General features: G+C 69.5%; 46 protein-coding genes. 23 read left to right on the forward strand and 23 right to left on the reverse strand.

From position 1 onward, the window contains the following. Positions 1-77: 77 nt before the first annotated feature. Complete coding sequence (locus ACFV9C_RS37420; protein ID WP_380201380.1) at positions 78-1,085, forward strand: neutral zinc metallopeptidase; 1,008 nt, start codon at positions 78-80, stop codon at positions 1,083-1,085. 47 nt (positions 1,086-1,132) lie between these two features. On the opposite strand, the gene ACFV9C_RS37425 is transcribed toward ACFV9C_RS37420, so the two are convergent. Beyond that, positions 1,133-2,842 carry a DUF2207 domain-containing protein gene (locus ACFV9C_RS37425; RefSeq protein ID WP_380201382.1) on the reverse strand — a complete coding sequence of 570 codons (1,710 nt, stop codon included), beginning with the start codon at positions 2,840-2,842 and terminating at the stop codon, positions 1,133-1,135. Positions 2,843-2,921: 79 nt separating this feature from the next. Between ACFV9C_RS37425 and ACFV9C_RS37430 the strand changes: the two genes are divergently transcribed. The 6 genes from ACFV9C_RS37430 (at position 2,922) to ACFV9C_RS37455 (ending at position 12,640) form a co-directional block, all read left to right on the forward strand. Next, positions 2,922-4,040 carry a neutral zinc metallopeptidase gene (locus ACFV9C_RS37430; RefSeq protein WP_380201384.1) on the forward strand — a complete coding sequence of 373 codons (1,119 nt, stop codon included), beginning with the start codon at positions 2,922-2,924 and terminating at the stop codon, positions 4,038-4,040. Further along, on the forward strand, positions 4,037-5,812 hold the full coding sequence (locus ACFV9C_RS37435) for a protein kinase (RefSeq protein ID WP_380201387.1): 1,776 nt from the start codon (positions 4,037-4,039) through the stop codon (positions 5,810-5,812). Before ACFV9C_RS37430 ends, ACFV9C_RS37435 begins: the two co-directional genes overlap by 4 nt. A gap of 2 nt (positions 5,813-5,814) precedes the next feature. Beyond that, complete coding sequence (locus ACFV9C_RS37440; RefSeq protein WP_380201389.1) at positions 5,815-6,588, forward strand: hypothetical protein; 774 nt, start codon at positions 5,815-5,817, stop codon at positions 6,586-6,588. Positions 6,589-6,748: 160 nt separating this feature from the next. Next, positions 6,749-10,672: a Pls/PosA family non-ribosomal peptide synthetase gene (locus ACFV9C_RS37445; RefSeq protein WP_380201391.1), complete on the forward strand. Its 3,924-nt coding sequence runs from the start codon at positions 6,749-6,751 to the stop codon at positions 10,670-10,672. Then, positions 10,672-11,970 carry a M1 family metallopeptidase gene (locus tag ACFV9C_RS37450; protein WP_380201393.1) on the forward strand — a complete coding sequence of 433 codons (1,299 nt, stop codon included), beginning with the start codon at positions 10,672-10,674 and terminating at the stop codon, positions 11,968-11,970. Before ACFV9C_RS37445 ends, ACFV9C_RS37450 begins: the two co-directional genes overlap by 1 nt. A gap of 4 nt (positions 11,971-11,974) precedes the next feature. Beyond that, positions 11,975-12,640, forward strand: coding sequence for a hypothetical protein (locus ACFV9C_RS37455; protein ID WP_380201395.1), 666 nt, complete (start codon positions 11,975-11,977; stop codon positions 12,638-12,640). 4 nt (positions 12,641-12,644) lie between these two features. Here ACFV9C_RS37455 and ACFV9C_RS37460 read toward each other — a convergent pair whose 3' ends face one another. After that, a complete protein-coding gene (locus tag ACFV9C_RS37460) occupies positions 12,645-13,376 on the reverse strand; it encodes a TetR/AcrR family transcriptional regulator (protein WP_380201397.1) in 732 nt (243 codons plus the stop codon). A 93-nt stretch (positions 13,377-13,469) separates the two neighbouring features. Between ACFV9C_RS37460 and ACFV9C_RS37465 the strand changes: the two genes are divergently transcribed. Continuing rightward, complete coding sequence (locus ACFV9C_RS37465; RefSeq protein ID WP_380201399.1) at positions 13,470-14,162, forward strand: carboxylesterase family protein; 693 nt, start codon at positions 13,470-13,472, stop codon at positions 14,160-14,162. Between the two features lie 31 nt (positions 14,163-14,193). Beyond that, positions 14,194-15,117, forward strand: coding sequence for a carboxylesterase family protein (locus tag ACFV9C_RS37470; protein ID WP_380201401.1), 924 nt, complete (start codon positions 14,194-14,196; stop codon positions 15,115-15,117). Between the two features lie 138 nt (positions 15,118-15,255). Here ACFV9C_RS37470 and ACFV9C_RS37475 read toward each other — a convergent pair whose 3' ends face one another. Beyond that, on the reverse strand, positions 15,256-16,122 hold the full coding sequence (locus ACFV9C_RS37475; RefSeq protein WP_380201403.1) for a LysR family transcriptional regulator: 867 nt from the start codon (positions 16,120-16,122) through the stop codon (positions 15,256-15,258). A gap of 70 nt (positions 16,123-16,192) precedes the next feature. Between ACFV9C_RS37475 and ACFV9C_RS37480 the strand changes: the two genes are divergently transcribed. Further along, entirely contained in the window at positions 16,193-17,194 is a 1,002-nt protein-coding gene (locus ACFV9C_RS37480; protein ID WP_380201405.1) for a nitrilase-related carbon-nitrogen hydrolase, read from the forward strand. 41 nt (positions 17,195-17,235) lie between these two features. On the opposite strand, the gene ispF is transcribed toward ACFV9C_RS37480, so the two are convergent. Genes ispF through ACFV9C_RS37495 form a run of 3 tightly spaced genes read right to left on the reverse strand, consistent with a single transcriptional unit; the run spans position 17,236 to position 18,900 of the window. Continuing rightward, positions 17,236-17,706 carry a 2-C-methyl-D-erythritol 2,4-cyclodiphosphate synthase gene (ispF, locus tag ACFV9C_RS37485; RefSeq protein ID WP_380201407.1) on the reverse strand — a complete coding sequence of 157 codons (471 nt, stop codon included), beginning with the start codon at positions 17,704-17,706 and terminating at the stop codon, positions 17,236-17,238. Next, entirely contained in the window at positions 17,703-18,401 is a 699-nt protein-coding gene (gene ispD, locus ACFV9C_RS37490) for a 2-C-methyl-D-erythritol 4-phosphate cytidylyltransferase (protein WP_380201409.1), read from the reverse strand. Before ispD ends, ispF begins: the two co-directional genes overlap by 4 nt. A gap of 13 nt (positions 18,402-18,414) precedes the next feature. Next, positions 18,415-18,900: a CarD family transcriptional regulator gene (locus tag ACFV9C_RS37495; RefSeq protein ID WP_130446326.1), complete on the reverse strand. Its 486-nt coding sequence runs from the start codon at positions 18,898-18,900 to the stop codon at positions 18,415-18,417. A 297-nt stretch (positions 18,901-19,197) separates the two neighbouring features. Between ACFV9C_RS37495 and ACFV9C_RS37500 the strand changes: the two genes are divergently transcribed. Beyond that, a complete protein-coding gene (locus ACFV9C_RS37500; RefSeq protein ID WP_380201411.1) occupies positions 19,198-19,884 on the forward strand; it encodes a hypothetical protein in 687 nt (228 codons plus the stop codon). A 156-nt stretch (positions 19,885-20,040) separates the two neighbouring features. On the opposite strand, the gene ACFV9C_RS37505 is transcribed toward ACFV9C_RS37500, so the two are convergent. The 3 genes from ACFV9C_RS37505 to ACFV9C_RS37515 form a co-directional block, all read right to left on the reverse strand. Next, entirely contained in the window at positions 20,041-21,060 is a 1,020-nt protein-coding gene (locus tag ACFV9C_RS37505) for an iron-siderophore ABC transporter substrate-binding protein (protein ID WP_380201413.1), read from the reverse strand. 80 nt (positions 21,061-21,140) lie between these two features. Continuing rightward, the gene (locus ACFV9C_RS37510) at positions 21,141-21,818 is read right to left on the reverse strand and encodes a response regulator transcription factor (protein WP_167203263.1); all 678 of its coding nucleotides are present in this window, start codon (positions 21,816-21,818) and stop codon (positions 21,141-21,143) included. Continuing rightward, a complete protein-coding gene (locus ACFV9C_RS37515; RefSeq protein WP_380201416.1) occupies positions 21,815-23,032 on the reverse strand; it encodes a sensor histidine kinase in 1,218 nt (405 codons plus the stop codon). The genes ACFV9C_RS37510 and ACFV9C_RS37515 overlap by 4 nt, the downstream gene beginning before the upstream one ends. A 196-nt stretch (positions 23,033-23,228) precedes the next feature. Between ACFV9C_RS37515 and phoU the strand changes: the two genes are divergently transcribed. Beyond that, the gene (gene phoU / locus ACFV9C_RS37520) at positions 23,229-23,939 is read left to right on the forward strand and encodes a phosphate signaling complex protein PhoU (protein WP_380201418.1); all 711 of its coding nucleotides are present in this window, start codon (positions 23,229-23,231) and stop codon (positions 23,937-23,939) included. A gap of 52 nt (positions 23,940-23,991) precedes the next feature. On the opposite strand, the gene ACFV9C_RS37525 is transcribed toward phoU, so the two are convergent. From ACFV9C_RS37525 to ACFV9C_RS37545, 5 genes are all read right to left on the reverse strand, one after another. Next, positions 23,992-26,001, reverse strand: coding sequence for a hypothetical protein (locus ACFV9C_RS37525; protein WP_380201420.1), 2,010 nt, complete (start codon positions 25,999-26,001; stop codon positions 23,992-23,994). 1,087 nt (positions 26,002-27,088) lie between these two features. Next, complete coding sequence (locus ACFV9C_RS37530; RefSeq protein ID WP_380201422.1) at positions 27,089-27,835, reverse strand: phosphoglyceromutase; 747 nt, start codon at positions 27,833-27,835, stop codon at positions 27,089-27,091. Positions 27,836-27,844: 9 nt separating this feature from the next. Next, the gene (locus ACFV9C_RS37535) at positions 27,845-28,333 is read right to left on the reverse strand and encodes a YbjN domain-containing protein (protein ID WP_380201424.1); all 489 of its coding nucleotides are present in this window, start codon (positions 28,331-28,333) and stop codon (positions 27,845-27,847) included. Then, on the reverse strand, positions 28,330-29,607 hold the full coding sequence (gene mshA, locus ACFV9C_RS37540) for a D-inositol-3-phosphate glycosyltransferase (RefSeq protein WP_380201426.1): 1,278 nt from the start codon (positions 29,605-29,607) through the stop codon (positions 28,330-28,332). Before mshA ends, ACFV9C_RS37535 begins: the two co-directional genes overlap by 4 nt. Positions 29,608-29,611: 4 nt before the next feature. Then, positions 29,612-30,469, reverse strand: a complete 858-nt coding sequence (locus ACFV9C_RS37545; RefSeq protein WP_380201428.1) for a helix-turn-helix transcriptional regulator — start codon at positions 30,467-30,469, stop codon at positions 29,612-29,614. A gap of 103 nt (positions 30,470-30,572) precedes the next feature. Between ACFV9C_RS37545 and ACFV9C_RS37550 the strand changes: the two genes are divergently transcribed. After that, on the forward strand, positions 30,573-31,316 hold the full coding sequence (locus ACFV9C_RS37550) for an SDR family oxidoreductase (RefSeq protein WP_380201430.1): 744 nt from the start codon (positions 30,573-30,575) through the stop codon (positions 31,314-31,316). Here the strand turns inward: ACFV9C_RS37550 and ACFV9C_RS37555 are convergent. After that, the gene (locus ACFV9C_RS37555) at positions 31,288-32,484 is read right to left on the reverse strand and encodes an amidohydrolase family protein (protein WP_380201432.1); all 1,197 of its coding nucleotides are present in this window, start codon (positions 32,482-32,484) and stop codon (positions 31,288-31,290) included. The genes ACFV9C_RS37550 and ACFV9C_RS37555 overlap by 29 nt on opposite strands. Positions 32,485-32,578: 94 nt before the next feature. On the opposite strand from ACFV9C_RS37555, the gene ACFV9C_RS37560 reads away from it, so the two are divergent. The 5 genes from ACFV9C_RS37560 (at position 32,579) to ACFV9C_RS37580 (ending at position 35,806) form a co-directional block, all read left to right on the forward strand. Continuing rightward, complete coding sequence (locus ACFV9C_RS37560; protein ID WP_380201434.1) at positions 32,579-33,574, forward strand: hypothetical protein; 996 nt, start codon at positions 32,579-32,581, stop codon at positions 33,572-33,574. Next, complete coding sequence (locus ACFV9C_RS37565) at positions 33,571-34,314, forward strand: SDR family NAD(P)-dependent oxidoreductase (protein ID WP_380201436.1); 744 nt, start codon at positions 33,571-33,573, stop codon at positions 34,312-34,314. Before ACFV9C_RS37560 ends, ACFV9C_RS37565 begins: the two co-directional genes overlap by 4 nt. An 80-nt stretch (positions 34,315-34,394) precedes the next feature. After that, entirely contained in the window at positions 34,395-34,781 is a 387-nt protein-coding gene (locus ACFV9C_RS37570) for a helix-turn-helix transcriptional regulator (protein ID WP_344200184.1), read from the forward strand. Positions 34,782-34,806: 25 nt separating this feature from the next. After that, on the forward strand, positions 34,807-35,349 hold the full coding sequence (locus tag ACFV9C_RS37575) for a hypothetical protein (RefSeq protein WP_380201438.1): 543 nt from the start codon (positions 34,807-34,809) through the stop codon (positions 35,347-35,349). A gap of 112 nt (positions 35,350-35,461) precedes the next feature. After that, complete coding sequence (locus ACFV9C_RS37580; RefSeq protein WP_380201440.1) at positions 35,462-35,806, forward strand: DUF2516 family protein; 345 nt, start codon at positions 35,462-35,464, stop codon at positions 35,804-35,806. 689 nt (positions 35,807-36,495) lie between these two features. On the opposite strand, the gene ACFV9C_RS37585 is transcribed toward ACFV9C_RS37580, so the two are convergent. Further along, the gene (locus ACFV9C_RS37585; RefSeq protein WP_380201442.1) at positions 36,496-37,287 is read right to left on the reverse strand and encodes a L,D-transpeptidase family protein; all 792 of its coding nucleotides are present in this window, start codon (positions 37,285-37,287) and stop codon (positions 36,496-36,498) included. 78 nt (positions 37,288-37,365) lie between these two features. Here ACFV9C_RS37585 and ACFV9C_RS37590 point away from each other — a divergent pair, with 78 nt between their 5' ends. After that, the gene (locus ACFV9C_RS37590; protein ID WP_380201444.1) at positions 37,366-37,869 is read left to right on the forward strand and encodes an O-acetyl-ADP-ribose deacetylase; all 504 of its coding nucleotides are present in this window, start codon (positions 37,366-37,368) and stop codon (positions 37,867-37,869) included. Positions 37,870-37,896: 27 nt separating this feature from the next. On the opposite strand, the gene ACFV9C_RS37595 is transcribed toward ACFV9C_RS37590, so the two are convergent. Next, complete coding sequence (locus ACFV9C_RS37595) at positions 37,897-38,493, reverse strand: L,D-transpeptidase (protein WP_380201446.1); 597 nt, start codon at positions 38,491-38,493, stop codon at positions 37,897-37,899. 192 nt (positions 38,494-38,685) lie between these two features. Beyond that, a complete protein-coding gene (gene typA, locus ACFV9C_RS37600; protein WP_380201448.1) occupies positions 38,686-40,548 on the reverse strand; it encodes a translational GTPase TypA in 1,863 nt (620 codons plus the stop codon). 273 nt (positions 40,549-40,821) lie between these two features. Here typA and ACFV9C_RS37605 point away from each other — a divergent pair, with 273 nt between their 5' ends. After that, on the forward strand, positions 40,822-41,457 hold the full coding sequence (locus tag ACFV9C_RS37605; protein WP_380201450.1) for a TetR/AcrR family transcriptional regulator: 636 nt from the start codon (positions 40,822-40,824) through the stop codon (positions 41,455-41,457). Here the strand turns inward: ACFV9C_RS37605 and ACFV9C_RS37610 are convergent. From ACFV9C_RS37610 to ACFV9C_RS37620, 3 genes are all read right to left on the reverse strand, one after another. Continuing rightward, complete coding sequence (locus ACFV9C_RS37610; protein ID WP_380201452.1) at positions 41,443-42,579, reverse strand: FAD-dependent monooxygenase; 1,137 nt, start codon at positions 42,577-42,579, stop codon at positions 41,443-41,445. The two genes, ACFV9C_RS37605 and ACFV9C_RS37610, sit on opposite strands and share 15 nt — an antisense overlap. 123 nt (positions 42,580-42,702) lie before the next feature. Further along, complete coding sequence (locus ACFV9C_RS37615; protein WP_380201454.1) at positions 42,703-43,707, reverse strand: asparaginase; 1,005 nt, start codon at positions 43,705-43,707, stop codon at positions 42,703-42,705. A 71-nt stretch (positions 43,708-43,778) separates the two neighbouring features. Next, positions 43,779-44,771 (reverse strand): YgfZ/GcvT domain-containing protein, encoded by a 993-nt coding sequence (locus ACFV9C_RS37620; RefSeq protein WP_380201456.1) that lies wholly within the window; start codon positions 44,769-44,771, stop codon positions 43,779-43,781. Positions 44,772-44,882: 111 nt separating this feature from the next. On the opposite strand from ACFV9C_RS37620, the gene ACFV9C_RS37625 reads away from it, so the two are divergent. Beyond that, positions 44,883-45,704, forward strand: a complete 822-nt coding sequence (locus ACFV9C_RS37625) for an LLM class flavin-dependent oxidoreductase (RefSeq protein WP_380201458.1) — start codon at positions 44,883-44,885, stop codon at positions 45,702-45,704. Between the two features lie 68 nt (positions 45,705-45,772). On the opposite strand, the gene ACFV9C_RS37630 is transcribed toward ACFV9C_RS37625, so the two are convergent. After that, complete coding sequence (locus tag ACFV9C_RS37630) at positions 45,773-47,134, reverse strand: cation:dicarboxylate symporter family transporter (RefSeq protein ID WP_380201460.1); 1,362 nt, start codon at positions 47,132-47,134, stop codon at positions 45,773-45,775. Between the two features lie 111 nt (positions 47,135-47,245). Between ACFV9C_RS37630 and ACFV9C_RS37635 the strand changes: the two genes are divergently transcribed. Together ACFV9C_RS37635 and ACFV9C_RS37640 are read left to right on the forward strand one after the other, a co-directional pair. After that, the gene (locus tag ACFV9C_RS37635) at positions 47,246-48,502 is read left to right on the forward strand and encodes a sensor histidine kinase (protein ID WP_380201463.1); all 1,257 of its coding nucleotides are present in this window, start codon (positions 47,246-47,248) and stop codon (positions 48,500-48,502) included. Next, positions 48,495-49,172, forward strand: coding sequence for a response regulator (locus ACFV9C_RS37640; protein WP_380201465.1), 678 nt, complete (start codon positions 48,495-48,497; stop codon positions 49,170-49,172). Before ACFV9C_RS37635 ends, ACFV9C_RS37640 begins: the two co-directional genes overlap by 8 nt. A 49-nt stretch (positions 49,173-49,221) precedes the next feature. Here the strand turns inward: ACFV9C_RS37640 and ACFV9C_RS37645 are convergent, their stop codons facing one another. Continuing rightward, the gene (locus tag ACFV9C_RS37645; RefSeq protein WP_380201467.1) at positions 49,222-49,716 is read right to left on the reverse strand and encodes an FABP family protein; all 495 of its coding nucleotides are present in this window, start codon (positions 49,714-49,716) and stop codon (positions 49,222-49,224) included. Between the last annotated feature and the right edge of the window lie 518 nt (positions 49,717-50,234).

Raw genomic sequence — 50,234 nt, forward strand, 5'->3', positions numbered from 1 at the left:
GTGGGCCCGGCGGTGGTGGGCCTGGCGGACCCGGCTCGGGTGGTGGGCCTGGCGGTCATGGTGGGCAGATTGGGCCTATGGGGCAGCCTGTGCAGCAGGCGCCTACGTGGCAGTACCCGCCGATTCCTATTCCGCAGCCTCCGGGTGGCCGGCGCCGCCGGAAGAAGAAGCTGACGCGGCCGTTGCTGATCGGGATCGTTGCGTTGGCCGTGCTCGTGCTCGCGACCGGGATCACGCTGATCGTCCGTAGTGTCGGTGGCGGCGACGCGGAAGCGAAGCAGAGCCCGACCGCACCGGCCTCGACGACGCCTTCGGAGTCGCCGTCCCCGACGCCTTCCTCGCCGACGCCGACCGGTCCGCGGGGGCCGACGGTGGACGAGGTGGTGAAGGGGAGCCGGCTGTACACGATCGGTCCGGTGGCGGCGTCGAAGTGTGTGGAGCCGGCGTTCGCGCCGGCGACCGTGCCGGCCACGCAGCAGTACTACACCCGGCTGATGCTGTGCCTGAACCGGACCTGGTGGCTGGCGATGAAGAAGGCGAACCTGCCGTTCCGGAGCCCGAAGGCGGTCGTGTACGTCGGCAAGCTGTCGTCGCCGTGCGGGATGCAGCGCAGTGTCCGGGCGGCGTACTGCCTGGCGAACGAGACGATCTACCTGCCGTTCACGGTCGACAGCGTGAACTACACGAAGAACCCGGTCTACGCGCGGGCGATCATGCTGAACACGTTCGCCCACGAGTACGGGCACCACGTGCAGAAGCTGAGCGGGATCCTCGCGTCGTCACTGACCCGGCAGAAGAGCATGAACCCGACGCAGCAGCTGACCGAGAGCCGGCGGCGTGAGCTGCAGGCGACCTGCCTGGGCGCGGTCTACCTCGGCGCGAACGCCCAGTTCACCCCGATGTCCGGCCCGTTGCTCGCGAACTGGAAGCTCCTGATCGCGCACATGGGCGACGACTACGCCGTACCGCGTGGGCACGACCACGGCAACCGGGTGAGCAACTACCAGTGGTCGATCGCGGGCTACAACAGCAAGCAGCCCAACTCCTGCAACACCTTCACGGCCGCGCCCGTACGGGTCAACTGAGACAAAGAGCCGGCCCATCACGACGATGGGCCGGCTCTTGGCGCGTCTTAGCCGAACAGCCGCCGCGCGTTGCTCAGCGAGCCGCCGAACGACGTGACGAAGTTGCTCAGCGACTCCCCGATGTTCGAGAGGTGCCAGTTCTCCGGGCCGGAGTACCAGCCGATGCCCTCGTCCGGGTCGTCGTCGTCATCGGTCGCCGCGATCTCCAGCGCCCACTTCTCGGTCAGCCCGAGTACGGCGGCGTACGGCAGGCACCGGGACGCGAACTCGAGCCGACTGCCCGCCGGCAGGTCCGCGGAGGTCTCGTTGGCCAGGTAGTGCTGCAGACCGAACACCCGGCCCAGTACGGCGGCACCGCGCGCGGTACGGGCCGGTGCGGCCTGGCCGACCAGTGCGAGCACCAGCCCGGCCGCCATCACGGCGAACCCGACCAGGGCGAACTTGCTGACGATGGCGAGCACGATCGTCAGTACGACGCCCGCACCGAGCAGCACCACGCCCGCCGTGGTCCAACGGTTCCGTACGGCGTCCGGGCGGTTGTTGAACCAGCCCTGCGTGACGACGTCGGCGTACAGCTGCTCCCGGACCAGGTTGAGCCGCGGCCGGAGCGAGTGCCCGAGGGCGGACACGAGTACGGAGTCGCCGTCCGCGAACACCGCGTCCAGCAGCGCCTTCTCGTACGCGAGCAGCTCTGGGCCGCCCGGGTGCAGCCGCTTGAGCTCCCAGTCGAGCTTGCCGAAGTGCGAGTCCCGTGGCTGCTCGACGATCGTCAGGTAGTTGCGGACGGCAAGGTCCAGCAGGGTCGCGGTGATGTCGACGACGTCGGCCGACTCGTCCACCACGGTGCCGACCTGGCCGGGCCGGATGCCGTCCGGCGCGGCGAACTGCGGCCCGTCGGCGCCGTCGAGCACCGGGCGCTCCGGCGCGCCGTGGCCGACCTTGGCGGCGTCGCGGCCGCGGAAGAACCAGAGGCCGACGGCGCCGAGCAGCCCGAGGCCGAAGATCAGGATCGCGAGCCCGCCGGTGGTCGAGTCGACGGTGAACGCCCGGCTGAGCGACCACGGCGTCGTGTACTTCGCGTTCGCCTGCACCGTGGCCTGGTCGCTCAGCCCGGTCAGGAACGTCACCCGGCCGGCCGCCGGTACGCCGTTCTGCTGGATCTCGAGCTCGGCGGACTCCCCCAGCTGCGACGTCGTACACGGCATGCTCGAGCCGGAACGGCCGGCGAAGCAGGTCACCCAGGTCGCGAACGGGACACTGATGTTCAGCTTGGCCTCGGGGATCGACACGCCGAAGCCCTGTACGACCGGCCAGCTCACCTCGCGGCCGTCGACCGAGTCGGCGACCACGTTGTCCACGGTGTAGTTGTAGACGATCTGGGACTTCCCGGAGACGTTCAGCGTCAGCTCGCGGCCGTCGTCGACGCTCTGGTTCTGGAAGCCCTGCGCGGGCTGCCCGTTCACCGTCGCTGACACGTCCTTGAGGTCGTACGTCCGGTCCCGCTCGGCGTCGGCGCGGACCCGGGTGGCCAGCGTCCGGCTGAACGTCGTACCGCCGGCGGCCAGGTCCACGGTCTCCTTGACCTGCAGCTGACCGTCCTTGGTCAGGGTCGCGTCCGCGGTGTACGCCGTGATCTGGTCGTCCGCCGTCACGGCGGCCTGGGCGGACACCGGGCTCAGGGCAACGAACAGGGCGGCGACCGGGGCGGTCAGGGACATCAGGAGGGCAGCCGGAAGGAGGCGGCGCTTCGGTGACATGGGTCGAGGGTAGTCTCGTGCCGGTTCGTGCAGCGAACCCGACAGACCGCGTGACCCGACCGCAGGGAGGCCAAGAGCTGTGAGCAGCCCGTACGGCTACGGTGGCCAGCAGCAAGGCCCGCCACAGGGCCGCCCGTTGGGCCCGCCGCCTGGCGTCCTCCCGCCGCCGCAGTCCGCACCGTGGCCCCAGCAACAAGGTCAAGCACCGCACCAAGGCCAGTTCCAGGGCCAGTTCCAGGGCCAGCCGTACGGCGGTCCCGGCCACTTCAACGGGTTCCAGCCGCCGTCCCGCCGGGACAGCTCGTTCCGCTTGGTGCTGCTCGGTTTCTCGCTGCTCGTGGTCATCGGCATCGCCGCGGCGATCATGGCGATCGTCTTGTGGACCGGCGGCAGCACCTCCACCGCCTCCGGGCCGGTGGAGCCCAAGCTGACCGGTCCGTCGATCGTGCCGACGCCGACCACCAACCCGGAGAAGGGGACCGCCGAGGACTTCCTGCTGAACGCGGACGTCTACCGGACCGGCCCGCTGCCGGAACAGAACTGCAAGTCGGCCGACCTCGGCAACGGTGGCCTGGCCGCGCAGAAGGTCTACTACCAACGCCTCTTCAAGTGCCTGAACGACGCCTGGCGCCCGGTCTTCCACGAGCTCGGGCAGGACAAGCCGGACCCCGGGCTGGTCGTCTTCGACAAGCCGGTGCAGACCGCCTGCGGGAACTTCGAGCCGCTGTCCGGCCGGGTCCTGGCGTTCTACTGCTACGGCAACCAGATCATGTACGTCGACGTGAAGCAGATGGACAAGGCCTTCGGTCCCAAGGAGGACCTGGCCTACCTGATGACGATCGCGCACGAGTACGGCCACCACGTGCAGGGTGTGACCGGCCTGTTCTACGCGCGGGCGGCGTACCTGCAGGACCACCCGGACCAGAAGCTGGAGAGCTCGCGGCGGAACGAACTGCAGGCGTCCTGCTTCGGCGGCGTGTTCAGCCGGGCGGTGGCGAAGACGTACCCGTTGACCAACCGGCTGAACGAGTTCAAGGAACAGTCCAGCAACAGCTTCGGTGAGTCGCCGGACACCCCGGAGGACGAGCGTACGCACGGTCTCGCCACCAGCCAGGGGTTCTGGATCCAGAACGGGTTCAACGTCGGCGCGAACAAGGCCTGCGACACCTTCGCGGTATCGGCGGATCTGGTGAAGTGACGGGCCGCCTGATCGGGGGCCGCTACCTGTTGGGGGAATCGCTCGGCTCGGGCGGTATGGGCTCGGTCTGGCGTGCCCACGACCAGCAACTGGACCGTACGGTCGCGCTCAAGCGGGCGCATCCTGGTGTCGACGACCAGGACGGGCGCCGACTGCGGCGCGAGGCCCGCACCGGGGCCCGGCTGCACGATCCGCACGTGGTGACGATCTTCGACGTGGTGTCGGACGGCGAGGAGCACTGGCTGGTGCTGGAGTACCTGCCGTCGCGGAGCCTGGACGAACTGGGGACGTTGCCGGTCGACGAGGTGAAGCGGATCGGCGCGCAGATCGCGTCCGCGCTCCGGGCGGTGCACGCGGCCGGCATCCTGCATCGGGACCTGAAGCCGGCGAACGTCCTGGTCACCGCGGACGGTACGGCGAAGCTCGCGGACTTCGGGATCTCGCAGCGGTTGTGGGCCGACGCGACGCTCACCGACAGCGCCTCGGTCGGTACGCCGACGTACCTCGCCCCGGAAGTGGCCGACGGCAACGACCCGACCACCGCGTCCGACGTGTTCGCGCTGGGCGCGGTGCTCTACAGTGCGCTCGAAGGCCACTCGCCGTTCGGCAGCGACCCGAACCCCTTGGCGGTCCTGCGACGCTCGGCCCGCGGCGAGATCGACCCACTCCGCCACGGCGGCGAGCTGACCCCGCTGATCACCAAGATGCTCGCGGTCGACCCAGCAGCCCGCCCCACCATCGACCAAGTGGTCCACGAGCTGGGCGGTACGAAGCCCACGCCCGCCCGACCGCGCAGACGATGGGTCATCCCCGTGGTCGCCGCGAGCACAGCCGTAGTAGCAGTGCTGGGCGTACTGATCGGGAAGGCTGCCTCGGAGCCTTCGCAACCCTCCAGCGCACCACCAACGACAACCTCGTCGACACCAGCCACCAGCCCCGTCGGCGACCCCCTGACCGTCGACCCATGCGCGCTGATCGACGAGACCTCCCTGGCCAAGTTCGGCCAGACAACCCTGGAACCCGACTACGGCAACTTCGACCGCTGCGACGTGATCGTGACCGGCAAGGGCGACCAGGAGGTCAACGTACGGGCAGAACTGAACCTGCCCGGCACAGTGACAGCGAGAGGCGACGTACAGCAGTTCACCGGCAACCTGCGGACCGTGACCCGGGAGAAGTCCGGCGGCAACGGCTGCGAGCGCGTACTGGTGCTGTCCGACCGTACGCAGATCCAGGTGGTCGCCAAGCACACGCACGGGTCCGGGATGAACGTCTGCGGGATGGCGGATGCCGTTACCCAGAAGGCGATCGACGTACTGCGGGCAGGCCCGATCCCTCGCCGTACGACGCCGTTGCCGGCCACCTCGCTGGCGCACGTCGACGCGTGCACGCTGCTGGACCGCAAGGCGCTCAAGCTGATCCCGGGTGTCGGCACGTCCCCGCCGGACAGGTCGTTCGGCAACTGGAGATGCGGCTGGGACAGTACGACGACCGACCTCGAGGTGGACCTGTACTTCGACCGGGACCAGCCGGGCTCGACGGACGGGCAGGCGCTGACGATCAGCGGGCGGTCCGCGATCCTGTCGAACGAGAACGACGGCCCGGACACGTGTGCGGTGGTGACCGTCTTCCGGGAGTTCGTCGACGCGGACGGGCAGGACCAGGAGGAGCTGGTGACGATGTCCGTCGCCGGTACGGCGAAGGCCGTCACGCTGTGCGGACTGGCGACGAAGCTGGCCGAGGCCGCCGGTCCGAAGCTCCCGAAGGCGTGACGATGGAGGCGATCCGCAGGCTCCCCCAGGACCAGCGCAGTCTGGCAAGCGGCGTACCTGACGCACGCCCAGGCACCATCTACGTGCTGAGCGTCGAGGGCGGAGTCAGCGCCGACCCTGGTGCGCAACGGACCATCCTGTTCGGACGGAACCGGTCAGAGGTGCACGTGTCGGTCGGGGAGGACGACCAGCGCGTCAGCCGCATGCACGGGTCCATCAGTTACCGGGGCGGTCAGTGGTGGGTCGCAGTGACTGGCCGGCTGCCGGTGCGGTTCCCACGCGAGCAGATGCTGTTCGGCGGCGAGGACCCGATGCCTCTCGCTCCTGGTTACACCCCGCTGTTCGTCCAGGGCTCCAGCGGCCGCGAGCACCTCCTGCAGGTGTACGTCGTCGGCGACAGCGGCAGCCGTCCCGTACTGCGACCCCGTGACCCAACGCAGCCCCCGCGCACCTGGCAGCTCTCGCCTCCGGAGAAGCTGGCGCTGATCGTGGTCGGCCAGCGGTACCTCCTGCACGACCTGCACCCGTTGCCGCGCTCCTGGCGGCAGGCCGCCGACCAGCTCGCGGAGCTGCAGCCCGGCGAGAACTGGACGGCCAAGCGGGTCGAACACCTGGTGTCGAACGTACGCACCCGCCTGTCGCGGGACGGCGTACCGGGGCTGACCCGTGACGAGGTCGGTGAGCCGGTCGGCAACGCGTTGAACGACAACCTGTTCCGGGCGCTGCTGCTGACGACCACGCTGGTCCCGCGGGACCTCGACGTACTGGACGAATGAGCTCGGGAGGGGTCCCCGGCGACCGGCCTTAACTTCGCCGCATGTTCAAGAGTCGTGACAACGCGGTCAACGTCCCGGTGTAGCTCAAGCGGTTGATGGACGCACCCACGTGTTCGCTTCGGGTTATCGAACTGGTAACTGAGCGGCGTATTATCCGCCCGTGACGTTGCGACGCGGGGAGTTGGCGACGGCCGCGCGGACGTTGGTGGACGTGCTCGAGGAGACGGCCAGCCGGTACGCCGACGAGCCGGCGCTCGACGACGGCAGCGTCAGCCTCAGCTATCGGGAGCTGCTGGCGCAGATCGGCAAGTTCGCGGGCCGGTTGACCGCTGCCGGAATCGGTCCGGGCGACCGCGTCGGGATCCGGATCTCGTCCGGCCACAACGACCTGTACGTGGCGATTCTCGGCACCCTGCGGGCGGGCGCGGCGTACGTCCCGGTGGACGCCGACGACCCGGAGGAACGCGCCGAGCTGGTGTTCGGCGAGGCGGACGTCGCGGCGACGGTCGGCGACGACCTGGCGCTCACGCTGACCCGTCCGCAGCCGGACCCGATCGACAACGACGCGGCCAACGGCGCCTTCGACTTCCCGTACTCCGCCCGGATGGATTCCTCGAGTACGACCGAAGCCAAGGGCAGCGGGCCGGAGCCGACCGACGACGCGTGGATCATCTTCACGTCGGGCTCGACCGGCGTACCGAAGGGGGTCGCGGTCACGCACCGCTCGGCCGCCGCGTTCGTGGACGCCGAGGCCCGGTTGTTCCTGCGGAACGAGCCGATCGGGCCGGACGACCGGGTGCTGGCCGGGCTGTCGGTGGCGTTCGACGCGTCCTGCGAGGAGATGTGGCTGGCCTGGCGGCACGGCGCCTGCCTGGTGCCCGCGCCGCGTTCGCTGGTCCGGACCGGGATGGACCTCGGTCCGTGGTTGGTTGCCCAAGGCATCACCATCGTGTCGACGGTCCCGACGCTGGCGGCGCTCTGGCCGGCCGACGCGCTGGACCAGGTCCGGCTGCTGATCTTTGGCGGCGAGGCCTGCCCGCCCGAGCTGGCCGAGCGGCTCGCCGTCGACGGCCGCGAGGTCTGGAACACGTACGGCCCGACCGAGGCGACCGTGGTCGCGTGTGCCGCACAGCTCACCGGCGAGGGCCCGGTCCGGATCGGTCTCCCGCTGGACGGCTGGGATCTGGCGGTAGTAGATGCTGCTGGCAACGAAGTCGCCGACGGCGAGATCGGCGAGCTGATCATCGGCGGCGTCGGCCTGGCCCGGTACCTCGACCCGGCCAAGGACGCCGAGAAGTTCGCGCCGATGCCGACACTCGGCTGGGAACGCGCGTACCGCAGCGGCGATCTGGTCCGCTCGGACCCGCTCGGCCTGCTGTTCCAGGGCCGCGCCGACGAGCAGGTGAAGCTCGGCGGCCGGCGGATCGAGCTCGGCGAGGTCGACGCCGCCCTCCAGGCGCTGCCGGGGGTGACCGGCGCCGCGGCCGCCGTACGGAACAGCGCCGCGGGCAACCAGCTCCTCGTCGGGTACGTCGTACCGGAGGACCCGGAGGCGTTCGACAACGCGAAGGCCACCGAGCGGCTGCGGGAGGCGCTGCCCGCGGCGCTCGTACCGCTGCTCGCGATCGTCGACACGCTGCCGACCCGGACCTCCGGCAAGGTCGATCGGAACGCCCTGCCCTGGCCCCTGCCCGGGATGGACAGCAACGGCCCGGCGGCCGAGCTCAGCGGTACGGCGGGCTGGCTGGCGGAGCGCTGGACGAAGGTCCTCGGCGCCAAGGTCACCGGCCCCGACAACGACTTCTTCCTGCACGGCGGCGGCAGCCTCGCGGCGGCGCAGCTGGTGTCGGCGCTGCGCGAGCAGTACCCCGAGGTGACGGTCGGCGACATCTACGAGTACCCGCGGCTCGGGGCGCTCGCAGAGCGGCTCGACGACTTCCAGCCCGCACCGCAGGAGCCCGTCGAGCTGCGCGAGATCCGGCCGACGCCGCGCGGTACCCAGCTCCTGCAGACCGCGCTGACCCTGATCCTGCAGACCGTCGTCGGCGTCCGCTGGCTGGTCTACCTGTTCACGCTGAACAACCTGCTCGCCGCGCTGATCGACCCGCTGCCCTGGGCGCGGACCGTGTCGTGGTGGTGGATCCTGGCGGGCTGGCTGGTCCTGATCAGCCCAGCAGGCCGGATGGGCATCGCGGTCGTCGGCGCCCGGATCCTGCTCCGCAACCTGAAGCCCGGCACGTATCCACGCGGCGGCAACGTGCACGTCCGGCTGTGGGCCGCGGAGAACCTGGCGGACGCCGCCGGCGCCGCGAACCTCGCCGGCGCGCCCTGGATCACGTACTATGCCCGCGCGCTCGGCGCGAAGATCGGCCGCGGCGTCGACCTGCACACGCTGCCGCCGATCACCGGCATGCTCACGATGGGCCGCGGCGCGTCGATCGAGCCCGAGGTCGATCTGGCCGGCTACTGGACGGAGGGCGACCAGCTGCACGTCGGCCCGGTCACGGTCGGCGCCGAGGCGGTGATCGGCTCCCGCAGCACGCTGCTGCCCGGCGCGGAGATCGGCCGGAACGCCGAGATCATGGCCGGCTCCGCGGTCTCCGGCAGGGTCCCGGCGAACGAGCGCTGGTCCGGCTCCCCCGCGGCCCGGCTCGGCCGCGCCCGGCGCCCGTGGCCGGACCACCGGCCGAACCGCGCGCCGTGGTGGGTCGCGGCGTATGGCGCCCAGTCCGCCCTGATGTCGCTGGTCCCGGTGGCGGGTGCTGTTGCCGCGTTCGCCGTACTCGGTCATTCGGTGCGGGGTACGTCGACGCTGCAGCAGGCGGCGCTGCACGCGCTGGCCGCGGTCCCGTTGATGACGGTGGTCGGTTTCGCGACCATCGCCGTACTGACGCTGATCGGCGTCAGGCTGCTCGGGATCGGCATCAAGCCCGGGCACTACCCGGTCCGCAGCCGGATCGGCTGGCAGGTCTGGGCGACCGAGCGGCTGCTCGACTCGGCCCGGACGCTGCTCTTCCCGCTGTACGCGAGCCTGCTGACGCCGTGGTGGCTGCGGGCGCTCGGGGCGAAGATCGGCCGCGACGTCGAGGCGTCGACGGTGCTGCTGCTGCCGAAGATGACCACGGTCGGTGAGGGCGCGTTCCTGGCCGACGACACGATGATCGCGTCGTACGAGCTGGGCGGCGGCTGGCTGCACGTGGCCGGCGCGAAGGTCGGCAAGCGCGCGTTCCTCGGCAACTCCGGGATGACCGCCCCCGGGCGGAGCGTCCCGAAGAACGGCCTGGTCGCGGTGCTGTCCGCGGCCCCGAAGAAGTCCAAGGCCGGTACGTCGTGGCTCGGCTCGCCGCCGGTGAAGCTCCGCCGGCAGGCCGTCTCAGGCGACCAGAGCCGCACGTACAACCCGCCGTACAAGCTGAAGGTCGCCCGCGCACTGGTCGAGCTGTGCCGGTTCGTGCCGATGATGTGCACGGTGCTGATCGGGCTCGGGGTGCTGTTCGGGCTGCAGGCGCTGGACATCTGGCTCGGCCCGTGGCTCGCCGTACTGCTCTCAGGCGCGGTGATCCTGGCCGCCGGTGCGGTTGCGGGCGGGATGGCGACGGTGGCGAAGTGGCTGATAGTCGGCCGCACCCGCGCCGTCGAGTACCCGCTGTGGAGCTCGTTCGTGTGGCGCAACGAGGTGGTCGACAGCTTCGTCGAGCTGGTCGCCGCGCCGTGGTTCGCGAACGCCGCGGCCGGCACGCCGGTGCTCAATCTCTGGCTGCGGTCACTCGGAGCGAAGATCGGCAAGGGCGTCTGGTGCGAGACGTACTGGTTGCCGGAGGCGGATCTGATCACCCTGGGCGACGGCGCCACGGTGAATCGCGGTTGTGTGCTGCAGACGCACCTTTTTCATGATCGAGTTCTCTCCATGAACACAGTCACTTTCGGGCCCGGGGCAACTCTCGGCCCGCACGGCATCGTCCTCCCGGCCGCCGGGATCGGAGCAGGGGCTACCATCGGCCCGGTGTCTCTCGTGATGCGTGGTGAAGGTGTTCCAGCGGGTACACGCTGGGCGGGGAACCCGATCGCTCCCTGGCAGGGCTGATGGTTGACCGCTATGTGCCCAGCCATGGAAACCCCGGCTACAAGGTCGAGTCGTACGACCTGGAGCTGGACTATCGGGTCAACAGCAACCGGCTGAGCGGCAAGGCGACGATCACCGCCTTCGCCACCGAGCCGCTGACCCGTTTCAGCCTCGACCTGTCCGGGCTCCGGGCGTCGAAGGTGGCGGTGAACGGGCGCCGCCCGCAGCGCTTCAGCCAGCGCGCCGGCAAGCTCTACGTCACCGCGCCGATCCCGGACGGCGCCGAGTTCACGATCGACATCCAGTACGGCGGGAACCCGAAGCCCGAGGACAGCCCGTGGGGCGAGCTCGGCTGGGAGGAACTCACCGAGGGCGTGATCGTCGCCAGCCAGCCGAGCGGCGCGGCCACCTGGTTCCCGTGCAACGACCACCCCGCCGACAAGGCGCACTACCGGATCTCGATCACCACGGACTCGCCGTACCAGGTGGTCGCGAACGGACGGCTGGTGTCCCGGCGGGTGAAGGCCAGCCGGACGACCTGGGTGTTCGACCAGGCGGCGCCGATGGCGACGTACCTCGCGACCGTGCAGATCGGGCGGTACGACGAGGTCGACCTGGCCACGTCCCCGGTGACGAGCCGGGGTGTCCTGCCGGGCGGGCAGATCCGCGAGTTCCGGCACGACTTCGGGCGGCAGCAGGACATGATGAAGCTGTTCTGCCGGCTGTTCGGGACGTACCCGTTCGGCGGGTACACGGTCGTGGTGACCGACGACCCGCTGGAGATTCCACTGGAGGCGCAGGGCATCTCGGTGTTCGGCAGCAACCACGTCGACGGGCGGCGCGGCTCCGAGCGGCTGGTCGCGCACGAGCTGGCACACCAGTGGTTCGGCAACAGCCTGACCCCGTCGAACTGGCAGCACATCTGGCTGAACGAGGGCTTCGCCTGTTACGCCGAGTGGTTGTGGTCGGAGGAGTCCGGCGGCCTGACCGCGGACCAGCAGGTCGCGAAGGCTCATAGTCGGTTGAAGGGCCTGCAGCAGGACCTGTTGCTGTCCGACCCGGGGCCGGAGCTGATGTTCGACGACCGGCTCTACAAGCGCGGCGCGATCACCCTGCACGTACTGCGGAAACACCTGGGCGACGAGCCGTTCTTCGAGCTGCTCCGCACCTGGACGAAGACGCACCGGCACGGATCCGTGAGTACGGCGGAGTTCATCGCGCTGGCGACGACGTTCAGCCCGGACGAGGACGCCCTGCGGAAGCTGTTCGCCAACTGGCTGGACTCGTACGACCTGCCACCACTGCCCCGGAGGCGCTGAGCGGATGAGCGTCGGGTGGGAGTTCTACGGCGGTACGGCGCTGGTCCTGCTGATCGTGATCGTGGCCGGTCGCCGGCTGCGCCGCCCGGGCTCGCCGAAGGGACCCACCTGGCGCAACATCGCGATCGGCGCGGTGCTGTTCGTCCTGGCCGGCGGGCTCTACACGTTGCCGCCGCACAACGTCGTCTTCGCCGTACTGGCGATGGTGCTGGGCTGTGGGTTCTTCGTGATCGGCATCGCGACGCTCGGCGGCGGGTACTTCGGGTACCTCGGTGCGGTCGCGGCCGGGATGGCGGCGGTGCCGTGGATGATGACGCCGACGCCGCTGGTGATGTCGCACGTCGGCCGGGTCGTGACGTGCAAGGTCCGCGACTACGACGGGACCGGCGTCCAGTCGTTCACGGCCGACTGCCCCGACGGCCACAGCCACGACATGAGCAGCGGCGACTACAAGCACTTCCCGCACGGCCAGGTCCAGCTGATCGTCGACCCGCACAACATCCTGCCCGCGCAGTTCGACGGGCCGCTGCACGTCACCGCCAAGGTCGTGTCGAGCATCCTGCTGCTGCTCGGTGCCGCCGGCATCGTCGTGGCCGCGGCGATCACCAACCGGCGGCGGCACGGCGAGGTCCCGCACGTCGTCAACCCACGCTTCAGCTCCGGCCCGTAGGGCGTCAGCCCCGCTTCCGCACGATCAGTACGTCGATGCCGTCGAGGATCCGTTGCAGCCCGAAGGCCACGTCGTCGTCGTGGACCTCGTCGGTGTACTGGTCGCCGGCCATCAGGCCGGCCAGGATCGAGTACCCGAGTTCCTGCAGGCGGGGTTCCAGGAACCGGGCCACCGCGGTCGGCTCCACCGCGGTGGTGGTGCTGTCCCGTACGTCGCGACGAGCAGCGGCGGTCCGTCGTGCGTACCCGTCCAGCAGCAGCGCGCACGACAGACTTTCGGTCGGGCTCAGCCCGGCGCCGGTCAGCACTCTCAGGATCGCCTCCGCCCAGCCGAGCAGGTTCGGGGTCATCGGCGCGCCACGGATGGGCAGATCGCTGAGCCACGGGTGGATGTCGCAGCGATCGACCATGGCCCGGGTCCATCCGGCCGCTCCGGCTCGCCAGTTTCCGGCGTCCAGGTCCGGTGCCGGCCCCCAGGCCGCGTCGGCGAGCAGGACCAGCAACTCGTCGCGGGACCTGACGTACCGGTAGATCGCGTTGGCGGTCAGCCCGAGCTTCTGGGCGAGCTTGGGCATCGACAGCGCGGCGAACCCGTCGGCATCGGCCAGTTCGAGGGCGGCGTCGACGATCTGCTCGACGCTCTGTGTCGGCTTCCGGCCGAGCCGGTGCGACTTCGCGGGCAGGCCCCAGGCCAGCACGAGCCCCGGCGGCAGGTGCGCATGGTCGGTGGTCGTCATCGGGGCCCTCCTCGGGTTTGACTTCGTGTGTACCTTACACTTTATATTAGTGTGACCCACACACGAATACAGTCGAAGGAACGTGAGCCAGCTATGAATGAGCACCATCGAGGACCGCGGCTCCGCCGGTCCCGCCGACTCGGAGGGCTGCTGATCGCGGCGCTGCTCGCGAGTTCGGCAGCAGCATGCGGTGGCGCCTCCGAGGCCGCGACGAGCAGCCGTCCTGCGGCGGAGACCCCCACCGTGGTCTCCACGGACAAGGGCGCCGTCCGTGGCACGCTCACCACGGAAGCCCGGCTCTTCCAGGGGATCCCGTACGCCGCTCCGCCCGTCGGCCAGCTCCGCTGGGCATCGCCCCAACCGGCCGCGTCCTGGCATGGCGTCCGGGACGCCCGCAAGCCCGGGAACCGCTGCGCCCAGGCGGAGGGCCTGATCGACCCGGCGAGCACCACCGAGGACTGCCTCTACCTCAACGTCACCACCCCGCTCGGCAGCAACGCGCGCAAGCTGCCGATCATGGTGTGGATCCACGGCAACGGCTTCATCAGCGGCGCCGGCAGCCTGTACGACGCACAGCAGTTGGCGAACAGCGGGCAGGTCGTTGTGGTCAGCCCCAACTATCGGCTCGGCATCTTCGGCTTCCTCGCCCATCCGGCGCTCGACCACGGCCGGGCGCGGCAACTCTCGGGCAACTTCGGCCTCGAAGACCAGCAGGCAGCGCTGCGATGGGTCCAACGGAACGCCGCGGCGTTCGGCGGCGACGGGCAATGTCACGATCTTCGGTGAGTCGGCCGGCGGCACCAGCGTCTGCTCGCAGTTGGTCGCACCGGGGTCGGCCGGCCTGTTCCAGAAGGCGATCGTGCAGAGTGCCGAATGCACCGGGCGGAACTGGTCGCCCGGACCGCCGACCTGGTTCCCGCTGCCACGGTCCGAACGTGAGCAGCACGGCCTCGACGTCGCGGCCAAGGTCGGTTGTTCCAAGGCGGCCGCCGCCGCAGCCTGTCTGCGGTCGAAGTCCACCGAAGAGCTCGCCAAGTGGTCCGACGACGGGGTCGGATCAGGACCCACCGTCGGCGGCGGCATGCTGCCCATCAGCCCGGATCGCGCCTTCGCCACCGGACACTTCAACCACGTCCCGATCATCCAGGGCACCACCCGAGACGAACACAACCCGTTCACCGCGGCCATCGAAACCGCGACCGGTCAGGTCACGACCCCCACCAGCTACCGGGAGCAGATCCACACGCTCTTCGATCCGGCGGACGCGGCACGGGTCCTGGCCCGCTATCCGGTCGGCAAGTTCCACTCCGCCGGCGAGGCGTTGTCGGCCGTCGTCACCGACTGGGCGTGGGGCTGCCCGGTTCTCGCCCGGGATCGCGCACTCGCCGCACACACGCCGCTCTACGCGTACGAGTTCGCTGACGCGACCGCGCCGTGGTTCACGACGCTCCCTAAGCCGAACTTCCCGACCGGCGCATTCCACGGCGCCGAACTGCAGTACCTCTTCAACGACAAGCAACTCCCGGGCCCGAGCACGCCCGCACAGAAGCAACTCGCCGCCACGATGATCAGCTACTGGGCACAGTTCGCACACACCGGAAACCCCAACGGCCCGAACCAGCCCCACTGGCAGCCCTTCCAGGACAAGGGCCACGTCCAGTCCCTCGACTCAACAGCCATCGCCCCGGCCGACCTAGCCCAAGAACACCAGTGCGCCTTCTGGACCTCCATCACCTCCTAGCCCCCAGCCCGGCGCTCCGCGCGCTCGTCGAGTCGTGAGATTCGGCGGGCGCCGCGCCGTGCCCGGCGACCTCGATCCACGACTCGGGGTTGCGGGCACCAGCCAAACGCCACGACTCGGCGTAGCCCCGGGAGGGCGCTAGTTCGTGCGGGCGATCTCGGCGGCGGCTTTGACGAAGCGTTCGGTGAGTGGGGTGCGGGTCGCCCAGGCGGCGCCGGTCCACCAGCTGGCTGCACGGCCCGGGAGCGGGACGAGCCGGACCTCGGGCGGTGCGATCCGTTCGGCGGTCTGCGGTACGACGGCCGGCCCCACTCCCGCGGCGGTCAGCGCCAGCACGGTCTGCAGGTCGCCGGCCTCCTGGAGTACTTGCGGGTGGCAACCGAGTTCGGCGTACAGGCTGTTGATCTGCGCGGTCAGGCCCGGCCCGCGCGCAGTTGTCAGGCGGACCAGCGGCCGCGCGTCGATCCAGCTGACCAGGTCTCGCGGGAGGTCCTGATCGGCCGGTACGGCGAGCGCCAGGCGGTCGCGGCGGAGTCGGAGATGCTCCAGGCCGGCGGGTACCGGCAGGCGGACGAACCCGATCTGCAGGCTGCCCGCCAGCAACCGCTCGCACTGCACCGTCGACGGGAGATCCTCGAGCGAGATCGTGACCCCCGGCCAGCGGCTCCGGAACAGCGCCACTGCCCGCGGCGCCAGCTCGATCCCGGACAGGCCGAAGCCGATGGCCAGCGATCCCTCGGTGCCGGACGCGACCTGGGCGGCCCGTCGTTCGAAGGCCTCCGAGCGGTCCAGCAACTCCAGAGCGTCAGCAAGCAGCAGCTCCCCCGCCGGGGTCAACCGGGCGCCGTGCCGGCCGCGGCTGAACAGGATGGCGCCGACCCGGCGTTCCAGGACCTGGATCTGTTTGGTCAGCGCCGGCTGGCTGGTCGACAGCTCAGCGGCCGCCGCGCCGAAGTTCCGCAGGCGGGCGACCGTGACGAACGCCCGGAGCAGCCGCAGATCCATAACCTCAGGATATGGAATCGGCGCAAACGGTGATTGGACGTCATGGACAGGTCGGCGTTTCGATGGCTGTATGACGACCTTCCGCGCAGCCGTGGTCCAGTTCGAGCCGACCCCCGACCAGCCGGCCGCCAACCTCGGTGCGGTCGAGCGGCTGGCGCGGGAGGCGGTCGGCGGCGGTGCTCGGCTGGTGGTGTTCCCGGAGCTGTGTCTGCTCGGTTACTGGCACCTCCGCAACCACACCCGCGAGCGCCTGCACGAACTCGCGGAGCCGGCCGACGGGCCGCTGGTCAGCCGGATCCTTGCCCTGGCCAAGGAACTCGACGCGGGGATCGGGGTCGGGTTTCTCGAGGAGGCGGACGGGGTGCTGTTCAACGCGTACGCCGTGTGTCTGCCGGACGGGCGGGTGCACGTGCACCGGAAGCTGCACGCGTTCGAGCACGAGGAGATCGCGAGCGGAACGACGTACACGGTCTTCGACACGCCGTGGGGGTTCCGGGCCGGGGTGCTGATCTGCTGGGACAACAACCTGGTCGAGAACGTCCGGATCACGGCGTTGCTCGGAGCAACGGTCCTGCTCGCGCCGCATCAGACCGGCGGCACGAACTCCCGGAGCCCGCACGGCATGAAGCCGATCCCGCTGTCCGTCTGGGAGAACCGGCTGACCGACCCAGGTGCCGTCGAGGCCGCCTTCAACGGGCCGAGCGCACGCGAGTGGCTGCTGCGCTGGCTGCCGGCGCGTGCCCATGACAACGGTCTGTTCGTTCTGTTCAGCAACGGCGTCGGCCGCGACGACGACGAACTGCGCACCGGCAACAGCATGATCCTCGACCCGTACGGGCGGATCCTCGCCGAAACCCCCGTCGCGGCCGAGTCGGTCGTCCTGTCCAACCTCGACCTGGAACTCGTCTCGCTGTCGACCGGCCGCCGCTGGCTCCGCGGCCGCCGCCCCGAGCTGTACGGCCTACTCACCGAACGCCTGGGCAACGAACTCAACCCCCGCGCCGCTCGCTTCTCGAACGCCCCGGTCGAACTCCACGCTCCGCTCCCCCAGCACAGTGCCGACGAAGCGTGACCGCACAGAGCCCATCAACTGGCGGTGGTCGGCGTGGCGGGTTAGTAGATGAGGGCGGTGGCGTGGGCGAGTATGCCCTCGGCGCGGCCTGGGAAGCCCAGTCCGTCGGTGGTTGCGGCGCTGACCGATACCTCGGCGTCGCAGGCGGCCGAGAGCACCTTCTCGGCCTCTTCGCGGCGGGTGCCGATCCGCGGGCGGTTGCAGACGACCTGCACGGTGACGTTGCCGATCTCGAACCCGGCGGCGCGCACCCGGCGGGCCGCTTCCGCCACCAGCGTGACCCCGGCGGCACCGGCCCATTCCGGCTCGGACGTGCCGAAGTTCGACCCGAGGTCACCCAGCTTGGCCGCGGTAAGCAACGCCGTACAGATCGCGTGCGCCGCCGCGTCACCGTCCGAGTGCCCCGCCAACCCGGCCGGCTCGTCGGGCCAGTGCAGTCCGGCCAGCCACATCGGGCGGCCGTTCTCCAACGGATGTACGTCGACACCGTTGCCGACGCGCGGGATCTTCACGACAGCCGCCTCTCCGCGAGCAGTGCCTCCGCCAGCAGCAGGTCCTGCGGCCGGGTCACCTTGAACGCGTCCGGCGACCCTTCGACCGTCCGCACGGTGACGCCCATCCGCTCGCACATCATCGCGTCGTCGGTCACCCCGGCGTCCGCCCCGGCCGCATGCGCGCGCCGTAGTACGTCGGGAGCGAAACCCTGCGGCGTCTGAACAGCGACCAGCGTCGACCGGTCTGGCGTGTCGACGACCTCGCCACCCGGGCCGACCACCTTGATCGTGTCGGTCACCGGCACCACGGGTACGACGGCCTCGGCCCCGTCCCGCACCGCCGCGACCACCCGCTCGATCGCGTCCGCCGGAACGAACGCCCGGGCCGCGTCGTGCACCAGGATGCAGTCGATCCCGTCGACCGGCAGCACGTCCAGCGCGGCACGCACCGAGTCGGGCCGCTCGGCACCGCCGGCGACCACGAGCAGCCGGGCGTCACCGACGTACGGCGCCAGCTCCTTGCCGACCGTCTCCTCGGAACCGGGCGGCACCGCGACCACGAAGCAGACGAGGTCGGCGGCGGACGCTGCCTTCAGGCCACGCACCGCGTGGACCAGCAGCGAATCGCCACCGACCTCTCGAAATGCCTTCGGTGTCTCACCACCAAGCCGCAGCCCGAGCCCGGCCGCGGGTATCACGACCGCGCTACTCATGCAGGTTGCGACTTCAGGAAGCGAGGACCTCGTCGAGGATGGCCTCGGCCTTGTCCTCGTTCGTGTGCTCGGCCAGCGCCAGCTCGGAGACGAGGATCTGGCGAGCCTTCGCCAGCATCCGCTTCTCACCGGCGGACAGACCGCGGTCACGCTCGCGGCGCCACAGGTCGCGGACGACCTCTGCCACCTTCAGCACGTCACCGGAGTGCAGCTTCTCCAGGTTCGCCTTGTAGCGACGCGACCAGTTGGTCGGCTCCTCCGTGTGCGGTGCGCGCAGCACGTCGAAGACGCGCTCCAGGCCGGCCTGATCCACGACGTCACGCACGCCGACGAGATCAAGGTTGCACGCGGGGACCCGGACGACCAGGTCGTTCTGAGCGACGATCCTCAAGACCAGATAGGTCTTGTCCTCACCTTTGATCTGACGGGTCTCGATGTCCTCGATGACGGCCGCTCCGTGATTGGGGTAAACAACCGTCTCGCCGACTGTGAAAGTCATGTGTGAAGTGCCCCTTTCCAAGATCCATCCTACCACGTGACGCGTGGTCCGGTCGGGGCGTTTGCGCTGGTCAGGGCCCACTTCCCGCCTTGACAAACGGTCTGGGGAATGCTTCGTGCGCGCGGGTGCCGTTGCCTCGGACATCGGTGCTGGGGATCCCGGCGTCCGGGCCGCGGCGACCGAGGGCTACGCTTTGGGGCGCCGGAGGCCGCTGCCTGACGGTGACCGCAACAGCTCCAGAGTAGTCCGCAGTTGTCCGCACACAGTGCTGAATCAGCTTGCACGAGAGGGATTCCAGTGCCGATCACGTTCTCCTCGCGGTTCGCCCGGCGCGCCGCGCTGGCGGGTGCCGCCGTCACCCTCAGTCTCGCGCTGGGGGCGTGCAGCGCGAGCTTCGACGCACCGACCCTGCAGCCCTACCAGGCCGCCGAGGGCACGAACGTCGAGAGCGGTCAGATCAAGCTCCGCAACCTGCTCGTGCTGGCCGACTCGGAAGGCAAGGGCGAGCTGCACGGCGTCATCGTGAACGACGGCACCGAGGCCGACACCCTGGTCGGATTCGCGCAGGCCCCGGCCGGCACCCAGGACGGCCAGGACGGCAGCTGGCAGGCCGGCGAGGTCACGTTCACCGGGATCAAGGACCCGGTGGCCCTGGCGCCGAACTCCGCGCTCCTGCTGCCCGGCACCACCGCCGCCGAGGCCTCCGCCGCCGGTACGGCGACCCCGGCCACCCCCGGCGCATCGGCCACCCCCGGGGCGAAGACCACGCCCGGCGCGACGGCCACCCCGGCGGCCCCGACCGAGACCCCGACGGCAGCCACCCCGGGCGCCGAGGACGGCGGTCCGGCGGTCGCCGTCACCGGCGCGAAGCCGGGCCAGATGGTCAACGTGACGATCACCTTCGGCACGGCCGCACCGATCTCGACGTACGTCCCGGTGCTCGCCGACGACCACTACTCACCGACCCCGCCGCCGGCCCAGTAGTCCCAGCTCACGGCGGCCGCCCCAGCCCGCGGCGGCCCGCCTCCCACACGCGCCATTTCGGTGGTTAACCCCTGAAACGGTCCGTTCACCACTCGCATGCGGCATGCGAAGGGGCAGTTTCGGAGGTTAACCACCGAAACTGCCCTTGAGTCCGGCTCAGTTCTTGGTGGCCGAAGCTGCCTTGGAGAGGCCTGGGATGACCTTGTCGAGCACCCACGGGACGCTCAGCACGCTGACCGCGCTCATCCCGGAGATCACCTGCTGGTCCTGCAGCGGGTACGCGCCGCCGCTCTTCACGGCCTTCAGCGACGAGTAGACCGGGTCGGCCAGGAACTTCTGCGTCCCGATCCCGTCGACGTACGCGATCAGCACGTCTGCATCGACATCCGCGACCTTCTCCTTGCTGATCGTCAGCGAGAACTCCTTCTTGGAGTTGGTCTTCTCCAGCGCCTCGACGCCGGGCGCGTTCTTGAAGCCCATCTCGTTCAGGATCTGCACCCGCGGGTCGCCCGGCATGTAGACGTAGTTCTCGGCGCCGAACGAGCCGACCGTGATGGTCTTGTCCTTGAACTCCGGGTGCTCGGCCGCTACCTGCTTGATCTTGTCCTGGATGCCGGTGATCAGCTTCTCCGCGTCGGCCTTCTTGCCGAGCGCCTCGCCGACCAGCAGCGTCTGGTCCTGCCAGGTGGTCTGCCACGGCGCCCCGGGGTACGCGACGGTCGGCGCGATGTCGCTCAGTGTCTTGTACGTCGCCGCGTCGAACCCCTCGTACGGCGCCAGGATGACGTCCGGGTTCAGCGCCGCGATCTTCTCGAACGGGTACTTGTCGCCGGTGTCCAGCAGCGTCGTCCTCGACTTGTCGAACTTGTCGGCGTCCCACGCGGTGACGCCGTCCGCGGTCTGCCCGTAGGTGACCTTCGGCATCCCGACCGGGGTCTCGCCGAGCGCGTAGACCACGTCCTGGGCGTTCCAGCCGAGCGTGACGATCCGCTCCGGCTTCTTCGTGATGGTCGTCTCGCCGAACGTGTTCTTCAGCGTGACCGGGAACCCGGACGACGCCGTACCGGCCGGACTGCCGGCCGTCTTGCCGTCGCCGCTGCCGCACGCGGCCAGCGAGGTCGTGGCGAGCAGCACCGTCGTGATGGCGCTGACGACCTTGGTACGGGACCAGGACATGAGTGACTCTCCTTAGCTTGCCTCAACTAAGGAGAGCCTAAGCTAACCCCGCAGGTCGTTGCGACCCACAGGGGTGTGACTCAGGACTCGAACTTGTACCCCAGGCCACGCACGGTGACCAGGTGCTGCGGGTTCGACGGGTCCTTCTCGAGCTTGGAACGCAGCCGCTTCACGTGCACGTCCAGGGTCTTGGTGTCGCCCACGTAGTCGGCGCCCCAGATCCGGTCGATCAGCTGGCCGCGGGTCAGCACCCGCCCGGTGTTCCGGAGCAGCATCTCGAGCAGCTCGAACTCCTTCAGCGGGAGCCGGATCTCGGTACCGGCGACCGTCACCACGTGCCGCTCGACGTCCATCCGCACCGGCCCCGCCTCCAGGGTGTCCGGCAGCAGCTCGACGTCCTGGCCACGCCGCAGTACGGCGCGCACGCGGGCCAGCAGCTCGCGCGGGCTGTACGGCTTGGTCACGTAGTCGTCCGCGCCCAGCTCGAGCCCGACGACCTTGTCGACCTCGGTGTCCTTGGCGCTCACGATAATCACCGGGACGTTGCCCCGGCTGCGCAGCGCCCGGCAGACCTCGGTGCCGGACAGGCCCGGCAGCATCAGGTCGAGCAGGACGATGTCCGCACCGGCACGGTCGTACTCGTCCAGCGCGTCCGGCCCGGTCTCCGCGACGGCGACCTCGAACCCTTCCTTGCGCAGCACGTACGACAGCGCGTCGCTGTAGCTCTCTTCGTCTTCGACGACCAGCACTCGGGTCACGAAGCTGTCTCCTTTGCGATCTGACCTGACGGGGTAGGCGTCAGGTTTACGGCCGCCTCCTCCTGGCCGGCGGAGTCGGTCTGGCCCGGTGCGGGTTCGAACCGCAACGGGAGTCTCACGGTGAAGGTGGAGCCCTGGCCCTCGACGCTCCAGACCCGGACGTCGCCGCCGTGGATCGACGCGATGTGCTTCACGATCGACAGGCCGAGCCCGGTGCCGCCGGTCTCCCGGCTGCGGGCCCGGTCGACCCGGTAGAAGCGCTCGAAGATCCGCTCCAGGTCGCTGCTCGGGATCCCGACGCCCTGGTCGGACACCGTCACCTCGACCAGGTCGCCGATCGGGTGCGCGGCGACCGCGACCCGGGTGCCGTCCGGGCTGTAGTTGACGGCGTTCTCGACCAGGTTGCCGATCGCCATCGCCAGCTGGTCCTCGCTGCCCAGCACCTCGAGCTCGGGCTCGGTCTTCACCACGATCTTGATGTCCCGGTCCTCGGCGTCGATCTGGCAGCGGTCCACCGCGGTCTCGATCACGCCGTTGATGTCGACCGGGCCGGGGTTCTCCAGCGGGTCGTCGCCCTGCAGCCGGGACAGCTCGATGATCTCCTTGACGAGCCGGCTCAGCCGGGACGCCTCGACCCGCATCCGGTCCGAGAACCGCTGCACGGCCTCCGGGTCGTCGGACGCCTCGGAGACCGCGTCGGCGAGCAGGATCAGCGCGCCGACCGGGGTCTTCAGCTCGTGGCTGACGTTCACGGTGAAGTCCCGCCGGATCGCCTCCAGCCGGCGCTCCCGGGTCCGGTCCTCGACCAGCACCAGGACCAGCTGGCTGCCCAGCGGCGCCACCCGGGCACTGACGTACTGCGTGGCGCCGAGCCGGCCGCGGACGATCTCCAGGTCCTGCTGGCGGATCTCCCCGTCCCGGCGGACCTGGCGGACCATGGTCAGGATGTCGTCCACGACCAGCCGCTCGCCGCGGACGATGCCGAGCACGTGCGCCGGGGCGCTGGCCTGCAGGACCTGGTCCTCCGGGCCCATCACGACCGCCGAGGACCGCAGTACCGACAGCACCGTGGCGACGCCGTTCGGGACGATCGGCTCCGGGGACTCCGGGATCTTGCGCTGGGCCCGCTCGGAAAGCATCATCGCTCCGAGCGAAAGCAGGGCCAGGGCCGCGCCGATGACGCCGCCCAGCACCGCAGCCAGCGTGGGGTCCACGGCAACGATGCTACGCGGGCAACCAGCAGGGAAAGACCGAATGAGCACCGGATGACCGGGACACGACTCAACTGTTCATCAGGCGTTCACCACTCGTCGCCGTCCGGCAACCTCGACGGCATACGGTCACCGATGGGCGGGTACCTTGCTGATGCCCCGCCGCGGCACCGGACACCACAGATCGGATTCGAACACCATGCGTGACAGCTATCACGAGCAGCTCGACGACATCCTCGCCGAGCTCGAGCGGATGACGAGGACGGTGTCCACCGCCGTACGCCGCTCCACGGCCGCCCTGCTGGAGGCCGACATCCGCAAGGCCGAGGAGGTCATCGCGGCCGACATCCAGCTCGATGCCGCCGGCGAGGGTGTGGAGGAGAAGGTCTTCGAGCTGATGGCGCGGCAGTCGCCGGTCGCCAACGAGCTCCGGATGCTGGTCGCCGCGCTCCGGATGGTCGCCGACCTGGAGCGGATGGGCGACCTGGCCGCGCACGTCTCGAAGATCGCCCGGATGCGCTACCCGGCGCCCGCGATCCCGGCCGAACTGCACGACGTGATCGAGGAGATGGGCTCGGTGGCCGGCAAGATGGTCGACGCCGCCGGCGACGTGATCGCCACCCGCGACGTCGAGGCGGCCGGCAGGCTCGAGGCCACCGACGACGAGATGGACAAGCTCCGCTCCAACCAGTTCCGGCTGATGATGGACGCGGACTGGCCGCACGGCGTCGAGGTCGCCGTCGACATGGCACTGCTCAGCAGGTACTACGAGCGCATCTCCGACCACGCGGTCGCGATGGCCCGCCGGGTCGTGTACCTGGTCACCGGCGAGCTCCCGGTCGCCGTCGGCGGCACCGCGGCCGGTTCCGGCGCGGGCGCCTCGGCACCGAACCCGAACGGCAACGACTGATCCTGCTGCAGACAGGCGTCCCCGGTTCGTTGCCGGGGGCGCCTGTTTCTGTTCAGCGGGCGATCGCGATGTCCGCCTGGAGTGGGCTGTTCGCGCTCAGCGACCAGGCCGACCGGTTCTCGAAGCCCGCGTTGTGGATGTCGAGGTTGATGCCCTCGAGGTGGTCGAAGTTGACGACCATGCCCGGGCTGGTGACCGCCTGCTTGGTGCAGATCCCGAACTGGATCGACACCGACGGCTTGCCCCGCACGAAGTCCGTCACGTCGATCCCGCCCTGGTGGTCGGAACCGTTCAGGTAGAACCACGGCCAGTAGTCGCCCGCGTCCCGGCTCCAGATCAGCTGCCCGTCGATCCGCAGCTGCTTGAAGATCTCGCCGAACCGCGCCTGCTCCGGATCCGCGTGCCAGAACGAGATCTCGTACCGCGGCTGCCCCTGCTTCACCCGGACCTGCTGGGTCGCGGTGGCGCAGGTGTTCGCCGGGATCGGCCCGTTCGGCACGGTGAACGCGAGCCGGCCGTTCCCGTACATCGCCCGGTTGTCCGGCCCGATCCGTACGGCGTCGCCGCGCGGGCCCTGCACCGGCTTGTACGGCCGGCCCTGGTACCGGGCGTACGCCGTACCGATCGCGTTGAAGATCCGCGCCGGGCGGTCGATCGAGTAGATGTCGATGTACGGCTGCATCGTCGGGTAGTTGCGGGTCAGGTCCCAGTCCCGGTTCTGCTCGAAGCCTCCGTTGCGTACGACGACGCCGTGGCCGGTGACGTCGTCGATGCTCCAGTCGAGCGGCCACCAGCCGACGCCGCGCTGGTCGAACAGCCGGAACGTGACCTTCGCAGACGTCTTGCCCTGCAGGGCCGCGGTCAGGTCGACGGTCGTGGTGAGCCAGGTCTCCTTCGGATCCTCCTCGACGTCGGCCTGCCAGACCACCTGATCGTCGACGAGCACCTGCTTGAACTGGTACCCGCGGAGACCGCCCACGTCGGGATCCCTGTGTTTGAAGGTGATCGACCGCGGCCCGTTGCCGGAGACAACCATCTGCTGGGAGGCGGCGGCGTAGCTCCCGTCGACGGTCGAGGTGAAGTTGCCGACGCTGAGGCTGAGCCGGCCGTTTCCGGAGTGACCCCAGTAGTCCCAGCTCGGCTGCTGCAGATCGGTCCGCACCGGGGCGCCGTACGCGATGACGCCGTCGAGGCGGCCGTCCTTCAGGTACGGCGTGGCGCGGCGCATCACGTCCGCGACGTACCGCTCGTCGGGGTGGATCATGCCGTCGAGGAAGCGGCCGGTGTAGACGAGGAGTACGAGGCTGAGGCCGGCGGGCCGCAGTACGTCGAGGGACGAGTCCAGGCGAGGTTCGAGCCAGGTGGGGTCGATCGAGTTGTTGACGTAGCCCGTGTACGGGAAGATCACGCCGTCCAGGGCGCCCTTGATCTTGTCGGCGGTGGCCGGGGTGATGTCCCAGGAGTAGAGCGTCACGTACCACTTGAGGTGCGGGTTGACCGCGTTCATCGCGGCGCGCACCTGGCCGAGGTACTCCTTGGTGAACAGCGTGCTGTTGGCGCCGACGAGGAAGTCGTCGATGCCCCAGGACTTGATGTTCGGGTAGGCCAGCGAGAGCTTGCCGAGCTCGGTCGCCCAGCGGACGTAGTCGGTGTCGAACGGCCGCGAACACCGCCCGTCGAGATGCCGCGCGGAGTTCAGGAAACACTCCGACGGCGGCACGAGGTACACCATCACGTCGATCCCCGCACGAGCCGCCGCCGGCGCGAACTCCAGCCGCAGATCGTCCCAGTCGGTCGCCTTGTCCCAGATGCCGAACGTGTACATCGTCGCGTGCATCTGCTGCAGCCGGCGGATCGTCGCCGGCGTATCGATATGCCGAAACCCATCCGCCCGCGGAGCGGCCTCCCGGATCTTGGCCTCAACCGTGTTCCCGCCTTCCATCGCGGACAGGAACGGCTCGGGTCTTCCGACCGCCTCCCCCGCCGGCGGCCCAGCGGCAGCCCGCGGCACAGCGGCCGGGATCAACAACAACGCAACCAGCAAAACCCAGACACGACGCATCATTCCGTCCTCCAGAGCGGTGGAATACGGATATCTACAGCATTACGAAACTATATCCCGTAAATAAGAGATTAAGACCGCTCCCGTCCCACGGCAAGACCTCACCCCCACCCAACCAACGGACACACCTGCGGCGCGGCTGCCCGTTGCCGACTCCGCCGGGTGCGCGTGAGGCACCACCGGGCCGAGGCCTCGGCGCAAAACCCACCGGACCCGCGAACAGGACACGCGCCCGTTCACTCAAGGGGCCAACTACGCGGCTGATCAACCGCCCCACGCCAGGGGATGGTTTTCCACGATCCCGCGCCAGCGTCTCGGCCCGGTGGTACCTCACGCGCACCCGGCGAAGCGCAACAAGCAGTCGCACCGCAGGCGCGACCTCCCAACCCCATCACCAGATCCCGTGCCAGCACCTCCACCCGGTCCGTCGGGTGCGCGGAAGGCCCGCCGGGTGGAGGCATCGGCGAACGGCCGTCGTGCACGGTACGAAGGAGGTGCCTTCGGCGCGGAGGCGTAGTCGATCGCCTCGGTGGTAGACTTGACGTGGAGTCAGGTTGGTCGTAGCGGAGCATGGGGAGTCAGTCCCAGCGGTTCATCGCCGGATGCTTCGACTGAGGTGGACGATCCGGGTTCGAGTCCCGGCGCCCTCGTTGGAGGGACGTAGCTCAAATGGCAGAGCCCCACTTTTTCGTGAGGGGCGGTCCGCACGGCGGTCCGCCCCTCGTCATCTGTCGGCCAGTACGGCGCGCATCGCAGCGGTGAGCTCGGCGCCGGTCAGCCTGAGGGCCGGCAACAGGCAGCCACGCCGCAGGCGCGACCCTTCCACGCCGCCATCAGATCCCGCGCCAGTGCCTCGGCCCGGTGGTACCTCATGCGCACCCGGCGAAGCCGCAAGAAGCAGCCGCGCCGCAGGCGCGACCTTTCCATCCCCACCACCAGATCCCGCGCCAGCACCTCCACCCGGCAGCACCTCACTCGCACCCGGCGAAGCCGGCGACAAATGGCCGGGCCGGAGGCGTGGCCTTTCTGGAGGTGGAGAGAGCAGCCGCGCCGAAGGTGGGTCCTTGGCGCGGCTGGTGGTTGGGGTTTAGCGGCCCTGGTTTTTGACTGCTTCGATGGCTTCCTGGGCGGCGGTGGGGTCGAGGTATTCGCCGCCTGGGGTGAGGGGCTTGAAGTTGTCGTCGAGTTCGTAGAAGAGGGGGATGCCGGTCGGGATGTTCAGGCCGACGACGGTCTTTTCGTCGAGGTTGTCGAGGTGCTTGACGAGGGCGCGGAGGCTGTTGCCGTGGGCCGTCACGAGGACGGTCTTGCCTGCGCGGAGGTCGGGGACGATGGCGTCGTACCAGTATGGGAGCATCCGCTCGACGACGTCCTTCAGGCACTCGGTGGTCGGCAGCAGTTCCGGCGGGAGGGCGGCGTACCGCGGGTCGCCGGCCTGGTCGTACTCGGAGCCGCGCTCGATGGCCGGCGGCGGGGTGTCGTACGACCGGCGGAACAGCATGAACTGCTCCTCGCCGAGCTCCTCCAGGGTCTGCTTCTTGTCCTTGCCCTGCAGGCCGCCGTAGTGCCGCTCGTTCAGCCGCCAGGAGCGACGTACGTCGATCCACTGGCGCTCGGCGACCTCGAGGGCGATGTTCGCGGTCCGGATCGCGCGCCGCAGGACCGAGGTGTGCAGTACGTCGGGCAGCAGGTCGCGGTCGCGGAGCAGTTCGCCGCCGCGCTGCGCTTCCTCGACGCCCTGGGCGTTGAGGTCGACGTCGACCCAGCCGGTGAAGAGGTTCTTGGCGTTCCAGTCGCTGTGGCCGTGGCGGAGCAGGATCAGGCGATAGGTCATACCCGCATGTTATCGAGGCTCCAGCCAGCCCTTGAAAGCGTCCAGGTTCCGAGTCGACTCGCCGCGCGACACGCGCCATTCGTACTCGCGCCGGATCGACGTCGCGAACCCGAGCTCGAGGATCGTGTTGAACGACGAATCGGCGTACTCCAGCACCGCTCCGAGCAGCCGGTCCACCTCACTGGGTGTGATCGCGTGCAACGGCACCCGCCCGTCCAGGTGGATGTCCCCGAGGTGGTCCACGGCGAACGCGACGCCGTACATCTTCAGGTTCCGCTCCAGCAGCCAGCGATAGACGGCCGCGTGGTTCTCGTCCGGATGCCGGGCGACGAAGGCATGCACGTGGACCGCCTGCGGCCCGACCGACAGCGTCACGCCCGTCTTGAGCTTCCGCTCCCCCGGCAGTTCCGCAGCAAAGATGCCCGGCTCGCTCTCGGTGAACTCCAGCTCGTTCTCGGTCAGCACCTGCCGGATCACGTCCGCCGCCGACACTCTCACCCAGCCACCTCCGCCGCCATCGTGTGCGCTGAGGTCCGGTACGCCGCCAGCGTCCTGCGTGCGGTCAGTTCCCACCCGAACCCTTGTGCATGGGTGACCGCCGCGCGGCCCATGCTCTCGCGGACGGCCGGATCCGTCGCGATCCGCGCCAGCGCGTCGGCGAAGTCGTCCACGCCGTGCCCGTGCACGAGGTACCCGGTCCGCCCGTCGAGGACCGCCGTACTCAGGCCGCCCACCGCCGCCGCGACCACCGGCGTTCCGCACGCCTGAGCCTCCAGCGCGACCAGCCCGAAGGACTCCGAGTACGACGGGACGCACACGACCGAGGCCGCCCGGTACCAGGAGGCCAGCCGGCCCCGCTCCATCGGCTTCACGAACCGGACCACGTCGTCGATCCCGAGCGCCCGCGCCAGTTCCGCGTGCGACTCGGGGTGCTCCATCCCGTTGCCGGACGGCCCGCCGATGATCGCCACCACCAGCCGTGAGCGCAGCCCGGGGTCGCGCGCGAGCATCCGCGCCGCCGCCCGGATCAGCAGGTCGGGCGCCTTCAACGGCTGCAGCCGCCCGACGAACGCCAGTACGACGGCATCCGCCGGCAACCCGACCTCACGCCTCGCCGAGGCCTCAGAACCGGGATGGAACAGGTCCAGGTCGACGCCCGGGTTCACCACCCCGACCTTCGCCGGCTGAGCGCCGTACAGCGAGATCAGCTCGTGCGCCTCGTCGTCGGTGTTCGCAAGCAGCCGGTCCGCGGACTCGACCACCTGTTCCTCGCCGATCAGCCGGGCCGGCGGCTCCGGTACGTCGTCCTCGGCCAGGCTGGCGTTCTTCACCTTGGCCATCGTGTGCATGGTGTGGACCAGTGGGACCGCCCAACGATCGCGGGCGAGCAGGCCGACCTGGCCGGACAACCAGTAGTGCGAGTGGATCACGTCGTACCAGCCGGGCTCGTGGATCGCTTCGGCGCGCAGCACCGCGCGGGCGAACGTACACAGCTGGGCGGGCAGTTCGTTCTTGGTCAGGCCCTCGTACGGGCCGGCGGCAACGTTACGGACCGTCACCCCGGGCAGCAGCTCCACCCGTGCGGGCAGCACGGACGCGGTCGCCCGGGTGAAGACGTCGACCTCGATCCCGAGCCCGGCGAGCTGCTTCGACAGCTCCACGACGTACACGTTCATGCCGCCGGCGTCCCCGGTGCCGGGCTGGTCGAGCGGCGACGTGTGCAGGCTGATCATCGCGACCCGCCGGATCTGCGAGACGGGGGTTTCGGTCACCTGGTCAGGGTATCTCCGGGACTTCCGCGGGCAGACCGGTGTCCGCGGCCGCCCAGCTCGCGAGCAGCCGCAGGTTCTGCTCGGAGGTCGAGCCGGGCTCGACCGTGTACGTCACCAGCAGCTGATCCGGGTCCCCCGGCAGCCGCAGCGTCTCGTACGAGACCGCGATCTCGCCGACCACCGGATGGTGCAGCAGCTTGGCCCCGAACGTCTTGTCCTTCACGTCGTGCCGCGCCCAGTACTCGCGGAACTCCGGGCTGCGGATCGACAGCTCCCCGACCAGCTCGGCCAGCTCCGGGTCGTCCGGGTGCCGCCCGGCGTACACCCGCAGGTAGTCGACGCTCTCCTCCGCCACCTCTTCCCACGAGGGGTAGAAGTCGCGCAGCGCCGGGTCGAGGAACACCATCCGCGGCACGTTCGGCTGCTTCTGGTCGAACCCGTTCAGCGCGGCGGCCAGCTCGTTCCAGGCCAGCACGTCCATCCGGTAGCCGAGCACGAACGCCGGTACGTCGGTCATCGAGTCGAGCAGCCGTTGCAGGCCGGGCCGCACCCGTTGCGTCGTCGTACGGCGGCGTTTCCGGCGGACCGGTTTCGCCAGTACGGCAAGGTGTTCGCGCTCGTCGTCGGTCAGCTTCAGTACGTCGGCGACCGCGTCCAGGATCTCCTGCGAGACGTTGTCCGTGCGGCCCTGCTCGAGGCGTACGTAGTAGTCCGCGCTGACGCCGGCCGCCTGCGCGAGCTCCTCGCGGCGCAGGCCGGGCACCCGGCGTCGCCCGCTGTACACCTTGATGCCGAGCTCCTCCGGCCGCACGCGCGCCCGCCGGGTCTTGAGGAACTCGCTCAGCTCCGCACGACGATCCATGCCCTCCAGTATCCAGACCGGCCGGATCCGCAACCTGGTCCTGCCAGAACCAGGCTCGACAGACACCTGGGTAAGCCGCGGCGACCGCCCCAGGATCGATGCCATGACCAACTTGAGCATTCGCAACGCGGTAGTCACCGGAGCGGCCAGCGGAATCGGCGCCGCGATCGCCACCCAACTGGCCGAGGCCGGCGCAGCGGTCGCGCTGGTCGCCCGGCGGCAGGACCGCCTCGACGACCTGGCCGGCAAGCTCGGCGACCGGACGTTCGGCGTCGGGATCGACGTCACCCGGCAGGACTCCGTGGACGCCGGCGCCGCGAAGATCCACGAACGGCTCGGCACCGTCGACCTGGTGGTGAACGCGGCCGGCGTGATGCTGGCGGCCCCGATCGCCGACGGCCGGCTCGACGACTGGACCCGGATGATCGACACCAACGTCACCGGCGTACTCCGGCTGATCCACGCCTTCACCCCCGACCTGATCAAGGCAGCGAGCGACGGCCGTACGGCGGACCTCGTGAACATCTCGTCGATCGGCGCGCACGCGATCTTCCCCGGGTACGCGGTCTACGGCGCGACGAAGGCCGCCCTGACCCAGCTGTCCGCGGCCCTCCGCGCCGACCTCTCGCCGTACGACGTCCGCGTCACGAACGTCGAACCGGGCCTCACCGACACCGAACTCGCCACCCACCTCGACGACTCCGGGCAGGACCTGATCGCCTCGATGAACGAGCAGATCGGGCCGCTGCACGCCGCCGACATCGCCGACGTGGTCACGTTCGCGGTCAGCCGCCGCCGCGAACTGAACCTGCGCCAGATCATCGCCCTGCCGACCCGCCAAGCCTGACGCCGGCGAGGTAGACGTCGGTCGGATCGGCCAGCACCGTGATGTCCGCGGTCGGATCACCCGGTACGACGAGCAGGTCGGCGTCCGCGCCGGGCCGGATCCGTCCCTTCGGCACCCGCAGCGCGTCCGCGGCGGCCGACGTACCGGCGATCAGCGCTGCGGTCGCGGGGAGCCCGGCCTCGACGTACTCGGCGAGCGTGGCCGGGAGCAGGCCGTGCGGTTTCGCCGGGCCGATCCCGCCGTCGGAGCCGGCGACGATCCGGACGCCGCCGTCGTACAGCCGGCGGACCGCCTGCTGGAGCGCGGCCTCGCTAGTGCCGGCCTTCGCCACCAACTCGAGGATCTCGGGCGGTACGACGACCGCCCGGTCCGAGCCGAGCGTCCCGCAGACGGCGATCCCCGCGAGCTGGTCGAGCAGGTGGTCGTCGATGGACACGCCCTCCGGGGTCAGGCAGGTGCAGTGCTCGATGCCGTCGACGCCCCCGTCGATCGCCTGGCGTACGGCGGACAGCGCGTGGGCGTGGGCAGTGATCGGAAGCCCGTGCGCATGGGCTTCTTCGACCGCTGCTCCCAACTCCTCGGACGTGAACTGCGGGCTCATTGTGTCGGTCCCGGGCGTCATCACACCGCCGCTGGCCATGATCTTGATGACATCGGCACCGTTCGCGGCCCGCTCGCGGACGGCGGCCCGCATCGCGTCAGGCCCGGACGCCTCGCCACCGAAACCCCAGCAATGACCACGGACGCTGGTCAACGGAGTGCCCGACGCCACCACCGTCGGAAGCCCAGCCGGGGCGTCACGCCGCCACTTCAGTACGGCGTCGTACGGGTCCCCAAGATCGCGAACCGTGGTGACACCCGCCGCGAGCTGCAGCCGCAAGGACCGCTCGATCGTCGCCCCCAACGCCCGCCGGGTAGCAGCAAGCCCCGCCGTCTGCGCAGCAACCCGCAAGTTCCCCAACCGATCCAGCGCCCCAGGCCCCGCATCAGCACTCAGATGCACATGAGCATCAACCAACCCCGGCATGACCGTCGCCCCAGGAAACTCCCGAACCTCACCCCCAGCTTCCCCACCGAGACCAACAACCTTCCCGTTCTCAATCAGTACCAGGTTCTCGTCGACGATCCGCTCTCCGTCGAAGATCCGCTCCGCCCGCACCGCGATCATGTCCCGCAGTCTGCTCGAAGGGTGGGTCTACCACCACCCCGACTGAGGCTCTCGCCCCACTGCTCAACCGGCCATTCGCCGAAAGCATTGAGACATGCGTACAGCCCTTGAAGCAGTCAAGTCCTGGCATCGTCCGTTGATGCTGATGGTGCTCGCCATGGCCGGTCTGGTCCTGACGTCCGGGGTCGGGCTCGCGGTCGACCACCGGGAGATCCTCAACGAGTCCGTGTGGCTCAAGCCGTCCACGTTCGGCATCTCGTTCGTCCTGTACGGCGCCACCCTCGCCTGGCTGCTCTCCAAGCTGCGTAAGGCGAAGCGCTTCGGCTGGTGGACCGGGACCGTGTTCGCGGTCACCGGAATCGTCGACGTCGGGTTCATCGCCGTACAGGCGGCCCGTGGCACATTCAGCCACTTCAACGCGAACCTCGACACGTTCAACCAGGTCGGGCAGCAGGTCTTCATGTCCGGCGTACTCGGCCTGTTCGGCGCCAGCCTGGTGGTGGCGATCATGCTGCTGTTCCAGCGCGTCGGCGACGCCTCGCTGAACCGCGCGATCCGCGTCGGCCTCGGGCTGGCGGTGGCGGGGATGGCGCTCGCGTTCTACCTCGTCGGGGCGAACGGGCAGCGTACGGAGGTCAAGGACGCGTACGGCCACGACGTGACGCTGGCCGGCAGCCACGGGATCGGTGTCGAGGCGGGCGGTCCGGGCATGCCGCTGACGCACTGGAGCACGGTCGGCGGCGACCTCCGGATCCCGCACTTCGTCGGCCTGCATGCGATCCACTTCCTGCTGCTCGTCCTGCTCGCGCTGCACTTCCTCGGCCGCCGGATGACCTGGCTGCAGCCGGAGCGGGTACGGGCGCGGCTCGTCGGCGTCGCTGCCTTCGCGTACGCCGGTGTGATGACGACCGTCGCGGTCCAGGCGTTCCGCGGCCAGTCGCTGATCCACCCCGACGGACAAACCCTCGGAATGTTCGGTGGCTTCCTGGCGATCAGCCTGGTCGCGCTTGCCGCGGTCGTCGCGGCAGCTCGACGGCCGGTGAGACAGCCCGTCGAGCCCGTGAAAGCTTTTGAGAAGCTTGGGGTATGACGACTCGTCCTCTTGCCGTGGTGACCGGTGCTAGCAGTGGGATCGGGGCCGCGTCGGCGCGGTACCTCGCCCGGGAGGGCTTCGAGGTGATCTGCGCCGCGCGGCGGCTGGACCGGATCGAGGCGCTGGCCAAGGAGATCGACGGCCGCGCGGTGCAGTGCGACGTGACGTCCGCCGAGGACGTCGCCGCACTGACCGCCGCGGTCGGGGACGAACTGCAGGTGCTGGTGAACAACGCCGGCGGCGCGTTCGGGCTGGAGCCGGTGGCCGAGGCCGACCTGGATGCCTGGCGGCGGATGTTCGAGGTGAACGTGATCGCGGTCGCCGCGGTCACCAAGTCGTTGCTCCCGGCCCTCATCGCCGGCCGCGGCACGATCATCGTGATGGGCTCGACCGCCGGCCAGGTCGCGTACGAGGGCGGCGGCGGGTACGTCGCCGCGAAGCACGGTGCGAAGGCTGTCGTCGACACGCTCCGCCTGGAGCTGTACGACCAGCCAGTCCGGGTCACCGAGATCGCCCCCGGCATGGTGCAGAGCGAGGGCTTCGCGCTGACCCGCTTCAACGGCGACCAGTCCAAGGCCGATGCCGTGTACGCCGGGGTCCGCGAGCCGCTGACCTCCGACGACGTCGCCGACATCGTCGCCTGGATCGCCACCCGCCCAGCCCACGTGAACATCGACCGCATCACGGTCCGCCCCCGTGCCCAGGCCGCCCAGCACAAGGTCCACCGGGAGCAGTAGTCCACCGGTAAGTCCTTCACGTGAGCGGCCTCACGGGTGGCCTGCTTGCAATTGCAAGCACCTGCTAGCACACTGGGTGCGTGGCCAAGTTGAGTGATCGGGCGGCTGGGGCGGTGGGCTCCCTCGGGGAGTACCTCGCCGAGCAGCGGCGGCACGCGCAGTTGTCGCTGCGGCAGCTGTCCGACCTGGCCGGAGTGTCGAACCCGTACCTCAGCCAGATCGAGCGCGGCCTGCGGAAACCGTCGGCCGATGTGCTGCAGCAGCTCGCGAAGGCGTTGCGGATCTCCGCGGAGACCCTCTACGTACGGGCCGGCATTCTCGATCCGGACGAGAGCCAGGAGGGCAAGCAGCCCTCCGGTGTGGTCGACGCCGTCCTGCTCGACCCGGCGTTGAACGAACGGCAGAAGCGAGTGCTGCTGGACGTGTACGCGTCGTTCGTCCGCGAGAACACCCCCACTGCTGACTGACAAATACACCCCGAGGAGCAGCCTGATGGCTACCCGTACGCCCGTTACCCCGTTCTACGCGATCGCCGGAGCCGGCGACCTCGCGGTCGAGAAGGTCCGCGCCGTCGGCGTCGACGTGACCGCCCGGTTCGCCAAGCTCGACCAGAAGACCCTGCAGGCCGAGCTCACCAAGGCGCAGACCGAGTTCAGCAAGGCGCAGGCCGAGCTGACCAAGCGCTTCGAAGCGATCGTCGCCGACGCCCGGACCGCCCCGGCGAAGCTCCGCGAGCTGCCGAAGACCGCGCAGACCGGTCTCACCGTCGTTCTCGGCCAGGCCGAGGAGACGTACGAGGACCTGGCCGGACGCGGCAAGGACCTGGTCGAGCGGATCCGCCACCAGCAGGCCACCGAGGACCTGGAGGCCGCCGCCAAGACCACGGTGAGCAAGGCCAAGGCCACCCGCACCACCGCGAAGAAGACCGCGCAGACCGCGTCCCGGAACCTCAAGGCCACCGCGACCAGCGCCCGCAAGACCGCGAAGGCCGCCACCAAGGCCGCCGAGTCCGCCGCGGACAAGATCGGCGACTGAATCGCGACCGAGTGTGACGATTCCCCCACCTCGAGGTGAATCCTGTGACCGGGCGGTCCCCAGCTGCGTTCGAGCAGCGGTGGGCCGCCCGGCTGTCGGTTAGGCTCGTAGCATGAGCATCTGGCAAAGCCTGATCCCCGGATTCGCAGATCCGCTGGCGGTGATCTGGTGGGTCCTGATGGCCATCAAGCTGGTCGCCCTCGCCGATGCCGTGTTCCGGCCACGGGCCGTGTTCATCGCTGCCGACAAGCTCACCAAGCCCGGCTGGGTGCTGATCCTGGCCGTGTTCGCCCTCAGCCAGGTCTTCCAGGGCTGGCTCAGCTTCTTCGGCCTGATCGGCATCGTCGCCTCCGCCGTCTACCTGGTCGACGCCCGCCCAGCCCTACGCGCCGCCACCGGCCGCGGCCGAGGCGGCTGGGGCGCCCTCCGCCGCCGCCGAGGCCCGCGCCCCCTCTAAGCACGCCCAAGAGCTGACAGGTACCGCACCGTCCGAGGACAACCTGACAGGTGCTGCGCCGTGCGACGAAAAGCTGACAGGTACCGCACCGTCCAGAGGGAACGCTGACAGGTGCCGCGCCGTGCGAGGAAAGCTGACAGGGTGCTGCACCCTCTCCAGAGAAGGCGCTGACAGGCGGGGTCCTACCTGGTCGGTGGAACTAACACGTGGGGGTGCTGCTCGCCGGGAAGAGCGGCCGCGTGCATGCGCCAGGTGGGTGCGATGCGGTTGGCCTATCTACCAGTCGGCGATGCACAGCGGCGACCTCCTGTTCGGAGACGTCATCCGATGGACGGCTCCGACCTGCAACAGACCATCCAAGAACTCGCCCACGCCGGCCTGGGGAGCATTGTGTGCCGAATCGGGTAGCCAATCCTCCCCAACCCAGCCCGCGCCCCGGACCGGACTGGGCTCCGGCTTCGGGCTCACATTCTCGCGTGAGGTGGGTCCTGGGCGGACCGGGCGCGATGCACGCGGGAGATCGCCCAGTACTCCGTACGAGGCTGGAGGAGATGCAATTTCGACAGGACGTGTCGGTCCACGTTCTGGTCCGTGCAGGCGCAGGCACCGTCTGTCGAGGGCGTCGTGGGTGTCTATGTCCTGTTGGTTTTTACGTCACCGCTCTCGATTGGCAGGCCTTCGTGCGGTGACTACGAGCGGTACACGATGACCTTGTCGCCGACGTTTACCTCGTTGAAGAGGATCTTGATCTTGGCCAGGTCGCGTACGTTCACGCAGCCGTGGGAGGCGCCGTTGTAGCCGCGGGCCGCGAAGTCGGACGAGTAGTGCACCGCCTGGCCGCCGCTGAAGAACATCGCGTACGGCATCTTCGAGTCGTACAGCTTGGAGACGTGGTTCCGGCTCTTCCAGCCGACCGTGAAGCTGCCTTCCCGGGTCGCGGTCTTCACCGCGCCGAACCGGACGTCCATCTGCATCTTCACGACGCCGTCGACGACGTACCGCAGTTTGCGGGTGGTCTTGTCGATGCACAGCGCCACCCCGGTCGCGCAGCGCGGGTCGAGCTTCTTGCCGTCGACCACCGGCGCCGGCGGGTACAGCTCGGCCTGGGTCGGCTCGTGGGTCGCCTTGACCAGTTGGTCCAGCGTGTTCTGGTCCAGGTACCCGAGCTGGGGAATGCCCTTGGACTTCTGGAACTTCTTCACCGCGGACCGGGTCATGGTCCCGAAGTCGTCGTCCTGGTAGCGCTTCTCGAGCAGCTTCAGCTGCACGAGCCGGGCCTCGACCTTGCGCACGTCCTTCCCGCTGGAGCCGTTCTTGTACACGGCCTTCGGGTAGATCGGCAGCTCGCCGCTGATCTCGAACGGCGTCGCGCGCACGTCCGCGGTGTTCGCGGTCGCGGTCATTCCGGCCCCCATGAGTGCCGCAATCGCTCCGCCGACAACCAGCGTCGTGAGCAGCTTCCGAATGATCAGCCCGCGCATCGAGCCCCCTTTCCTACACTCGTAGGACGTCCCGACCACCGAAATGGTTGGTCCCACAGCGTACCGGAGGAACCGCTCATGGAGATCGTGCTCAGCACCGCGGACATCACCACGGTGCCCGCGGACGCGATCGTGAACGCAGCCCATCACGCGCTCCGCGGCGGTGGCGGCGTGGACGGCGCGATCCACCGTGCGGGCGGGCCGGAGATCCTCGCGGAGCTGGTCGAGCGGTACCCGAACGGCACTCCGACCGGTACGGCGGTGTGGACCACCGCGGGCGCGCTCCCCGCGTCGTACGTCATCCATGTCGTCGGCCCGAACTACACCGCCGGCCAGCGGGATCCGGCGCTGCTCGAGTCCTGCTACCGCAACGCGCTGCGGATCGCGGACGAGCTCGGCGTCGCGACCATGACGTTGCCGGCGGTCTCGGCCGGGATCTACGGCTGGCCGGCCCGCTCGGCCGCGGAGATCGCCGTACAGACGCTCCGGCGGACGTCGACAAAGGTGTCGAGGGCAACGTTCTGCCTGGTGGAACCCCGGCTGTACAAGGCGTTCCGGAACGCGACAGCGGCCGGGCACTAGCTCCCCGGCCGCTGTCGATCAGTCAGCTCACTTGTTGTAGACGACGACCTTGTCGCCGACGTGCACCCGGGCGAACACCCAGGCGATCTTGCTCTTGTCGCGTACGTTCACGCAGCCGTGCGACGCGCCGTTGTAGCCGCGGGCGCGGAAGTCCGACGAGTAGTGCACCGCCTGGCCGCCGCTGAAGAACATCGCGTACGGCATCTTCGAGTGGTACAGCGTCGAGACGTGGTTCTTCGACTTCCGGTAGACCTTGAAGACGCCGTTCCGGGTCGGGGTCTTCATCGCGCCGAACCGGACGTCCATGATCTGCACCGGCTTGCCGTTCACCAAGTAGACCAGCTTGCGGGTCTTCTTGTTGATGCACAGCACCCGTCCCCGGGTCATGCACCGGCTGTCCAGCCGGTACTTGCGCATCACCGCGGCCTGGCTCGCGGCGGTGCTCTTGGCGGCCGCCGGGGCGGCCGACGGCGGCAGGCCCACCGGCTTCGGTGCCGTCGTGGAGCTCTGCGCCGACCCCGCGAGACGCGGTGCGGCCTCGGCCGCGGTGGTCGCCGAGAGTGCTCCGGCGCCGACGAACGCGGCAGCCGTCAAGGTCGCGCCGAGCTTACGCAGAATGCCCATGATTCCCTTGTCCTTCCCCCAAAGTGTGCTTCCACAAGACAGACGTCGCTACTTCACGTCTGGTTGGTAACGAATCAAAACTTTCTTTCCCCCGGCCGACCCCCACCCTCGGCCGAGGAATGGTGTATCACATCCGGATGTATCTCCACCGCATCCCGTGACCGACCGTTTCCGGTTCGTGTCCTGGGCAGCTCAGCTCTTGGTCTTGCGGCCCAGCTTGGCGCGCTCGATCTGGGTCAGCGCGACCTTCCGCATCCGGATCGCGTCCGGCGTGACCTCGACGCACTCGTCCTCGCGGCAGAACTCCAGCGACTGCTCCAGTGACAGCTTCCGGGCCGGCACGAGCTTCTCGAACTCGTCCGCGTTCGAGCGGACGTTGGTCATCTTCTTTTCCTTGGTGATGTTGACGTCCATGTCGTCGGCGCGCGAGTTCTCGCCGACGATCATGCCCTCGTACACCTCGGTGGCCGGCTCCACGAACATGGTGCCGCGCTCCTGCAGGTTGATCATCGCGTACGACGTCGCCGCACCGGCGCGGTCGGAGACCAGCGAACCGGACGGGCGGGTACGCAGCTCGCCGAACCACGGCTCGTACCCCTCGAACACGTGGTGCGCGATCCCCGTACCGCGGGTGTCGGTGAGGAACTCGGTCCGGAACCCGATCAGCCCGCGGGCCGGGACCAGGAACTCCATCCGGACCCAGCCGGTGCCGTGGTTGGTCATCTGCTCCATCCGGCCCTTGCGGACCGCGAGGAGCTGCGTGACGGTGCCGAGGTACTCCTCCGGGCAGTCGATGGTCAGCCGCTCGACCGGCTCGTGCCGCTTGCCGTCGATCTCGCGGGTGACCACCTGCGGCTTGCCGACGGTCAGCTCGTACCCCTCGCGGCGCATCTGCTCGACCAGGATGGCCAGCGCCAGCTCACCACGGCCCTGCACCTCCCACGCGTCCGGACGCTCGGTCGGCAGCACCTTCAGCGACACGTTGCCGACCAGCTCGCGGTCCAGCCGGTCCTTGACCAGCCGCGCGGTCACTTTGGTGCCCTTGACCCGGCCGGCCAGCGGGGAGGTGTTGGTACCGATCGTCATCGAGATGGCCGGCTCGTCCACGGTGATCAGCGGCAGCGGCTTCGGGTTGTCCGGGTCGGTCAGCGTGTCGCCGATCATGATCTCCGGGATGCCCGCGATCGCGACGATGTCGCCGGGGCCGGCCGAGTCGCCAGGCACCCGCTCGAGCGCCTCGGTGACCAGCAGCTCGGTGATCTTCACCTTCTGGATCGTGCCGTCGTGCCGGTACCAGGCGACCTGGGAGCCCTTCTTCAGCGTGCCTTCGTGCACCCGGACCAGCGCGAGCCGGCCGAGGAACGGCGAGGCGTCCAGGTTCGTCACGTGCGCCTGCAGCGGTGCGCCCTCGGTGTACTCCGGAGCGGGAACGTTGGCCAGGATCGTCTCGAACAGCGGCTCGAGGTCCTCGGAGTCCGGCAGACCGCCGTCGGCCGGCTGGTTCAGCGAGGCGCGGCCGGCGCGGGCCGACGCGTAGACGACCGGGAAGTCCAGCGCGCTCTGGTCGGCGTCGTGGTCGAGCAGGTCCAGGAACAGCTCGTACGTCTCGTCGACGACCTCGGAGATCCGGGCATCCGGGCGGTCCACCTTGTTGACCACGAGGATCACCGGCATCTTCCGGGCCAGCGCCTTGCGGAGCACGAACCGGGTCTGCGGCAGCGGGCCCTCGGAGGCGTCCACCAGCAGCACGATCGCGTCCACCATCGACAGCCCGCGCTCCACCTCGCCGCCGAAGTCGGCGTGGCCCGGGGTGTCGATGATGTTGATCGTCATCTGCTCGCCGTTGGCCATCTTGTGCCGGACAGCGGTGTTCTTGGCGAGGATCGTGATGCCTTTCTCACGTTCCAGGTCGCCGGAGTCCATCGCCCGCTCGTCGACGTGCTGATGGGCACCGAACGCGCCGGACTGCCACAGCATCGCGTCCACGAGGGTGGTCTTCCCGTGGTCGACGTGGGCCACGATCGCGACGTTGCGCAGGTCGTTACGGACAGGCATGAGGAAGCGCTCCAAGCAGTCAGAGGGTTCTGGCGGTGGCTACGGCTGGTTTCACGTGCCACTCGACACAGGGCGCAGCGACCTCATCTTACCTGTTCACCGCAGGTGTCCGGAAAACGGGACAGGCTTTGACATTGGTTGACTGGACGTCCAGTCTATAGGTGGCGCCTGGGGAGGGGCCGTAACCACGGGGGGTCAGCCCCGAGGCGCCGGGCACACAGGGGTGTGGGGGTTGCCCGGCGCTTCAGGGCCCTGACCAGTGCGAGGAGACCGGTGCCGCGTTCGGCGAGCGTGAACCAGGAGGCGCGGGAGCGGTCCCGCGAGCGGATCCTGGCCGCGGCCCTCGAGGTCTTCGCCGCGAAGGGGTACGAGGCCGCGTCGATCTCCGAGATCACCGCGGTCGCGGGCGTCTCCCGCGGCCTGGTGTCGTACTACTTCGCCACCAAGGAACAGCTCGCCGCGGAGCTCCTGGACCGCTGGCTGGACGGCATCACGGGCATCCTGTCCATTCAGGGAACTCCTGATGAACGTTTGGCCGGCATCATCGACGGCGCGCTGACCGCCGCGGCCGGCACGCTGCCGATCCAGCGGCTCGCGATCAGCCTGATGATGCAGCCGGGGACGCACGACGTGTTCGCCCGCGTCGAGGACGCCAAGTCCGAACGCCTGTCGCTGGTCGAGGACGCGATCCGGGACGTGTTCGCTGCCCGCGGCGCCGCCGACCCGGCCGTCGAGGAGATGTTGCTCAGAGCAACGTTGGAGGGCGTGACGGTGAAACTCGCGATCTACCGCGAGACCTTCCCGCTGGAAGCCGTCCGCCGTCGCCTGTACGCCGGCTATTCACTCCCGGAACCGGCCACGCCGCTCCCGTTCACGTCCCCGGTCGTGGACCGCCTACGCGCCAAATGAACCGGGCGGGGTCCACTCGAAGATCCGGGTGCCGTTCCGCAGGGCGGCCCGAGGTGGCGTGAGCTTGAGCATCGTGTTCCGCAACCACTGACCCCGGCCGAGGTGCGCGCCGGTCCGCCCCATCCACGCCGACCGGTTCACCAGCCTTTGAGTACGCCGGTACCTGGCCTTCTCGTACTTCGCGAGACCCGCCCGCAGATCGCCACCCGCCGGAACCAGCAGCCCGAGCGACACCGCGTCCTCCAGCGCCGAGTTCGCGCCCTGCCCGAGCGTCGGCAGCATCGGATGCGCCGCGTCCCCGAGCAGCACCACCCGCCCGCCGGTGTACCGCGGCAACGGTCGCGCCAGTACCCACACGTCGTGCCGGATCACCTCACCGGTGGTCGCGGTCAGCCGCCGTACGTCGGGAGCCCAGTCGGCGAAGTACTCCCGCACGGCCCGCACCTCGTCGGCGATCACCTGCCCGGCCGGCATCGCGACGTACCCGTACCAGTAGACCTCGTCCGCGCTGATCCGCAACGCCCCGAACTCCGCCCGCCGCCCCCACGTCATCGCGAACCGGTCGTCGAGCGTGGTGTCCGGCGCCGCGGCCCGCCAGCAACTGAAACCCGTGTATTTCAAGGCATTCCCGAACAGACGCTGCCGGGTCATACTCCGTAGGCCATCGGCCCCGACGACCAGATCAGCCCATGCCCGGTGCTTGTCGTTCCAAGTCACGAGCGCCCGCTCGCCACCCGGCATACCGGGCTCGACGGCGGTGACCCGGGCCCCCGTCACCACGTCGGCCTCCTGCACCCCGGCGACCGCATCGTGCAGCCGTTGCCGGTGGATCCCGGTCATCCGGGTGCCGTCACCGTCCGGTGCCTTGAGCAACCATTCCCCGTCCCACCGCCGGGTCCCGGCCGCCCGTACGACGTACCCCTTCGCCCGGATGCCGTCCGCGGCCCCGATCACCTGCGCCGCCCGCAGTCCGTTCGCCGTCACCGCCAGCCCGGCCCCCACCTCGCGGAACTCCGGCGCACTCTCCAGCACCCGCACCCGCACCCGCCACCCGGCCCGCCCGAGCGCAGCAGCCGCCGCCATACCCCCGATCCCGCCACCCACCACGATCGCCTCATCCACACGACCACGATAGAAACGCCCGCCGCCGTACGCATACGACAGCGGGCGTATCCACAACTCCACCCGCGGGAGGCCTTTCCGGAAAGAAATCGGCGTTCCGCGGCGAGAAGTTTCCGGAGAGGATCAGCCGAACAGTGCGCTCGGCCGGATCTCGCCGACCTTCACGCCACCACCCAGTACGACGCTGTCGAGCAGCTCGTCGATGACGGGTGCCTCGACGCCGATCCGGCGCAACGTCGCGGCGGTCACCAGCTCGCGGGACCGCTTGCCGGCGTCGCCGTCCTCGATCTTCAGCGCGATGCCCCGCCCGTCGGCGAGCCCGACGGCGAACACGCCCTCGGCGCCGACCTTGCAGAACAGCCCGTCGACCCCGCGGATCAGCTTGGTCTCGTCCCGGGTACTCCCGCTGGCGTACTGCGGGAACTCGCGGAACGCGTTCGCCACCCGGCCCTCGTACGTGTCCGCCGCCGACGCCGCGAACAGCCCGAACGACCGGGCCAGTCCGGAGAGGCTGATCGCGAAGATCGGCGCACCGCAGCCGTCGACGGCGACGTACGACACCTTCTCGCCGGCGGAGTCCTCGATCGCGGTACGAATCGCCTGCTGCAGCGGGTGATCCGGCGACCGGTAGTCGTCGCGGCCCCACTTGGCGTGCGGGTCGTTCTCGGTCGCGGGGTCGTGGATCGGCCAGCCGTTGAGCGTGCTGGTCAGGATCTTCGCGGCATGCTTGCCCGAGCAGTTCATCGCGACCCGCTCCGGCGCGCGGCCCGCGCACACCCAGGCGTCCCGGTCCGCGGTCTCCATCGGGTACGCCGTGGGCGTCCGCAGCGCCGACTCGTCCAGCCCGGCCTGCGCGAGGATCGCCCGTACGCCGTCGAGGTGGAACTGCTCGCCGGAGTGCGAGGCGCCGGCCAGCGCGAGGAGTTCACCGGTCAGCGGGAGGCCGTGGCGGAGCATGGCGAGGGCCTGCATGGGCTTGTTGGAGGAGCGGGGGAACATCGGCTCGTCCACGATGCCGGCGGACCACTCGACGGAGCCGTCCGGGTTGGTCACCACGACGGAGCCGCGGTGGTGGCCTTCGACGAAGCCGCTGCGGACCACGTCGGCCAGGATCACAGGTTCGGTCACGCCTGAACTGTACAGGCGCAAAACGGCCGGTTGCGAATGATTCGGGTCACGGCCCGAGTGCGGCGTAGGTCCTACAAACGCGAGCGGACGTGCAGGCCGACCTCGGGGTCCACCAGGAGCTCCTGGGTGGCGGTGACGGTGGGCTGGTCGTCGGCGACGATCTGCAACTCCATCTCGGGGTCCACGTTGCGCTTGATCAGGCCGAGGGCGATCGGGCCTAGCTCGTGGTGACGAGCAGCCGAGCCGATCGAGCCGACCTGCTTCTCGCCGGCGCGGACGGCGTACCCGTGCGCCGGTAGGTGATCGACCGACCCGTCCAGGTGCAGCAGCACCAGCCGGCGCGGCGGACGCCCGAGGTTGTGGACCCGAGCGACCGTCTCCTGCCCGCGATAACACCCCTTGTTCAGATGTACGCCGACCCCGAGCCACCCCAGCTCGTTCGGAATCGCCCGCTCGTCCGTGTCCAACCCGAACCGCGGCTGGCCCGCCGCGATCCGCAACGCCTCGTACGCCCACACCCCGGCCGCCGGCCCCTCGAGCTTCGCCAACTCGCCCCGCGGCAAGAACACTTCATACCCACCAAGCGAATCCTCGCCGCTCCGACTGAGGTACTTCTCGTCCGCAGTCCCGGGCCGCCAGATGATCGCGTACTCATCGCTCACATCGGCAATCTCGACGCGCGACATGAACACCATCTTCTGCAACCACTCCACCAACGCGGCCGCCGCACCAGGTTCCGTATGCAGCCAGAACGTCTCGCCGTCGTCCACGCCGTACATCACGTGCTCGACATGCCCCGTCGGCGACAGCAGCAACGCCGTCGTGGACGTCCCGGGCTTGAGCCCCTCGAAGTACTGCGTGGTCAGCGCATGCAGCCAGGTCAGCCGATCCGGCCCAGTGATCGTGACGACGTCGCGGTGCGACAGGTCGACGAACGCCGTACCCGCGACCAGCGCCCGTTGCTCGCGCAGATCCGAGCCGTAGTGCGCCGCGACTCCGGCATCGAGTCCGTCCGCCTCGACGGCGCCGGGGCGGTCCAGCAAGGGGCTGCGGTTGCGTGACATGTCACCAGAGTACGTCCTTCGGCGTACACCGAAGGACTCCCGCCGTGGGATGTGGACAGACCCCTGCTACCGCCACTGTGGAGGTACCAAACCATCGAGGGGAGCAGGGCGATGAGCGACAGGCGATTCCGGTTCGGCGTGGTCGGCAGCCCGCGGACCGGCGCGGAGTGGACGACGACCGTACGCCGGGCCGCGGAGCTCGGGTACACGACCGTACTGATGCCGGACGGCCTGCAACTGCCGTCGCCGTTCCCGTCGTTGGCGATGGCCGCCGCGGTCGCGGACATCCGGGTCGGCACGTTCGTCGCGGCGGCCCCGCTGCGTACCCCGCAGGCGGCCGCGTGGGAGGCGCACACGCTGACCGTGCTCACCGACGGGCGGTTCGAGTTCGGCATCGGGACCGGGCGCCCGGACGCGGAGCAGCAGACCGCGGACATCGGCCTGCCGTGGGGTTCGGCGAAGGAGCGGCGCGACCAGGTACGGCGGACCCTGGACACGCTGCGGGAACTCGACGGTGACCGCCGTACGCCGATCATGCTGGCCGCGGGCGGACCGCGGGCGCTCGCCCTGGCCGCCGCCCGCGCCGACATCGTCTCGCTGGCGAAGGACGCGATGACGCCGCGCGCCGAGGTCGCCCAGCTGGTCAAGGACCTGCGTGAGCTGGCCGGATCGCGGGCGGACGACATCGAGCTGGCGATGAACCTGTTCGCGGCCGGCACCCGCGAGCTGCCGCCGTGGACGAAGCGCGCGGCCGGGGTCGATCCCGACGTACTCGAGGCGAGCGATTCGTTGATGCTGCTCCGCGGTACGCCGCAGGAGATGGCGGACGAGCTACAGCGCCGGCGGGACGAGTTCGGTACGTCGTACATCACCGTCAACTCGACCTATCTCGAGGACCTGGCACCGGTCGTCGAGCTTCTGAAGGACCGCTAACTCTCCCTTCACAGCACTGCCCGCCGGGCTGTGGCTCCGGTGGGCAGTGCTTGGGGGGGACAGATGGACTATGCGTGGGCTTCCGCGACAGCAGGCGGGGCCGCCTCGCCGTGGGCGTCACCGGCAGCGAAGGCGACCTCGTCGAACGGGTCGTTGCCGGCGAACACCCGCTTGGCCTGCTCCTTGTCGAACTCGCCGACCCAGTGGCCGACCAGCACGGTCGCGACCGCGTTCCCGGCGAAGTTCGTCAGCGCGCGGGCCTCGGACATGAACCGGTCGATGCCGACGATCAGACCGACACCGTCGACCAGCTCCGGCCGGTGCGACTGCAATCCGCCGGCCAGTGTCGCCAGGCCCGCGCCGGTCACACCGGCGGCGCCCTTCGAGGCCACGATCATGAACAGAAGCAGCGAGATCTGCTGCCCGATCGAGAACGGCGTGTTCATCGCCTCGGCAATGAACAGCGAGGCCATCGTCAGGTAGATCGCGGTTCCGTCGAGGTTGAACGAGTACCCGGTCGGCACGGTGATACCGACGACCGAACGATCCACACCGAGGTGCTCCATCTTGCCGATCAACCGCGGCAGCGCGGTCTCGGACGACGAGCTCGACACGATCAGCAGGAACTCCCGGCCCAGGTACCGCAGCAGCTGGAAGATCGAGACGCCGGTGACCATCCGCAAGATCGCGCCCAGAACGACGACCACGAACAGCAGACACGTGATGTAGAAGGCGATCATGATCTTGCCGAGGCTGATCAGTGCGTCCGTGCCGGTGGCGCCGACCACCGCCGCGATCGCGCCGAACGCGCCGACCGGGGCCGTCCACATGATCATCGACAGCACCTTGAACACCAGCCGCTGGATGTGGCCGATGCCGACCAGGATCGGCTGACCCTTCGAGCCCATCGCCTGCAGCGCGAAGCCGACGAGCAGCGCGACCAGCACGGTCTGGAGCACCTCGCCCTCGGTCAGCGAGGACAGCAACGACTTCGGGATGATGCCGAGGATGAAGTCCGTCGTACTGGTGTGCGCGCCGGCGGCCTGCTTCTGGCCCGCCGCGCGGAGCTTGTCGGTCAGGTTGAGGCCGGCGCCGGGCTGGACGATGTTGCCGACCACCAGGCCGATGGCGAGTGCGACCGTCGACATCACCAGGAAGTAGACGAGCGCGAGACCGCCGACCTTACCGACGCTGGCGGCTTGGCGGACCGAGCCGATGCCGAGCACCAGCGTGCAGAAGATGATCGGGCTGATCAGCATCTTGATCAGGTTCACGAAGCCGGTGCCGAGCGGTTTCAGCTCGACCGCGAAGTCGGGGAACAGCAGACCGACACCGATGCCGAGCAGCACGGCGACGATGACGGCGATGTAGAGGAAATGGGTCCGGTCGTTGCGGACCGGCGTCGGGCGGGGTTCGGTCGGGCTCGACATGGTGGGACTCCTGTATCGGCCGGCGGAGGGGGTGTTGTTGGGTAACTGTGACGTGACGCACAGGAGAAGCGCGCATTTCGTTCATATCGTTCGCGGTGCACACTGTTCGCCATGAAGCACAGGCCGTGGGAGCTGCGCCGCCAGGTCTTCTGGCTGCAGACCGTCACGGTCACAGTACTCATTGCGATGTCCTGGATCGTGATGGTGAGCCGTTCCCGCGCCCAGGCTCTGCGCGACGCGGCGGTGAGCGGCCTGCCCGCGCCGAACTGGTGGGAGCTGCTCCGGCTCGACCTGCGGTCGATGCTCGGGATCGCCAGCCTGATGCTCGGGATCGCGATCGCCGGCAACGCGCTCGTCACCTGGCGGGTACGCCGGGCCACCCGGGGCGTGGGTACGCAGTCGCTCGCCCGGATGCTCGACTTCTACCAGGGCGTGCTGCACGCCGCCCGCGAGGGCCTGATCCTGCTCGACACCGACGGACGGGTCCAGCTCGCGAACGACGAGGCGCTGACGCTGCTCGGGCTGCGCACCGTCGTACCCGGTACGCCGCTGGAGGACCTGCACCTCGGCGCCCCGCTGGCGGAGCTCCTCGCGACCGGGCGGACGGCGTACGACGAACTGCACCTCGGCGCGCGGGGCGTCGTGGTCGTGAACCAGCAGCCGTCCGGGCGCGGGCGGATCGTCACGCTGCGGGACCACACCCAGTTGCAGCGGCTGCTCGGCGAGCTGGACGCCGTACGGAGTTTGGCGGAATCGCTGCAGGCACAGAATCATGAGGCGTCGAACCGGCTGCACACCGTGGTCAGCCTGATCGAGATCGGCAAGCCGGAACGGGCCCGGGAGTTCGCAGTGTCGGAGTTGCAGTTCGCGCAGGCGATGACGGACCGTGTCGTCGGTACGGTCGGCGACCCGGTGCTGGCATCGTTGCTGTTGGCAAAGTTGTCGCAGGCGCAGGAGCGCGGCGTCGTACTCACGCTCGACCTCGGCCACGAGGCTTTGAACACACGGCTGCCCGCGCAGGACGTGGTGACCGTGGTCGGAAACCTGCTGGACAACGCGATCGAGGCCGCGCGCGGCGGGCCGGCGCCGCGGAAGGTCGAGTTCCGGGCGGCGACGACCGCGGACGCGGTGGACCTGATCGTGACGAACACCGGCGCCGAGCTGGGGTCGGTGGAGCTGGCGCACATGTTCGAGCGCGGCTGGACCACGAAGGCCGAGCCGGGACACGGGCTCGGGCTCGTCCTGGTGCGCAGTACGGTCGAGCGGTGGCAGGGTTCGCTCATGGTCGACCCGGATTCCGAGCTCGACGAAGTACCCGCCTTGACCGTGCGGGTGCGGCTGCCGCGGGCGGTGAGCGCGAGTGCCTGACCTACGCGTACTGGTCGTCGAGGACGACCCGGTCGCGGCCGAAGCCCACCGCACGTACGTCGATCGCCTGCCGGGCTTCACGTGTGTCGGCGTCGCCGGTACGGCGGGACGCGCGCTGCAGGTGCTCGCCCGCGGGGGCCTCGACCTGGTGCTGCTGGACATGAACCTTCCGGACGGGCACGGGCTGGACATCGTCCGGCGGATGCGTGCCCTCGGCAACCAGACCGACGTGGTCGCGGTGACGTCCGCGCGCGAGGTCGCGGCCGTGCAGGCGGCGGCGCGCATCGGGGTGGTGCAGTACGTGCTGAAGCCGTTCGCGTTCGAGACGTTGCGGGACCGGTTGACGGCGTACGCGCGGCAACGCCGGGCCGCCGCGCTCGGTGAGGTCGTCGCGGATCAGGACGAGGTCGACCGATTGTTGCATCCAGCAACCGTCTCGTCGGTGCCGAAGGGGCTGGCCGGCGGCGTACTGGACCGCGTCGTACAGCTGCTGGCCGACCGTGAGGGATGGACCGCGGAGGAGGTCGCGACCTCACTCGGTACGTCGCGGATCACGGCGCGGCGATACCTCGAACACCTCGCCGACCAGGGACAGGCACTGCGGACCCAACGGTACGACGGGCGGAGCGGCCGGCCGAAGGTCGAGTACTCCTGGGTGGCGGAGAGCTAGCGTCCGAAGAAGTGGCGAGACGTCCGCGCAGTTCTTCGGACGTAAAGTGTCAGGTGCGGACGAGGGTTGCCCAGAGGTGGGGCTGGAGCGACTGGCCTTCGGCGGCCATGTCGTACGCCCAGAGCAGCTCGCCGTTCACCAGGCCGTACAGCCGGTGGCCGGCGGTGACCTCCTTGGCGGAGGTGGTGCGCGCCACCACGTCGGTCTGCAGCTCGATCTTGGCGCCGTCGATGTCGCCGTACCAGATCTCCGCGATCCCCGTCGGGTGCGCCAGGATCACCTCGACCTTGTTGTCCGGCTGCGGCCGCCAGAACCCGGTCTCCACCGCGAGCGGACGCTCCTTGGTCCCGTCCTCACCGACCACGAACGTCTGGCTGACGTAGTGCAGGTACGGCTTCCCGTTGTGCGTGAAGTCGATCTGCTGCCCGAACTCGAACTTCTCGATCGTCGGGTAGTCCCCGTGCCCGCGCCCCTCCCACCGCCCGAGCAACCACGCCAGCGGCATCAGGTCCGGGTGCAGATCCTGCGGAATCTCGAACGCCATGGGATCACTCAGCCCGCGTTACGGCCGCGATACAGCCGATAGACGACAAACGCCGAGAACCAGCCCATGAACACACAGACCAGAATCAGCAACGTGGTGAACACAACATGCAACACACCGGCAGTCTAAAGCACCCCCACCCCACCCCCCGCTCCCCCACCACGTGACATCCCGCACGCCCCCACCCCGGCGCCCCTCAACTGGGTCCCACGGCGCGAGGCCCCGCGGCGCGAGGTCCCGCGGTCCGAGGTCCCGCGGTCCGAGATCCCGCGGTCCGAGGTTCCGTGGTGCGAGGTCCCGCGGCGCAAGGTCCCGTGGTGCGAGGTCCCGTGGTGCGAGGTCCCGCGGTGCCGGCTCCCGTGGTGCAGGCTCCGGCGGTGCGAGGTCCCGTGGTGCGAGGTCCCGTGGTGCGAGGTCCCGCGGTGCGAGGTCCCGCGGTGCGAGGTCCCGCGGTGCGAGGTCCCGCGGTGCGAGGTCCCGCGGTGCGAGGTCCCGCGGTGCGAGGTCCCGCGGTGCGA

The sequence above is a fragment of the Kribbella sp. NPDC059898 genome, from assembly GCF_042730855.1.
Classification (GTDB): domain Bacteria; phylum Actinomycetota; class Actinomycetes; order Propionibacteriales; family Kribbellaceae; genus Kribbella.

Bases quoted from the DNA above. Each gene is read 5' to 3' on its own strand.
- ACFV9C_RS37480 (WP_380201405.1), top strand. From the start codon at position 16,193: ATGACGACCTTCCGCGCAGCCGTGGTCCAGTTCGAGCCGACCCCCGAC.
- ACFV9C_RS37590 (WP_380201444.1), top strand. From the start codon at position 37,366: ATGGAGATCGTGCTCAGCACCGCGGACATCACCACGGTGCCCGCGGAC.
- ACFV9C_RS37550 (WP_380201430.1), top strand. From the start codon at position 30,573: ATGACCAACTTGAGCATTCGCAACGCGGTAGTCACCGGAGCGGCCAGC.
- ACFV9C_RS37475 (WP_380201403.1), bottom strand. From the start codon at position 16,122: ATGGATCTGCGGCTGCTCCGGGCGTTCGTCACGGTCGCCCGCCTGCGG.
- ACFV9C_RS37630 (WP_380201460.1), bottom strand. From the start codon at position 47,134: ATGTCGAGCCCGACCGAACCCCGCCCGACGCCGGTCCGCAACGACCGG.
- ACFV9C_RS37560 (WP_380201434.1), top strand. From the start codon at position 32,579: ATGCGTACAGCCCTTGAAGCAGTCAAGTCCTGGCATCGTCCGTTGATG.
- ACFV9C_RS37530 (WP_380201422.1), bottom strand. From the start codon at position 27,835: ATGACCTATCGCCTGATCCTGCTCCGCCACGGCCACAGCGACTGGAAC.
- ACFV9C_RS37595 (WP_380201446.1), bottom strand. From the start codon at position 38,493: ATGGGCATTCTGCGTAAGCTCGGCGCGACCTTGACGGCTGCCGCGTTC.
- ACFV9C_RS37585 (WP_380201442.1), bottom strand. From the start codon at position 37,287: ATGCGCGGGCTGATCATTCGGAAGCTGCTCACGACGCTGGTTGTCGGC.
- ACFV9C_RS37450 (WP_380201393.1), top strand. From the start codon at position 10,672: ATGGTTGACCGCTATGTGCCCAGCCATGGAAACCCCGGCTACAAGGTC.
- ACFV9C_RS37620 (WP_380201456.1), bottom strand. From the start codon at position 44,771: ATGTCACGCAACCGCAGCCCCTTGCTGGACCGCCCCGGCGCCGTCGAG.
- ACFV9C_RS37645 (WP_380201467.1), bottom strand. From the start codon at position 49,716: ATGGCGTTCGAGATTCCGCAGGATCTGCACCCGGACCTGATGCCGCTG.
- ACFV9C_RS37425 (WP_380201382.1), bottom strand. From the start codon at position 2,842: ATGTCACCGAAGCGCCGCCTCCTTCCGGCTGCCCTCCTGATGTCCCTG.
- ACFV9C_RS37580 (WP_380201440.1), top strand. From the start codon at position 35,462: ATGAGCATCTGGCAAAGCCTGATCCCCGGATTCGCAGATCCGCTGGCG.
- typA (WP_380201448.1), bottom strand. From the start codon at position 40,548: ATGCCTGTCCGTAACGACCTGCGCAACGTCGCGATCGTGGCCCACGTC.
- ACFV9C_RS37575 (WP_380201438.1), top strand. From the start codon at position 34,807: ATGGCTACCCGTACGCCCGTTACCCCGTTCTACGCGATCGCCGGAGCC.
- ispD (WP_380201409.1), bottom strand. From the start codon at position 18,401: ATGAGTAGCGCGGTCGTGATACCCGCGGCCGGGCTCGGGCTGCGGCTT.
- ACFV9C_RS37625 (WP_380201458.1), top strand. From the start codon at position 44,883: ATGAGCGACAGGCGATTCCGGTTCGGCGTGGTCGGCAGCCCGCGGACC.
- ACFV9C_RS37635 (WP_380201463.1), top strand. From the start codon at position 47,246: ATGAAGCACAGGCCGTGGGAGCTGCGCCGCCAGGTCTTCTGGCTGCAG.
- ACFV9C_RS37495 (WP_130446326.1), bottom strand. From the start codon at position 18,900: ATGACTTTCACAGTCGGCGAGACGGTTGTTTACCCCAATCACGGAGCG.
- ACFV9C_RS37440 (WP_380201389.1), top strand. From the start codon at position 5,815: ATGGAGGCGATCCGCAGGCTCCCCCAGGACCAGCGCAGTCTGGCAAGC.
- ACFV9C_RS37525 (WP_380201420.1), bottom strand. From the start codon at position 26,001: ATGCGTCGTGTCTGGGTTTTGCTGGTTGCGTTGTTGTTGATCCCGGCC.
- ACFV9C_RS37420 (WP_380201380.1), top strand. From the start codon at position 78: ATGGGGCAGCCTGTGCAGCAGGCGCCTACGTGGCAGTACCCGCCGATT.
- phoU (WP_380201418.1), top strand. From the start codon at position 23,229: ATGCGTGACAGCTATCACGAGCAGCTCGACGACATCCTCGCCGAGCTC.
- ACFV9C_RS37505 (WP_380201413.1), bottom strand. From the start codon at position 21,060: ATGTCCTGGTCCCGTACCAAGGTCGTCAGCGCCATCACGACGGTGCTG.
- ACFV9C_RS37545 (WP_380201428.1), bottom strand. From the start codon at position 30,469: ATGGATCGTCGTGCGGAGCTGAGCGAGTTCCTCAAGACCCGGCGGGCG.
- ACFV9C_RS37455 (WP_380201395.1), top strand. From the start codon at position 11,975: ATGAGCGTCGGGTGGGAGTTCTACGGCGGTACGGCGCTGGTCCTGCTG.
- ACFV9C_RS37465 (WP_380201399.1), top strand. From the start codon at position 13,470: ATGAATGAGCACCATCGAGGACCGCGGCTCCGCCGGTCCCGCCGACTC.
- ACFV9C_RS37460 (WP_380201397.1), bottom strand. From the start codon at position 13,376: ATGACGACCACCGACCATGCGCACCTGCCGCCGGGGCTCGTGCTGGCC.
- ACFV9C_RS37555 (WP_380201432.1), bottom strand. From the start codon at position 32,484: ATGATCGCGGTGCGGGCGGAGCGGATCTTCGACGGAGAGCGGATCGTC.
- ACFV9C_RS37565 (WP_380201436.1), top strand. From the start codon at position 33,571: ATGACGACTCGTCCTCTTGCCGTGGTGACCGGTGCTAGCAGTGGGATC.